Raw genomic sequence first — 57,316 nt, forward strand, 5'->3', positions numbered from 1 at the left:
TGACCCGCGATCCGGGATGATGCGGAAGGAGTACAGCATGTTGCCACTGGAGTGAACCGACTGCTCAAAACAGATGCCTGGAGAACGATGCAACTGGCTGACGATCACCCGCTCGGCCCCGTTGATAACGAACGCTCCCTGCTTAGTCATAAGCGGGATTTCGCCCATATAAACGGTCTCTTCGCGGATTTCCTCGCCATCCTTCAACCGGAACGTGACATGCAGCGTCCCCGCGAAAGTCTGACCCTCGCGTAACGTTTCGTAGGGGTCGGCCTTGGGTAAGGAAAACTCATACTTCACGAAATCGAGTGCGTAACGCCCATCATAACTTTCAATGGGAAAGACTTCCTTGAATACCACCTGCAGCCCCATGGGCTTACGTGCGCCAGGGGCAATGTCAAGTTGAAGGAAATCCTTATACGACGCCGTCTGAATTTCGATCAGATTAGGCGGCTCGATTACCTCAACCAGTTTTCCAAAGTTCGTTCTCTCAACCATAGCCAGCACCTGTTGCACCGGGTTTCCAGCACACCAACACCGCGGTCACACGACCGCCCGTCGTAACACACCACCCAGAAATCAGGTTACTTGACTTCGACGGTCGCGCCAGCCTTCTCCAAGGCTTCCTTGATCTTGGCGGCCTCGTCCTTGGAAATGCCTTCCTTGACGGTCTTCGGTGCGCCTTCGACCAGATCCTTGGATTCCTTCAGGCCGAGCCCGGTGATGCCACGGATTTCCTTGATGACGCCAATCTTGTTGCTACCGGCCGCGGCCAGGATCACATTGAATTCCGTCTTCTCCGCTGCCGCTGCCGCCGGAGCGCCCGCAGGAGCTGCCGCCATCATTCCCATCGGGGCTGACGCCGTCACACCCAGGCGTTGTTCCAGACCCTTAACGAGCTGCGAGAGCTCCAGAACGGTCATGTTTTCAACTGCTTTGACAATTTCTTCCATTTTCGCATCTAACTTGATTTCTTCAGACATGGTATATCTCCCTTGCTAATCAACTACACTCAAACGTCACTTCGTTGCGTTCTTTTTGTCCTCAACCGCCTTCAATACGTATACGATGGTGGACACCTTTTGCTTCAACACGCCAACCAGACGCGTGAGCGGAGCCGCCACTGTACCCACCAACTGACTCAACAGCACCTCGCGAGGCGGCAGTTCAGCCAAGGCATCAATCTGAGAGGATGTCAAAATAACATTCCCCATGACGCCCGCCTTGACCACCGGCATCCCGCACGCCGTGCAGAACTGCTTGATCGTCTTGGCCGCCTGAACCGGATCCGTGCCCGTCACGATGGCCGACTGGCCCTTCAGCGACGTATCCAGATCCTGCCACCCTTTGTCCTTCGTAATCAGGCGCAGAAACCGGTTCTTCACAACCTGCATGCGCGCGCCCGTTTTACCGAGTTTCCGGCGAAGGTCCGAGAACTGTTCCACCTTCATGCCGCGGTATTCCGCAACAAAGACAAAGGTTGAATCGTTCACCTGGGAAGTTAATTCCCCTAGAATTGATTGTTTTTCTGGTCTCATTGAACCCAACCTTTTCGTTACTCACGCACGTCTACGCGGAGGCCAACCCCCATCGTGGAACTGAGCGTACACCGTTTAATAAAGACACCCTTGGCGGCCGCCGGGCGTGCTGACGCAATCGCCGCGATCACCGCATTGACATTGTCCTGAAGCTTAACGGCCTCAAATGACAGTTTCCCGAAGGGGACCTGCACGTTGCCGTTCCGGTCCATCCGATACTCCACGCGACCCGCCTTGCTCTCGCGGACCGCAAAGGCGGTATCATCCGAAACCGTGCCCGTTTTCGGATTTGGCATCAGACCGCGGGGGCCCAACACTTTACCGAGTTTGCGGACTTCCTTCATGGCTTCCGGCGTGGCAATGGCGATATCGAAATCCACCCAACCGCCCTTGACCTTTTCAATCAGATCCTCGTTACCGACGAATTCAGCACCGGCGGCCCGGGCCGCATCCGCTGCCGCCCCTGCCGCAAAAACGGCCACACGGACAGTTTTACCGGTCCCATGCGGGAGTGCCACGGTGCCACGGACGGTCTGATCCGTCTTCTTGGTGTCAACACCAAGCCGAATCGCGAGTTCGGCGGTTTCATCAAATTTGGCAATTTTATTTGCCTTCAGAAAGTCGATTGCCTCGGACACGGAGTAAACCTTGTCTTCGGTCTTTTCGGCTACCTTACGATATTTTTTACCGTGCGTCGCCATGGCTAACGAATTACCTCGATTCCCATGCTGCGAGCCGTCCCCTCAATCATGCGGGCGGCGTGGTTTTCGTCTGTCGCATTCAGATCGTTCATCTTCTGGCGCGCAATTTCCAGCACCTGCTGGGGCGTCACCTTGCCAACTTTATCGCGGTTCGGTTGGGCTGAACCCTTGGCCAATCCCGCAGACCGTTTCAACAAAGATGAGGCGGGCGGGCTCTTCGTGATAAACGTGAACGAGCGATCCTGGTACACGGTAATAATTACCGGAATCACCAAGCCCGCGCTATTCTGCGTGGCCGCGTTAAATTCTTTGCAAAACTGCATGATATTCACCCCGTGCTGGCCGAGTGCCGGCCCAACTGGGGGTGCCGGATTCGCCTGCCCGGCGGGAATCTGCAGCTTGATTTTTCCTGTTACTTTCTTTGCCATATCTTTTCCTCGACATCTGATCCGCGGGTTTCCCGCCAATCCGTTGGCTTACTGCCGTTCAACCTGCCAGTACTCCAGTTCCACGGGAGCCGTGCGACCAAAAATCGCAACCGACACCTTAAGCTTCCCGCGATCCGCATCCACTTCATCCACCGTCCCTGTGAAATTCATGAAGGGGCCATCCGTAATCTTGACCGTTTCACCGATGTCATAGATCACTTTCGGCTTGACCTTCTCTTTTTTCTCTTCCACCTGGAACAGCAACCGCTCCACTTCATCCGGCCGTAGAGGCGCCGGCCGATCTCCACCCACAAACCCGATCACCCCGGGGGTTTCCCGGATAAAGTACCAAACGGTCTCGATCACCTTGCGGTCATCCCCGTAGAGCGACATGCTCACGAGCACATAACCGGGAAAGAACTTCCGGGTAATGACGCTTTTGACCCCTTTTTTGGTCTCAGACACTTTTTCCGTGGGGATCAGCACCTGATCCACATAGCCGCGCATCTCTTCCTTGTCCAGGCGGCGCTCAATGCTTTCCTTGACCTTCGCCTCCTGGCCAGTCAACGTATGCAGAACAAACCATTGTTTTTCACTCATGAAAACCCCGGACTTGCTATAAGTTAGTGACGCGCCAGCAGGCCGATCGCCTGCCTCAGGACCACGTCGCAAAGACCCACGAACACGGCAAACAATACCACCGACAAGATCACCACCACCGTGGACTCGATCAATTCCCCGCGCGTCGGCCACGTGGATTTACGCAGCTCATTCTTCACGTCGGCAAGAAAGAACTTCGTCTTCTGAAAGCTGTCGGCTATTTTGCTCACAAGATTACTCCGCGCTGATTTGGCAGGCCAGGAGGGCATCGAACCCCCAACCTCCGGTTTTGGAGACCGGCGCTCTGCCAATTGAGCTACTGGCCTGTATCAGGCTAACCCTTAACGGGTCTCCTTATGCACCGTATGTTTCTTCTCGAAACGACAATACTTCTTAATCTCCATACGATCCGGAGTAAGCCGCTTGTTCTTCGTAGTGGTATAATTCCGCCGCTTGCACTCGGTGCAAGCGAGAGTGACCAGTTCCCTCGGCATTTCAAACCATCCTTATGGGCACGGGCGGCGAACCGCCCGGCCACCATTGTCCGACCGCAGCCGGACGATTAATTATTGCAGAATTTCAGACACGGTACCGGCACCCACCGTACGCCCACCCTCGCGGATAGCGAAGCGCATGGATTTCTCCATGGCGATCGGCGCAATCAACGTCACCGTCATGCTGATATTATCACCCGGCATCACCATTTCCACGCCGTCAGGCAGGGTAATGTCGCCCGTTACATCCGTTGTGCGGAAGTAGAACTGAGGGCGATAGCCCTTGAAGAACGGCGTATGACGACCCCCTTCTTCCTTGCTCAGCACATACACTTCGCACTTGAAGGTCGTATGAGGAGTGATGGAACCCGGCTTCGCCAACACCTGGCCGCGTTCGACATCTTCCTTCTTGGTGCTGCGGAGCAGGCAACCGACGTTATCGCCCGCCTGGCCCTGATCCAACAGCTTGCGGAACATCTCCACACCGGTGACGGTCGTCTTCACCGTCGGCTTCAGCCCGACGATCTCGACGTCTTCACCCACCTTGATGATCCCGCGCTCGATACGGCCGGTCACCACGGTGCCACGACCTTCGATGGAGAACACATCTTCAATTGAAAGCAGAAACGCCTGATCGATGACGCGGACGGGTTCCGGAATGAAGGTATCCAGCGCATTGATCAATTCCTTGATGCAATTGCAACCGGGATCATCGGCGGTGGTCGCCTTGATGGCCCCCAGGGCGCTCCCGCGGATAATCGGGGTATCGTCACCGGGATAGTCGTACTTGCTCAGCAATTCGCGAATCTCGAGCTCGACAAGGTCCAACAGCTCGGGATCATCCACCGTGTCCACCTTGTTCAGGAACACGACCACTTTCGGCACACCGACCTGACGGGCAAGCAAGATGTGCTCGCGGGTCTGAGGCATCGGACCGTCCGACGCGCTGACCACCAGGATGGCGCCATCCATCTGCGCCGCACCCGTGATCATGTTCTTGACATAGTCCGCATGCCCCGGACAGTCGACGTGGGCATAATGCCGGGCGTCAGAACTGTACTCGACGTGCGAGGTGGCAATGGTCAAAATTTTGGTGGGATCGCGACGACCCTGGGATTCCGAGGCCTTGGCAACCTGGTCATACTTGATATACGTGCTCAGCCCGCGCAGGGACTGCACATAAGTAAGGGCCGCCGTCAGTGTGGTCTTGCCATGGTCAACGTGCCCGATCGTACCTACATTCACATGCGGCTTGGTTCTGCTAAATGTTTCTTTCGCCATAGTCGTACTCCTAATTTATTCTCTTTTTCAGTTCCACTTTGACCAGCCAATCCGGTCATACTAAAATCATGGAGCCCACGAGCGGGATCGAACCGCTGACCTCGTCCTTACCAAGGACGTGCTCTACCAACTGAGCTACGGGGGCCTCGCGATTATTCCCTTTTAGCTTCCAACAAACACAAAAAGACGACTTCCTGTTGCCTTCATCAAATCCGACAACGGGAAATTCGCTCCCTGCCACGTTATTCACGTTCAACTTATGGACTCATTCACCCAAAAACAGACCGCAGACGCTACCATAAGCCGGATTTCTGTCAACAGGATAATTTTCTTTTTTAATTTTTTAGATTTTAGCCGGCGTCGCCCTTCGTCATTAACCAGGCCTCACCTCGACGGGCCGGGTAATGGTGGTGAAGTACATTTCGCCACTTTCCGCATTCCGGATATCGAAATCCTCCACATGCCGTCCGGGATCTGCCCGGAAGCTCAAATAGCCCGCAAACTTGCTTTCCAGATTCATGAGGATCGCCTCATCCTCCTTGCGGAGCCGTTCCAGCACTGTGGGATGGACCACAATCTGCAGCTTCCGGTTCTGCCCGGCATCCTTGAACCGGCGCATCAGCGCCACGATCTGCCGCTGGATCTCCACACTCATGGAGAGCGGGGACTTGACGCTTCCCTTCCCCTTGCAGTAGGGGCAATCCACAAACATCGAGGAGAGGACGCCTTCATCCACGCGTTGCCGCGTCATCTCGAGCAAGCCGAGATGCGAAATCTGCAGGACATTGGTTTTGGCCTTATCGCGGTGCAGGGCGTCCTTGATCGTCTTGTACACGGCATTCCGGTTCTTTTTCTGCTTCATGTCGATGAAGTCGACCACAATCAACCCGCCGACATTGCGCAGCCGGAGCTGACGGGCCACTTCCTCGGCCGCCTCGGTATTGACCTCAAAGATCACATCCTCCTGCGTCTGGGCCCCCTTGTGCCGGCCGGTATTCACGTCCACCGAGATCAAGGCCTCGGTTTCCTCAAAGATAATGTAACCGCCGGACTTCAGCATCACCTTGCGGGCAAAGGCGTTCTCCAGCTGGCGTTCAATGTTGAAGTGGTCGAAAATCGGGGCCGCCCCCTCGTACTGCTGGATACGGGACCGGACGCGACGCGAGATCTTCGAAGCCAGATCCTTGATCTTCTCCACCTTGACCGGATCATCCACCACAATGCGGTCAATGTCCTCCGTCAACCAATCACGCACCACGCGCTCCACCAGATCCAGTTCTTCGTACAGGCAGCAAGGCGCAGGCGTCTCCTTGATGCCGCGGCTGATCTCTCCCCACACATCCACCATCGCCCGCATGTCGCGGACAAAACTACGCTGCTGGGCGCCCATGCCCGCGGTACGGATAATCATCCCGACCCCCTCCGGCGAGGGCAGGCGGGCCAGCACCTTTTTCAGGCGCAGCCGCTCTTTTTCATCCTCAATCTTCCGCGAGACCCCCTTCAGGTTGCTCCCGGGCAGCATCACCAGATACCGGCCCGGAATGCTCAGATTGGCCGTCACGCGCGGGCCCTTGGTACTGATCGGCCCCTTGGTGACTTGAACCACAATTTCCGACCCGATCGGGAACATGCGCGCGATTTCCGCGCTCGTGTGCCGCTTTTTCTTGGTCATGTTGCGGATCGTAATGTCTTCCGCCGCCTCCAACCGGGCGGCATCCTCGGGGATCATGTCCCAATAATGCAGGAAGGCATTTTTCTTGAGACCAATGTCCACAAAGGCGGCCTGCAGGCCGTCTTCAAGGTTTTTGATCACCCCCTTGTAGATCCCGCCCACAATGCGCTCCTCGCTGGGGTGCTCCACCTGGAACTCCTCCAGTTTCCCGTTCTCAAGCACCGCCACGCGGGTCTCAAGACTCTCGGCATTAATCACAATTTCGCGCTTAAAACTCTTTCTTCCAAACTTAAATCCAAACATCCCACACATCCTTTCCTGACAACGGTCACGTTCCCGGCCGCCGCACATACACACTTTGTATCAAACCTAAAGCAAACAGCGTAATCACCATAAATGTTCCACCGTAGCTGACCAGCGGCAGGGGGATCCCCACCACCGGCAGCACCCCGATCGTCATCGCCATATTAATAAATGCATGGGTGAACACCATCATGACAATCCCCACACACAATACCCGCCCCATCTTATCACGCGCCACCATGGCCGCGTATAAGCCGCAGAGCACCAGTCCTCCATACAGCGTCAGCACTCCCAGTGCCCCTATAAACCCCAGCTCCTCCGTAATCACGGAAAAAATAAAATCCGTGGGCGCCACCGTACGCGGCAGGAACCCGAGGATATTCTGCGTTCCCCCCAAAAACCCTTTACCCGTGAGGCCACCCGACCCCACAGCAATTTCCGACTGGCGTTTATTCCATCCGCTCCCCATCGGGTCCTTACCGGGCTGAAGAAACACCTCAATCCGGTCACGCTGATAGTCGCTCAGCCGGATGGCATTGAAGAACTGCTCCTGATGCTCCGGCGACATTCCCATCTTTTCGGGCAACGCCACCGCGGCCAGCACCAACAGCACCGCCACCACGCCGCTCACCCCCATGACCACCAGCGGTTTGATGCGGGTCCCCGCGACAAACATCATCGCCACCAGCACCGGCAGATAGACCAGGGCGCTTCCCAGGTCAGGCTCTTTCATGACCAGCGCCATGGGAATTCCCGCCAGCAGGAACAGCCGCCACAGAGGGGGAAGCCGGGCAAACTTCTCCGCCGCCGGACTCAGCAGGCAGGCGCTCAGCGTGATCACCGCTAACTTGCCGATCTCGGACGGCTGCACCCCCACCCCCATAAACATCAGCCAGCGCCGGGCCCCATAGATGCGAGTCCCGAAAAAGAGCACCGCCACCAGCAGCACTACCGCCACGATATAAAAAAGCCACGAGACATCCCGTAACCGGCGGTAGTCGAACAGCGTGGTGCCAAAATAACACACCAGCCCCGCCAAGGCCCATTTGATCTGTTTGGCATACAAATCCACAGTGGCATCCTCACGCATCAGGGTGGCACTATAGATGAAGCAGACTCCCACCGAGATCAACCCGATAATCATCAGGAGCATGACCCAGTTCATGCGGCGCAGCAGTTTAAGGTGTGAGGCCAGCGCACTCATCCCTCCCCCTCCCCTGAACCTTCAGACACCTTGAATATCCCCATCATGAGGTCATGCAGACGTGGCCCCACCGTAAACCCGCCCGACACGGCATCATCCACCACCATGGCCACGGCATAACGCGGCTTGTCATAGGGGGCAAACAAAATCATCCACCCGTGCTTCTTCCGGTCTTCTTTCTCCCCGTACTCCGCAGTCCCCGTCTTGCCCGCCATCTCAATGCCCGGGATGCTGGCCCGCTTCCCGGTCCCGGTGGGAGCCATCACGACATCATGCATGCCTCTCCGCACCAGTTGCATGGTCTCAGGGGCAATGGGCAGATGCCGCACCTGGGTCACCGGATAATTGGTCAAGGTATTCCCCGCCACATCGGTCAGGCCCAATACCAGCCGTGGCCGGAACACATCCCCGCCATTGGCCAGGGTGGCGGCCACCACCGCCATCTGCAACGGGGTCACCGCGAGCGCGCCCTGTCCGATCGAGAAATTACAGGTATCGCCATTCCGCCAGTCATCGTGCCAGTATTTCTGTTTCCATTCCGGGGTCGGCACAATCCCGGCCGCCTCCCGATCGAGCTCGATTCCCGTCTTCTCACCCAAACCGAACAATTTTGCCAGGTCGGAGATCGCCTCATTCCCGCATTTCAGGCCAATGGTGATGAAATAGGTGTTACAGGACTGTTCAATCCCCCGCCTCAGATCAACCACCCCGTGTCCATTGGGATTCCAGCATTTCATAGCCTTATTCCCGACCATAAAGTAACCCGGACAGGTCACGGTGGTTGCCGCCGAGACGGACTCGCTATTCAAGGCCGCCAGGGCTGTTACCGGCTTGAATATGCTGCCGGGGGCATACACTTCTGCCACCGCCTTATTCAGCATGGGCTTGGCCGGATCGTTATTGAGCTGCTCCCAGAGCGCCTTCGGGAAGACCGGCATCAGCTGGTTGGGGTTAAATGACGGAGAGCTGGCCAACGCCAGTACATCCCCATTCGAGGGATCCAACACTACGACCGCCCCGGGGACATCCCGAATCGCCGCTTCCGCCAGGCCCTGAATCCGGGAATCAATCGCCAGAATCAGATTGGCCCCCGGGGCGGCGACCTTATCCGTCCGCTCCGCACGTTTCAGGCCAGAGGCATCAATGCGCACCAATTGCTCCCCGGGTTCCCCCAGCATCATTTTATTGAACTGACGCTCGAGACCCATTTTTCCATCCATTTCGGGAAGATAATATTGGAAGCCATCCATATCCGCGGCGGAAAAGTCCGTTTTCCCCACATATCCCAGCAAATGGGCGGCCGATTCCCCCTTCGGATACACCCGGTTGGGCTCCACATAAATATCGACCCCCTTCATATCCACCGATGACTCCGCCAGTCGCGCCAAGGCGGCGGGATCGAGGCTCCGCCAGGCCACCAGCGGCAGCGGGAGCCGGCGCCGGATATGGGTCCAGATATCCTCCTCGGTGATGATGGCTTTCCGCCCCATCAGCCCCTTCAGCTCCCCGATCCGGCGCTGCACCTCTGTCACGGTGTTTTTCCAGCGTCCCGGCTGGCGCAGATCTTCCAGATTGAAGGCCAGGCAGTAGCAGGGCTGGTTATCAGCCAGGCACACCTGATTCCGGTCAAAAATCCGCCCACGCGGGGCCGGAAGCCGGATCCGCCTTACACTTTGCTTGTGCAGGCTTGCCTCAAACTCAGGCCGTCGGGATACCTGAAGGTCAAACAGCATCGCGGCCAGCAGGAGCAGCAGACCCAGCATGATGAGCAGCACCATCCTGATGCGTTTCACCTCTAACAGTATGGTTTCCCCTGCGTCCATTTACCGCTCCCCCACATAGGTCAGGCCCACGTGACGCTCAAGCATCGCGGCCGACCACCACACCAAGGGGGCAACCCCAAGTCCCAGCAGCGCAGTGCCGCCCATTTTGAGGGCGACCCACCACACCGGGATGGCATCCGCAAGAGAGTTAAGGCTCAACATCAAATACAACCCCAGTGTCGTCAGGGCGCCCAGGCTGGCCCCCAATATGGCCACCGTAAACAAACTATCCCCGAACAGTTTCTCGCGTGTCTCCGCCAGAAACACCCCGAATATCACAAAACAAAGCGAGGAATAGCCCACCGGCAGCAGACTCATCGAATCCTGAATAATCCCGGCCAGGATGGCGGCGGTCACCGCCGTCCCGCGGGGATGGGCCAGGGCATAATAGAGCGCCACGGCCATCAGGAAGGGCGGCTTGGAAAGCCCCAACCAGGCCGATGCAGGGATCAGGCTCTGCAAGAGCCCGCCTACCAGCAATAAAAAAATCATGATTGCAGCTGTCATCTCAATAATCTCACGGTCCCGTCACCACTAACACCCGCTGGAGCCGGGCGAGGTCAGCGGCCGGCTCGACCTCCGCCACTTGGAAAAGCCCGGTGTCATCCAGCCGGACCCCGACCACCCGCCCAACGACCAGGCCGGCAGGAAACACCCCCCCGAACCCCGACGACACCACCATTTCCCCTGCCTTTATTTCCAGATCTTTCCGGATGTAATCCACCCGGGCCGGGCTCGGCATACACAGCACCCCGAAACGGTGTTCGCCCCTCAGGGAAATCCCGCCCCCCTGAAGAATCCCGAATGACCCATCCTGCTCAAACCGCACGGACACCTTGAAGGAGCGATCCGAAATCAACAGGACGTCGCAGGTGTGGCCATTCACCTCAATGATGCGCCCGACCAGACCCTCCGGAGTGATCACCGGCATATCCGCCGCAAGGCCCTCGTTCCGCCCCTTGTCGAGGCGGATGGTCTGCCACCAGCCATACCCGTCATCACGGGCGATCACCTCACAGGCCACCGTCCGCAGGTTCGATTGCTTTTTGAAGCCGGTCAGGGTACGTAATTCCCCGTTTTCACGCATGACACCATCCAGTCCGCGGAGCTGAGCCCTCAGCACGCCCACCTCCTTGGCCAACTGGTCGCGCTCTTGTATCACCTCACTGATATTGCCGACCGCGGAGGAGGTCTGGTGAACGCGCGACACAAAGCGGGTGACCCCGCCCTGATAGGTGGCCATGCTTCCACGAAAGAAGCCCCGCAATGAAGACGACACGGACGACGGCAGGTTCAGGAGAACCAGGAAAAAGGTCGCCAGCACCACTCCTAAAACAAATGTACGATCCCTCACGTCAAAAAACCCCTCATCCCATCACCCCTCGGGGTGTGTTTAAACCTGAACCAGCATTGGACGAGAAGAGTCGTTCGAGAGAAGATCAGTATGTGCGCTGTTCCCCGGTGGCGATACGGCGCAGCACGTTGAGCTCAGAGAGCACCACGCCTGTCCCTTCAGCCACCGCGCTCAGCGGGTCATCGGTGCGATGGACCGGCAGGCCGGTATGTTCGGCAATCAGCAGATCAATCCCCCGCAGGAGCGATCCACCACCGGACATCACCATACCGCGATCCACCAAATCGGCGGCAAGTTCAGGCGGACAACGTTCCAAGGTCACCCGGATGGCATCCAGAATGGATGACAGCGGCTCCTGGAGCGCCTCCCTGATTTCCTCTGAGGTTACCGTGAGGGTCTTGGGTAGACCACAGACAAGATCCCGTCCCTTGACCTCCATGGTCAATTCCTCCGCCAGCGGGTATGCGGAACCGATCTTCATCTTGATAGCCTCAGCCGTTCGTTCACCGATCATCAAATTGTAAACCCGTTTCATATACTGGGCGATGAATTCGTCCATCTCATCGCCACCGACGCGAACGCTGCGACAGAACACAATGCCAGCCAGCGAGATCAGCGCCACCTCAGTGGTACCACCCCCGATGTCCACAATCATGTTCCCGGCCGGTTCCTGTACAGGTAACCCGACCCCGATCGCCGCCGCCATCGGCTCCTCAATCAAATACACTTCACGCGCCCCGGCGTGCATGGCCGAATCCTTGACCGCACGCTTCTCAACTTCTGTAATTCCACTGGGCACCGCAATAATCACTCGCGGCCGCACCATCGTGCGTCGATTATGAACCCTGCGGATGAAATACTTCAACATCGCCTCGGTAATCTCAAAATCCGCGATCACGCCCGCCTTCATGGGGCGAATCGCTACAATCCCCCCCGGGGTGCGCCCCAACATCTGCTTGGCTTCCTCACCCACCGCTAACACCCGGCGGGTGCCGGCCTGAATGGCAACCACCGATGGCTCACGGAGCACAATGCCCCGGTCTTTCACAAATACCAGGGTATTGGCTGTGCCCAGATCGATCCCAATATCTTCAGAAAACAGCCCAAGCAAGAAATTTAACATAGCGGTTCCTTATTCCAACACGTCATCCTGAAGCCTTTTAAGACAACATTTGGTGAGTAATCTGCGGAAATCAACCCGCCCCGTCAAGCAGTAAACCATTTGCGGATCAACATTAAGTGACCAATCAGTCCTCGGCCACCAAAACAGGCCAATCCGTAGCCCGTTCATACACATAATCTTAAAACCCGCTACTACACCAGGAAAAGGGAAAATTAAGGTTAAAATCAGGAAGGGGCTTGCATCGCCACCACGAGCGCAGAGAGGTCCTGCAACCGGTCGCCTAGACTGGCGGGTTGCAGTGTGCACAACCGGCGGGCGTGGGGGTGAGCCTCCAGGTCAAACCGTGCGCGAACGAGATCCAGCCAGGAGGCCCCGATATGCCGGGCGAGACTGCCAAGCAGAATCACGTCAGGAAACAGGGTGTCGGCCAGATTGGCGCAAACCTGACCGGTCGCTTCGGCATGAATGCGAATCACCTCCTGAGCCCCAAGGTCACCTTTTGCGGCCCGCTCGACCACTTCCTTCGGGGAAAACGTCTGCCCCAGCTTCCACTGGGCCAACAGACCCAATCCCATCCCTGAACAGTACGCCTCATTGCTTCCCACTTTGCCGAACGCCTCCGGACCATCAGGCGCAAACCGCGCGTGCCCAATTTCAATGGAGTGTCCGCCAGCTCCCCTGTAAATCTTGCCATCAATAATGATCCCCGCGCCGAAACCGGTACCACAGGTGAGATAGATCAGGCTGTGGCAGCCCCGCCAGCCACCCCAGGTATATTCGGCCAGCGCACAGGCCGCAGCGTCATGCGCGACATACACCGGGATCCCAAGCGCCTGTTCCAGGCGTGCCTTCAAGGGCACCTTATCCCACCCCGGTAGGTGCGGTGGGGACAACACAATGCCGTTGAGCGCATCCAGCGGCCCACCGATTGAGACCCCCACCGAGGTGACGGCCGGGGCACTTTTCGCATACGCCAGAAAATCGGCGAGCATTGCCTCCGGCCCCCGCTCAACCCGTGACGGCCATTCGTGACGCTCCAGAACCTCACCTGCGGCATTACCGAGCACTCCCGCGCACTTGGTCCCCCCCACATCGAATCCCAGGAAAAGTTCGCGGGAACGTTCCGCCTTGTATCCTTCTAGGCTCATCCTTCAAAATCCTCCCAAAATAGTGCGGCCGGCTTCATCGGTCGTGATGTTCATCGGATAGCCCCCTTTATTGCGGAAGAGTTGCGGTTGACCCCTTTTGAATCCGGCTAATGGTCGCCTCCAGCTTGGCAACAGACGCTGACTGGATCGCACGCAAGTGTTTGTGAGGCACATGAGGTAACCCAAACCGCTGCTTCAGTTCCATCTGGATTCTCACCATCAGATGGGCGGTCATTTCCGCATCCGCCATGGCGCGATGATGCACCCCGCTGTCCGGGAGCCGGAGATAGCGCACCAAGGTCCCCAGTTTGTGATTAGGTGACTGCGGGAAAAGACGACGCGCCACCCGCATGGAACAGGCAAACTCCTGACACCGTGCCCGCTGGATCCAGGCCAACTCCGCATCCCAGAACTTGCTATCAAAAGCGGCATTGTGCGCCACCATGGGATGGGGGCCGATAAAGTCAGCGGCCGCCGCCATCACCTCGGCCACCGGCGGCGCATTCCGCACCATGGCATTGCTGATCCCCGTCAACTGCTCGATAAACCCGGACACATACACTCCGGCATTCATCAGGCTTTGAAAGCGCCCCACGATCTCGCCCCCCTGGATCAACACGACGGCGATTTCCGTCGCCCGGTCGCCCATCGCCGGCGAAATGCCCGTCGTCTCAAAGTCAATCACGGCCATGGTTTCAAACTCTGTCATGCCGTTCACTTTAACGCTAACCTCGTTACTCACCAAACAAAAACAGTTGTTAAGTTGCCCCCCTGATGGTCATAATGAAAGCCATGAATGCTTACCCATGGATCAAAGGCCTTCTGGCCATCCCGGCCCTGCTCTGCGGCTCATGCACCTTGAATAGCGATAAACCCGATGGATCCGGCACCATCGAGTGCACCCAGATCCGGCTGGCCCCTGAAGTGCCGGGCCGCATCACCTCGCTCCTGATCCAGGAAGGCACCCCCCTCACCAACGGGCAGAGGGTGGCCACCCTTGACCCCCTGACCTACCAGCTCCGCTGTGACGAAGCCCGCGCCGCCCTCGCCCAGGCGCAGGCCCAACGGGACCTGATGCTGGCCGGGAGCCGGGATGAGGACATCCAGCGGGCCCGGGCCCAAGTACGGGAAGCCAAAGCCTCCGCGGAGGCCGCCGCCACCGATGCCCAACGCATGGAGATCCTGCTCGCTCAAAACAGCACTACCCGGAAACAGCGGGACGATGCCGTCACCAGCCTGGAGCGAACCACCGCCATTCTGGCCGCCGCCGAACAGCAATTGAACCGCCTCGTCAAGGGCAACCGGCAGGAAGAAATCCGCGCCACCCAGGCGGCCGTTGAATTAGCCCAAGCCCGGCTTGGACAAGCCGAGAAGGCGCTCTCCGACTGCACCGTAAAAACCACGGCCTCCGGCACGATCACTACCAAAAATGTCGAACAGGGCGAAATGGTGATGGCGGGCACCCCCCTGGCCACCCTGTCGCAATTGAATGAAGTCTGGCTCTCGCTCTACCTTCCTGAAACCCGGCTTCCCACGGTAAAACTCGGACAGAAGGCTTACATCAAGGTGGATGGCGACCCCTTGCGGTACGAAGGCCTGATCACATTCATCTCATCTGAAGCCGAATTTACGCCCCGCAATGTGCAAACCCCCGACGAACGCACCAAACTGGTGTATCGCATCAAAATCACCCTGCCAAACCCAAACCATGTTTTCAAGCCGGGCATGCCCGCCGATGGGTATCTTTAAGACAGAAGACTGAATCCTTCTTATGCAAGATGCCGCCATAGAAACACACAATCTGGGCCGTTCCTTCGGTGCCGTGGAGGCGGTAAAGGGGCTGACGCTTTCTATTCAACGCGGAACCTTCTTCGGGTTGATCGGGCCGGATGGCGCCGGAAAATCCACCACCCTGCGATTATTATGCGGCATCCTCACGCCCACGGCAGGTGACGGACGCATCCTCGGCCTCGATCTTCGTAGCGAGACGGAGGCCATCAAGGCCCGGATCGGCTACCTCTCCCAGGCCTTCACCCTCTATGGGGATCTGACGGTGGACGAAAATATCGAGTTTTTCGCCGACCTCCACGGGGTGGCGCACTTCGAACGGCATCGGCAGGAACTCCTGGCCTTCACCCGGCTGGACCCCTTTCGCACCCGACTGGCCGCCGCCCTGTCCGGCGGCATGAAGAAAAAACTGGCCCTCGCCTGTGCCCTGATTCACACGCCTGAAATCCTGTTTCTCGATGAACCCTCCACCGGGGTGGATCCGGTCTCACGCGGGGAATTCTGGACCATCCTCCAGTCGCTCCTCGCCCGCGACATCACCATCATCATGACCACCCCCTATCTCGACGAGGCCGAGCGCTGCCATCAGATCGCCCTGATGCACGCCGGGAACGTCATCCGGGTGGACACCCCCACGGCCGTGAAGGACGACCTCCGCGGCCGTATGTATTCGATTGTCGGTAACCAATCCCTGACCGCCGTACATCAGATCCTGAAACAGCGCTGGCCGCCCACCGCCCTGGTGCGATACGGGGATCGGCTGCATTTTTTTGCCGCCCGCGGGGATGCCGAAGTCCACGAGGCCCAAACCTGGCTGACCCAAAACGGGCAGGCCGGCATGCAATTCCACGCCATTGAACCCTCACTTGAAGATGTCTTTGTCTCCCTGATGAGCAGCCCACAAGAAGGACCCCGTTCATGAAAATCTTCTGTTTAAGCCTCTTTATTTTTCTTCCCTTCCTCATCCCGTTTGCCCATGCCGAAACCACAACCAACATCCTGTCGCCCGAGACCGTTGTGCAACGGGCCCTGGCCTATCACCCCGCCCTCAAAGGCCGGAACGAAGAGCTTCACATGGCCACCGCCCGGCGCCTGGAGGCCGACGCGGGACTGAAGCCCCGCCTGGATGCCCGCGCCCAGGCCCTGCACTTTGAGGGGTTGGAAAACAGCCCGGTCGCCCCGGGCGGGATCACCCTCCCGGTCGTTGAGGACCAGTACACCGCGTCCATCGGGATTACTCAGCCCCTCTACACGGGTGGCCGCGTCAGCCAGCAACGGAAAAGCGCCCGCTATCAGGAGGCCGCCACCTATCAGACCACGGTCGCCACGGCGGCTGATATCACGCTTAATACCCTGACCGTCTACTGGCAATGGAGCAAAGCGCTTGCCCAGATTGACGCCTTCCAGACCGCCGTCGTCCGGACAGAGACGCAACTCGCAGATACCCGGAACCTGAAACAGGCCGGGTTGGCGACCGATAACGATCTTCTGGCCAATGAGGTACTGCTCGATCAGATCCAGCTCCAGCTTCAATCCGCCCGTCAACAGGAGGAACTGAGCCGGATCCAGTTAACTCAATTGACCGGAGAGAAACCGGCCGCCGGTCAGACCCCGCTGACCCCGGATGGCCTTAGCACGGCCTGGAGTCCCACCTTGGAGGATGCCCTGGGCATCGCCCTTTCAAACCGTCCGGAATTAGCCAGCCTCCGGATGAACTCCCAGGCCAGCGCCGCCCTCATCGAGGTGGCACGGGCAGAGGCACGCCCTCAACTCGCCTTGGTGGCACGCTATGAGCAGGGGAACCCTAACCCTCACGACTTCCCCCCTGAAGACACCTGGAAGGATGATGCCTTCATCGGGGCCGCCCTGACGTGGAATCTGTTTGATGGCGGCCTGACCCGCGCCCGGACGGCCGAAGCCCGGGCGAAGGCCGCGCGTGACGACTATGATACCCGGGCGCTCTGCGAATCCATCATCGCCGAAACCCGCGCGGCATTCCTGTCCGTGGAATATACCCTCGCCCAACGCAGCACCTCGAGACATGCGGAAATGAGCGCCACCCGGAACCTGCAGGTCGCCACGGATCTATGGAAAAACGGGGCCGCACGCCACTCCGATGTTCTTGACGCACAGGCCAAATTAACCGGCACCACCGCGCAGCGCATCGCCGCAGAAGCCGATGTACTGATTGCCGAGGCCCGCTTGCACCATGCGATTCACTGGCCGCCCTATCCGGATGACACTCAAAGGAACCTATCCCGCTGAAAACGCCCGACCATGCCATTGAAATTGAAAGCCTGACCAAGCGCTTTGGCACGTTCACGGCCGTGGACCGGATCTCCTTCACAGTCGAGCATGGCGAGATCTTCGGCTTTTTGGGGCCCAATGGCGCAGGGAAATCGACGACCATCCGCATGCTTTGCGGGCTGCTCTCCTCCTCCGCCGGCACGGCCCGGGTCAATGGCTTCGACATCAACCGCCAACCGGACCAGGTCCGGGAAAACATCGGCTATATGTCACAGAAATTCAGCCTCTATAAAGACCTGACGGTCGTGGAAAACATCTGTTTCTTTGGCGGCGTCTATGGCCTTGACGGGAGCGAACTCCGGCACCAGATGGACACGGTCATCGCCATGGCCGGCTTGGCAGGACTCGAACACCGCCTGACCGGGGTGTTGTCGGGGGCCTTGCAACAGCGGCTGGCGCTCGGGTGCGCCATTTTGCACAGCCCACCTATTCTGTTCCTGGACGAGCCCACCAGCGGCGTGGACCCCGTGTCGCGCCGCCTGTTCTGGGACCTGATCCATACGCTTTCGACCCAAGGCACCACCGTCCTGATCACCACCCACTTCATGGACGAAGCCGAATTCTGTGGCCGCCTCGGCTTTATCAACGGCGGCAAACTGATTGCCCTGGATACCCCCACTCAAATCAAGCGCCAAACGAATTCACCCACACTGGAAGAAGCCTTCATCAGGCTGGCGAAACAGGATTCAGAATGAAACAAACCAAACTAAATTCTCCCCACTGCCCACTGCTTACTGCCTACTGCTTACTGTTCACTCACTAACTATGCGTCGATTCCTGGCCATTTTAAAAAAGGAGTTCCGGCAGATACGCCGGGACCCGCTGTCGTTGGGGCTCCTGCTCTTTGTGCCGGCCATGCTGCTCGGGCTGTATGGCTATGCGCTTTCATTCGACGTCAAACATATCCGCATTGCCATGCTGGACGAGGACCGCACGCCGGAAAGCCGCGCCTTTCAGGACAGCCTGTTCCAGAACCCGTATTTCGACAAAATTGCCACCCTGAACCGGACGGGGGAAGTGAAAGACTGGCTGGATCGCGGACGGGTTCGCGCCGTTCTGATCATTCCCCGCGGCTATGCCCGAACACTCGCGCAAGGTGCACCCGCCCACGTTCAGGCGCTGGTCGATGCCAGCGACGCCAATACCGCCGCCACCACCATCGGCTATCTCGAGGCCCTGGCAGACCGCATGACCCGGAAACTCCGGACCCAGACCCTGCAACAGGCCGGTCTCCCTAACGCGCTTCCCATCGTCACCCTGGAGCCCCGCATCTGGTTCAATCCCGAGCTCCAGAGCGCCAAGTTTCTCATTCCCGGCCTGATCGGGCTCTTGCTGATGCTCTCCTGCGTCGTGGCCACTTCGGTCTCCATTGTGCGTGAAAAAGAGCGCGAAACCATGGAGCAGATCATGGTCTCCCCGATCCGGCCGGAGGAGCTGATTCTGGGAAAACTCCTGCCTTATGTCGTCGTCGGGGTCGGCACCATGGTTGCCGTACTGTTCCTGGGGTATGTTTTTTTCGACATTGTGATTAAAGGCTCCTATCTGCTCTTGAGCCTCACCACGCTGATGTTCCTGTTCGCAGCGCTGGGAATGGGCGTCTTGATCTCCACCATCACCCGGACTCAGCAGATGGCGTTCCAGGTAGCCGTCCTCACCTCCATGCTGCCGGCCATTATTCTGTCAGGCTTCATCTTCCCCATCCAGAACATGCCGCTTCTCATTCAAGGTATCACCCATTTCATCATCCCCCGCTACTTCGTTGCCGCCCTGCGCCAGATCATTCTCAAGGACGCCTCGTTTCTGGATGTCCTTCCGCATCTGCTAGGCATGCTGATCCTCGGCCTCCTCTTCAACCTGCTGGCCGCCTGGCGCCTGCGGAAGACGCTCTGAACCCAGCGGGCGCTGCCCCCTTGCATTTCATAATATCCAGTGTTAATAAGCTTTAGCATGAGCTCGACACCAACCATTAACGACGTGGCCAAGGCCGCTGGGGTCTCCCTGTCGGCGGTCTCATTTGTGCTTAACGGGAAGGCTGGCAAGTACCGGATCAGCCCCACCACTCAAGCCCGTATCCGCACCGCTATCACCCAACTGGGATTCAAACCCGATCAGATCGCCATCAGCAAGGCCCATGGCGAACATCAACCTCACCCCATTGAGGCGACTCCTGTTGAACCCATCGCCCAGCCGGTCGTGGAGGAGATACCCCCACCGGAACCCGAGATTGCCATCGAGAACGTGCCACCGGGAATCGAGGTGGATGCCGACGTCCCGGCGGCATCAGCGCCCGAGGCGGATCCTTCCATTTCAACACCGGTGTTCACACCCGCAGAGACGCACGCAATAACGCCTGAAGTGACGGCCCCTGCTCCAGAAACCCCTCACCTAAATCCTCTCCCTCAAGGGGAGAGGACAGATGGGATTCAGGAAGGAACACCTCCACCGGCCACACCGTCACCAGTCAACATCGCGATTGAAACCCCGACGCAGGAACCCCCGCCCCCAGTCCCTCCGCCAAATTTCGACCAACAACCCAACAACTCAACAGCCGCTTCCCCTGAATCCAACCTGGAGCCAACCCCTATCCCGGACCCGGCCCCCGTTGTCGCGCCGACTCCCACACAACCAGAAGCCACACCGCCCCCCGCACCGGAACCGGAACCGCCGCCAGAATCAGTACTGCCTGAGGTGCCCACAGCAGTGACAGAGGCCGAGATACTGACCTCTCAGGAAGAACTTTCCGACACACAAACTGAGGCAGCACCTGCGACGGAATTACCGGCACCACCTTGACCGGCCGATGTCACCACGCCGCCGTCATAATGGCATACTCTCTCGGAACCCCCGGAAGGCCCCCACGCACGTACACGTGGGCCTTCTATCTCCACCCCAACAACCGCGAAGTCATCAGACTGACCGTTCTTCGCTGCTCAAATCTGTTTTTTTCCGTATGCCGCACGCCCCTCAGCAACGGCCAAGGTCCCTTGGGATGACGGAGCGAGTTCGAAATGGCCAGCCACAACGCCTGGTACGGTGATATCCTCGTCCAAGGTCTCCCACCGTAATGCATAGCCATTGAGCCGAAGCGAGACTTTCTTTAATTGCGCGTCCGAAGCATCGCGAAGGCGTATGAACCGGTCAGCGGGGAAGCCAAAGATGCGACCATCCGTTAGTTCCAGAAAAATCCTGCGCCCTTCAACCCAGACGCGAACGGCCAACGCTTCTACTTGTTGTGAGGCTTTAACCGCCATGGTTTTCATTGTATTTCTCCTTCAAGTACCCGGCATGTTCATAAACTAACCGCTCAATCTGCCGAACGGTTTCCGCACGAAGCCCTTTGTTTCCTGCCAGCTCCACCGGCTCCAGCCAGAACTTACACTCCCCGTCAGCCGTGGCGACATGAATATGCGGCGGCTCACCACGTTCATCGGAATAGAAATGAAATCTGAACCGGCCAATCCTCAACACCGTCGGCACCGCATACCATCCTCCAAGTTACTCATCGTCTCAAGCCAACATTATGACAGAGGTCGCGTTGTCCTGTCTATCCTCTGCACTAACGATTTTCTTATCATCGAAAGGGTGAATCCAGCATCTGCCCTACAACACCAAGCATCACATCATCCAATATCCATAAGCTTTAGCAGGAGGTCTGCCCCCTGCGGTGAGACGACAGCGGAGTCTGGCATTCTGGCTCCAGGAACGGGCCGGACTTTGATCAGAGAGGGCGAGAAGGAATACTCAGGCCCGCCGGCGCAGGGCATGCCTGGCGAGGACGAGAACTCCGAGGCCGAACAGCGCGAAAGTCGAGGGCTCGGGAACGGCCACGGCCGTGATCGACATCCGCAAAGGGGCCGACAGCGCGCCGCCATCGGTCCATGTTGCCCCAAAATCAACGCTTTTTAACGATTGAGGCGGACCAACGCCGAGAGTTGAAAGGGTCCAGCTTCCGGATTGAACCGAAAAATAGGGACCGAACGGATCCCCGTAATTAACGTTTTCCCGCCACTGCCCACCTCCGTTATCAACGCCCGTCACGATCCCGTCACGATGAAGTAGCTGGTGTCAGCACTCAGGCTCACGTTTCCCGTAAAGACCTTGGGATAATTGGCGTCAACGAGGGAAAGTCGGTCGATTTTCACCAGCGGAGCGTAATTCGGGGATCCGCTCACGCTCCAAACTTCCATAAAAAGGGTGCCGGCGGGGTTGAAGTCCTCAATCTCCGCAGTCACTTCGGTCAAGGTATACCCCGACCCATCGGTTGTGATCGGGGTTGCGTACCATGACGACGAGGAAAGGACACGCTGGACCACCTGCATTCCGGGAGTGGGATCCGGGAAGCGGTTATCCAGGGAAAGTCCGGCGTTCGCCACCCACCAAGGAGCAATCAGAAGAACAAAAAACAATGGAAGAAGGTTTGTTTTCATAAATTTAGAGTGCGGTAAAATCCCCGCAACCAATTCCCCTTTCTGTTGTCTAAACTCACATTAGAACCGGTACGAGACACCCACTGAGATCACGGGATAGAACTGGAAGGCACTGGCATCATCCTGGATATCAGCGACCTCTTTCGCCAGCGCCTGGTTTACATAGGGTTGCAAGGCGGGATCAGAGGCGGTGGCGCTGGCCTCCACTTTCGGTTCACCCTGGAACATGACGCCGAAGTCACAGGCGAAGTGCCATCGCCCATCAGCCCCCACCGCATTGCCGTAGCCAAACCCCAGATAGGGCGCCCATTCGCTAAACGTCACCTGCCCACTCAGGGCACTTAGATCATAGGCCTGCCCGTCCAAGGTCACGCTATCGTTCAGATTCGCCTTCAGGTTAAACTTGTTCTTATTGATCAAGGCACCGCCCGTCACCCGGAACCCGCCCCCAAACACATGCAGGTCCACCAGCGGGCCATAAGAAAGCCAGTCGAGATCAGTGTTGATCGTTCCCTCATCCCGCTCGATGGATGGCCCGGCACTCATCATGTTGACACCAAAGCGGAAGCCCAGGTAATCATTGACCCCCACCGTGGCCTCCAGGCCCGCACCCAATGTGCCCGCCTTCACCGTCAACCCCAGGCCGCCCGCAGACGCCGGGGTGCTCTTTGCCGGGGGATTACCCGCCACAACGGGCTTCGTAGGGGCTACCGCCGCCGGCTTCGTCACGGCCGTGGTCGTCTTCACAGGAGCCGCTACCGGCGCAACCGACTTCGCGACCGACTTCACCGTCGATGTGGCCGGCTTCACAGGTGTTACCGCCAACCCCACAGGGGCCGCCGTCAATTCGATTGCCACACCCAGCGCCATAAACCCAGCTATAATCAAACATCGTTTCACAGTAAACTCCTTTAAACGCACATCGTTGCCCGGACAATAGCAGGCTCTCTCCGCTTCAGCAACTCAACAACAAAGGGGACTTGCCTTCAACACCGGGATACCTATACTGACCTTCAGGCATAACCGTTATAGCTGGTATCAACCTGAAAACAAGGAGCCAAACCATGAACCCTATCAGTCGAATGATTCTTTTGTCCCTCTGCCTGACGTCCGTTTCCGGAATGGCCCAGACACCCCAAAAAGGAAAACCATCAACCCAGCCCCCCCTGACGGGAAGCCTCCAGGCGGGAGCCGGCTACTGGCTGGGAAATGCCACTTATTCCATCGGCGGGTCGGCGTGGACCCCCGAGGAGGGTTCCATTCAGTTGCCCGACAAGATCAGTGAACTTAAATTCCCGCTGAACGTAGCTTACGGATCTGTAGGGGGCAGCCTGATCTGGAACGGAAACCTTGAAATATTCGGGAATTTGATGATGAACCTGACAGAGCCTTCCTCCAAAATGGAAGATTCGGACTGGGGCGTGATCGACGATTCAGGCTCGCTGGACATTTATTCCGAATCCGATGCCGAACTCAACGCCGTAACAGCCGATGGCGGCCTGCGCTACTGGCTCCACCCGGCCCCCTCCGCCACTCGCGCCACCTGGTCCCTCGGCGTGGGGCCGAGCCTGCTATACCAGCATTTAGACTGGACGATCAGCAATGTGGATCAATGGTACCCATCCCAGCCCGACTTGGCGCACGACACCCAGAGCGGCGTGGTCGCCACCTATAACGCCGATATTGTGATGCCGTATCTGGATGCCTGCGTGCTGGTAAAATTCAAACAGTTCTCCGGACGCGGTGAAATCGGCTTTGGCCCGGCGCTCGTCCGGGATGAAGATGACCATATCCTCCGGCAGAAGCGTTCGACCGCCACCATGGCCGGCATCGGCGCCAAAGGGGCCGCCGAACTCCGCTACGACCTGACGCGCCACCTGTTTGTGCTCGGGCGTATCGAGATGCTTGCAATCCAGGCCTCCGGCACCTCAACCGACAAGGGGTATGGCAGCGAGCTCGCCGGATACTATGCTGAAATCGACGAGGAGTTCTCTCTGAATGCGCTCACCGGCGGCCTGACCGTCGGGTATGCCTTCTAACCTCAGGCACAGGATAATTAACAGGGACATTGGTCACTATTTAGATCACAAAATAACTGTTTGATTCATCATCATCCATATGCATAATCTCCACTCTAACAACGAGAAGGAGTATCCTATGATTAATTTAAACGAGTTATGTTCAGATGATCTAAAAAAAATCATGCTGCTCCGGCAGAAGATTGAGCTGTTGGAAACCGAAATGGCGGCGATCCTCAAGAAGGCCGAAAAGCGCCCCACCCCCTTAAGCGTGACCGTCCGCAACATGCGGCTTCCCCGCAAAGCCCAACCGAGTTTGCGCCAGATGATCAGCAACATCCTGGTCGAAGCCGGCAAACCCCTGTCGGTTCATGAAATCTATGACGCCAGCCTGGCGGGTGGCTACCAGTGGCGCTCTCAAGATCCGATTAACGCCCTGAATGTGAAAATGTATACCGACCGCTCTTTCAAAAAGGATTCCCCGGGCTTGTTCGTGCTCCGTAATCCTGAAAAAGCCAAAGCCTAACTCTTTCCCCATACGAATTTGGACAGAATGTACAAAATGAAACAAAATTAATTTTGTGTATTCTGTTGATTCTGTCATCACTTTTGTCTGGAAAGGAGATTTTTCATGCCATCCCCCGCTACGCCTGACATTTATAAAGCCATGTTCATGGAACTGATCATGATGTTGTCCTCATCTGCCATGCAGCAGCTGGGGAAAATCATCGATCCGATGACCGGGAAAACGGAGCTTAACCTTGAAGCCGCTCAAGCCACCATCGATATGCTTGAAATGCTGGAGGCAAAAACCAAGGGGAATCTGGACCATGATGAGGATCGGCTGGTTAAAAACATCCTTACGTCACTGCGGATGAACTACGTGGAGACCTCGGCTACCGCCCCGGCCAAGGCACCGGAAGCCGCGCCCAAGGCCAGTTGACGGGCTGGCACTAATATTCCCACATTAGTCCTGACACGGTCCCGCCACGCCTTATCAGCGGCGGCTACGTAGCCGCGCCTGATAAGGCGTGGCTCTTTCAGGAAAGGTTAGTAACCACTCAGCAACCTGACAACTCAACAACTTATTTTCTAGCCGGACGTTCAGGATACAGCGTCCAATAATTGATGCGCCCATCCTGATATTCGAATAACCGGAAAGAGGGTTGCCGATCCCAGAATCGAGCCAACGCGGGCGCGACATAAACCGGAACGGTTCCGATCCAGATCATCTCGTCCCGATGAAAATGGCCGGCAAATACCCCTTTCACGCCGGGGTATTTCTCAAATAATTGCAGCCACCGGGAATCGGCAACGTCACTCCAGGACCCGGCTCCCTTTTCCTCATTTCCCAGCACATCGCGCAAGGGGGGCCGATGCAAAAATATCAGGGCAGGCCCCGTCGAGGCCCCTATCAGTTTTTCAATAGTGGCTCGTTCACTCTGCCAGGCACTCCGCTTCTCACCAGGCGGAATCTCGGACGAGAGAAAAAGACAAGCCACGCCCTTGATCATCACCCTCTGCTCCTTGACCCCGAACGTTTCATCAAAAAGGGCCTGGGTCCGGGCAAAATCGTCCTGGAGAATGTCATGATTGCCCGGCACGCAATACACCGGCACCGTCAACCCCTTCAGCACCGCCACCCCGTCCCGAACCACCTGCTCATTCCGGATGGAATCCGCAAACAGATCGCCCGTCACCGCCACAAATTGAACTTTTACCGGCAGCTGACTGATCAGGTCGACCGCACTCCGGGTCATCGCGATGCCGTCTTTAGCGCCCCAATGGGTGTCAGAGAGCTGGACGAAATAAAAGTGAGCCCCCGCCCCCGTGGCCGTTTGTTCGCTCTCCCTTGCAGGCGCGCATCCTCCCGCCAGAATCAATACCAGCACCAGCCACAGCCTCAGCCCGACGCCCTTATCCATGTTGCCCCCTGCTGGAAGTCATTTCCGCCAGACGCTGCTTCAACGCCTCCAAGCCCGCCCCGCTCAAGGCGGACACCGGCAGTGACCCCGGATACATTCCAAGCAATTCCGAAATCCGTTCACTGGCCTCCGGCGTATCGCATTTATTGAATACCAGCAGCGCAGGGACCTTGTCCGCGCCCATTTCAGTCAGGGTTTCGAAAACCACTTCACAATGCTCACTCACATAGGGATGTCCGGCATCCGCCACATGAATCAGGACATCCGCCTGCGCCACCTCTTCCAGCGTTGAACGGAATGACGCAATCAGCCCATGCGGGAGGTGCCGGATAAAGCCGACTGTATCCGTCAACAAGGCATCCAAGCCCTCGGCCAGATGAACCAGCCGGCTCTTGGTATCAAGCGTGGCAAACAGCCGGTCATCCACATAGGCATCGGTGCCGGACAAGGCATTCAGCAGGGTAGACTTCCCGGCATTGGTATAGCCCACCAGACTGACGGCGGCCCAAGGCCGTCTCGAACGGGTCCGTTCGCGCCGCTCCTGAATGGTTTCCAGCTTGTCTTTCAAGTCCTTGATCCGGCGGCGCATCGGCTCATTCCTCAGGCGCAGGGGACTCTCTCCCGGGCCCTTCATCCCGATCCCCCCGCTGAACCGCGCCTGCTTTTCAGAAACCGGCAATCGTCCAACCAGATATTGAAGCTGCGCCAACTCCACCTGAATCTGGGCTTCGGCCGACCGGGCCCGCCGGGCAAAGATCTGCAGGATCACCTCGGTCCGGTCGATCACCTTTACGCCGATCGCCTGATCCAGGTTATTCACCTGAACCGGCGAAAGCTCATTGTCGAAAATCACCAGATTGGCATTCACCTGCTGACACGCCTGCTTGATCTCCTCGATTTTCCCTTCACCCACAAAGTACCTCGGGGTCGGGGCCGGCCGATTTTGCGAGAGGGACCCCAGCACCACAGCCCCGGCGGTATCCGCCAGCCGCTCCAGTTCCTCCAGGGAGTCCTTGGCCACGATCCGCCCCGCACGCCCGACCACCACCTGAACTAACAAGGCCCGTTCACTGGCAATCTGACTGAGTTGACCTTTAATGCTCATTTTCGAATCATCCCTTCACACAAATCATCGGCTCCAGGCGGGCGACCATTCGCGCCAATCCGGCGCCTGCCGAGGCCCGCACCACTTCACTCACATCCTTATACGCTGCGGGGGCCTCTTCGGCAACGCCACGATAGGACCGGGTTTTGATGGTGATATTCCGCCCCCTCAAGGTCTCAACCACATCTTCGCCGCGATATTGCTTCAAGGCCTGACTCCGGCTCTGACTGCGCCCCGCCCCATGGCAGGCGGAACTGAAGGCCAGCTGATCCCCTTCTACCGACCCCACAAGGATGTAGGAGGCGGTCCCCATGGTGCCCCCGACCAGAACCGGCTGTCCGACGTCGCGATAGCACGCCGGCAGGGCCGGACTGCCCGGTCCCAGCGCACGGGTGGCTCCTTTGCGATGCACAAACAGACGCTTCTTTCTTCCCGCCACCTCGTGATCTTCCAGTGAGCAAAGATTGTGAGACACATCATACAACAGTTCCAACGGCGCCTCCCCCAGTACGGAACGGAATACCTCCCGGACAAAATGGGACAGGATCTGACGGTTCGCCAGGGCACAGTTGGCGGCCGCACACATCGCCCCGTAATAACTCTTGCCGGGCGGAGAATAGGCCGGCACCGACGCCAGCTCACGGTCACGCACCGTGATCCCGTACTCGGCCGCCTCCATCACCATGCGTCGCGAAAATTCAGTGGCCACCTGATGGCCCAACCCGCGTGATCCGCAGTGGATACTGACCACGACCCCCTCCGGCACCAGGCCAAACGCACGGGCCACCGGCTCATCGAAAATCTCCCTGACCACCTGAACTTCGAGATAATGATTACCCGCCCCCAGCGTTCCCATTTCCTCCACCTGCCGGCGCCGGGCCTCTTTGGAAACCTCATCGGGATCGGCATCAACACATTGCCCCTGATTTTCAATGCGCTCCACATCGCCCGGCAATCCATACCCTTCTTCCACCGCCCACTTGCCTCCCCCGGCGAGCATGGCGGTCATTTCGCGCGCGTTTAAACGCAAGCGGCTGGTACTCCCCACCCCTGCGGGGACATGGTAGAAAAGGGCATCCGCCAACTTGGCCCGGACAGCATGAAGATCTCGGTAGCTGAAGGGCGTCAGCATGGTGCGAACCCCGCATGAAATATCAAAACCGACTCCCCCTGCAGAAATGACCCCACCCTCCTGTGGATCAAACGCGGCCACTCCGCCTATGGGAAACCCATATCCCCAGTGGGCATCAGGCATCGCATAGGCCGCATTTACGATTCCCGGCAGCGCCGCCACGTTCGAAAGCTGCTCATAAACCTTATTATCCAATTCTTCAATCAGGGGCTCAGACGCATACAACACGCCCGGCACCCGCATCCCGCCGGTCCGGGGGATCTCCCACGCCCATTCGGATCGCTTGATAAGGCTTGTCTTATTCATCACCTGCCTCCTCTCACACATCGACGACACACTGCGCCACCCACCCGCCCTGCGGATCCTGCCAGACCTTTAACTCATAGTAGGTCGCCGCCTTCACCTCGACGGAGGGCTCGTGTCGATCAATATCCAGAAATTCACCCCACAACTCACCGCTCAGCCGATGCGTCTCAATGCTGACGCAAAACCGGGAAAACACCATCCGCCGTATCGACATTTCCCTCACAATGCTGTTCAGCCAGTCCGCAAACAGCATTTCATCATCCTGCGCCTCACACGCCACCCGCACCCGGGTGCCCGGCACCACCCGCTCCAACGGCACCATGATTGCAATGACCGCCAACCCGGCCTGCTCAAATGCCTCAGCCAGCGTGGCCCCATATCCGCGAACCCCGATATCCGCCTGATGCTCAAAATGTTCCCATCGTGCATTCATGGTTCTGTCATCCCTCATGGATATGTTACCACGCCCGATTGACAGGCCAAGATGATTCTGAAATACTGGTTTCAACTTTTTCCACCCAGTGAAATGGACACCTGACTATGCAACTGAATGACGAACAAAAAACACTTGTAACTCAATGGGTCAAAGAGGGTTGCGGCCTTTCGGAAATCCAACGGCGCATGACCGATCAATTCAAACTGAGCCTCACCTACATGGATGTGCGCTTCCTAGTGATTGAGCTCGGCCTGGACATTCAAGATAAACGCAAAAGCCCCCCTATCACGCAATCGATCGGGCCTGACGCCCTCCCAGCCGATGCCACCGCTATCCCGGAAACAGAAGAGATCCCCGAACTCGTTCCGGAACCCGTGCCGGGAACTGGCGGCGTGACGGTGGATGTCGACCGGTTGACCCTGCCTGGCTCCCTGGTAAGCGGTACGGTGGTATTTTCAGATGGCGTGAAAGCCAATTGGTCCCTGGATCAGGCCGGGCGCCTGGCGCTGGGCGCCAAAGACAAGAATTACCGCCCCTCCGCCCAGGATGTGCAGGAATTCCAAATGGCCATTGCCCGTGAACTGCAAAAGCGCGGCTACGCCTGATATCCTGATTACCAACCCCGACTATTCCCGAGTCTTGCCCAAGGAGAACGCTCATGTCTTTTGAAAGCGGAAGTATGACCTTCCGGATGTTTTACCTCCAACAGCTGTTACCCAAGGACTATGTCGCGCGTTTCGCCCGGCGTGCAGCCCCGCCCATCACCACCCTCGGCGATACCCCCATCCAGGGCTGGGTCACCGGCCGCCACCTTCTGGACACGAACATCAATGCGGACACTGCGTTCTGGGCTAGTTACCTCCGGCTGTCCCTGATGCGCGCTGAACGCAAAATCCCGGAATCCCTGTTACGGGCCGAATGCCGGATGGAAGAACTCGCCCGCATGATGGCGGAAGGCCGCGCGGAACTGGATCGGAAGACCCGCAGCGAAATCCGCAAGGAAATCGAGGCCCGTCTCCTGCCCACGATGCCGCCTCAATTGAAAGGCATGGCCCTGGTGCATCTCCCGGAGAGCCATGATGTCTTTGCCGAAGCCACCTCCGACAAACAGGTCGATGCGCTGGAAGCCGGCTTCCGGGAAGCACTGGGGTTTGGACTGATTCCGGCCACCCCGCAAAATGCCGCCGCCAAGCGCCTGCATATTGATGTGCGCGATCTCGCCGCCTCAAGTTTCTCCCCTGACTGCGAGGATGATGCGGCCGACAATAATGCGGGTCAGGATTTCCTGACCTGGATGTGGTTTTACTCCGAGACCCGCGGCGGCACCATCAAACTTCCCTCCGGTGGGGACTTTGCCATCATGATTGAAGGCCCCCTGACCTTTGTGCTTGAGGGTCAGGGCGCCCACGAGACCGTCTTGCGGCGCGGCACCCCCGAAATCAGCGTGGAGGCCAAGATCGCCCTGCTGAGCGGCAAGAAGCTCCGCAAAGCCCGGCTCCTGATTGCCCGCGGACAGGACACCTGGCAGGTCACGCTTGACGCTGATCAATTTATTTTCAGGGGCTTAAAGTTGCCCGAAGGCGAAAAACTGGAGCCGATCAGCCGCTTCCAGGAGCGCATGACCTCCCTCTCCACTTTCACCACCGCATTCCTTGAGATCTATGACTGTTTTCTCAAGGAGAGAACCAATGAGAAAACCTGGGCTAAAACACGGGAAGCCATTCATCACTGGGTCAGTGAACGGACGGCACGCAAATAGGGCTAACAGGGAGCTGAAATGAAATTATCCATTGTCATTCCTGTCTATAATGAAGCCGCGACCATTCTGGACATCCTGAAACTGGTGGCCAGTATTGAGGTTGGACTGGAGAAGGAACTCATCGTGGTGGACGACTGCTCCAAGGACGGGACCCGCGATGTGCTCAAGCAGGTGGCAATCGATCATCCCGAATGGCGGGTGCTCTATCATGACATCAACCGGGGCAAGGGCGCGGCCTTACGCACGGGCTTTGCTGCCGCCACCGGTGATTTCGTCATCATTCAGGACGCCGACCTCGAATACGATCCCCGTGAATATCCCCTCCTGTTGCGACCCCTTCTCGAAAACCGCGCAGACGTCGTGTTTGGATCTCGCTTCCTGGGCGGCGGCCCCCACCGGGTCTGCTACTTCTGGCACTATCAGGGCAATAGATTCCTGACCACCCTGTCCAACATGCTGACCAATCTGAACCTCACCGATATGGAGGTCTGCTACAAGGTCTTCCGGCGGGAGGTCCTGAAAACCATCTCCCTCAAGGAAGACCGGTTCGGGTTTGAAGTTGAAATCACCGCCAAGGTGAGCCACGGCAACTGGCGCATCTACGAAGTGCCGATCTCCTACTACGGCCGATCGTACGAGGAAGGCAAGAAAATCACCTGGAAAGATGGTTTTCGCGCCCTCTGGTGCATCATCAAATACCGCTTTGTGGACTGAGCGCCTGCTACATTCCAGGAATGAACTTCTGCTGGGGGTCCATCCCGGCGATGAATTCGGCCAGCAGTTTCGAGCAGTTATCCAGATCATCCAGCGAGATGACCTCCACCGAGGTATGCATATAGCGGTTAGGAATGCTCACCAGGGCCGCAGCCACCCCGGACCGGTTCACCTGCATGGCATTCGCATCCGTCCCCGTCGCCGAGGGCTCCGCGGTAATTTGAAAGGGAATCTTGTTCTTTTTGGCAGACGCCTCCATCACCCGGGCCAACACCGGATTGATGTTGGGACCGCGATGCAGCGTCGGGCCCTTGCCCAGTTTGCACTCGCCGGTGCGTTTGACTTCTCCCCCGGGATAATCCGAGGCAAACCCGACATCCACGGCAATCCCCACATGCGGATCAATCCCGAAAGCGCTCGTGCGGGCTCCCCGCAACCCGATCTCCTCCTGGACACTGGTCACGCCGTAGACCGCCACCTTGAGTTTGCGCCCTTTTAACCGCCGCAAGGTCTCGGCCACCACGAACGCGCCCGCCCGGTCATCAAATCCACGCCCGGCCACCAGATTGTTCATCATTTTTTCGAGACCGACATCAATCGTCACATAGTCGCCAATGTCGACGACCCGGGCCGCGTCCTTGCGGTTCTTCGCGCCGATATCAATCCACATCTCGTGCAACTTGATCGCCTTGCCCCGCTCTTCCGCTTCCAGCATATGAATCGGCTTGCGTCCGATCACGCCAAACACCGCTCCCTTCGCCGAGTGGATCTTGACGCGCTGTCCGCTGATCACCGCTGGATCGATGCCACCCACCGCCGCGAAGGAAAGAAACCCGCGATCCTCAATATGCACCACCATCAGCCCGATTTCATCGCAATGCCCCGCCAGCATCACCCGGACCGGCGCCCCAGGATTGATGACACCGATCAGATTGCCATGCACGTCGGCACGGACTTCATCGCAATAGTCCGCCATCCGCTTTTTGAAAATAGATTGAATGTGCCATTCGAACCCGGAAGGACTGGCCACCCCGATCACCTGTTTCAGAAAATCAAAAGAATCTTTTTGCATGACAGAATTACTCCTCCATTGAATTTCTAAAAGGTATCACGGACAGGGATTTCGTCAATCCCTCAGGCAAATCCCTATTCCCCAAACAGCCTCTCCAGAGAATGGCGAAATCATCACAAGGCAAGGAGCGGATCAGCGATGCCCACTTCCGTGAAGGCGCCCGCCCGTTCGGCGCAGGAGGGACACTCCCCGCAGGGTATGGCACCCCCGCGGTAACAGGTCCAGGTATGGGCGTAGTCCACGCCCAGGGCCAGGCCCAGCCGGATCTCATCGGCCTTACGCATATGCACGAACGGGGCTTCCACCGTCACGGGGGTACGGCGGTTCAGCTCCAGCACCGCGTTGATGCGCTCGAGGAAATCCGGCGTGCAATCCCAGTACCCGTAGCTGTCCTGGGTCTGGGCGCCATAGAAGAGCGCAGACACTCCCCGCGCCTCCGCGTAGGCCGCCGCGACGGAGAGCAACATCATATTCCGGTTAGGCACGTAGGTGGGCGGTTGCGTCAACTCCGAAGCCGTCAAATCGGCCAGCCGCGGCACGGCCATCCGCTCATCCGTTAAGGTGGAGCTGCCGGGCGTCAACGCCCCGAAAAAGCCCATATCCACCACATCATGCGCCTTCACCCCGGCCGCCTTGGCCTGCCAGGCCGCCGCCTCTAATTCCCGCAGGTGCTTCTGGCCGTAAATGAAGGACAACGCGTAGACTTCCTGCGCCCCCAGCCTCTGAATCACGTAATGCAGCAGGGTCGAGGAATCCATGCCTCCTGATAATAAGACTACGGCTTTCATTTCAGGGCACCCCTAACACCTTGTGTAATTGGACCTGCAGCCGGACGGGAAGCCCCGCCTCGAGCACCCAGGCGGCCAGCATACTGGCAGAAACCCGCTCTTGCACCGGACTGAACAGGACGGCATGGCAACGGCGGGCAAGGTCATGCTTCTCAACCAGACGGCGGGCCCAGACGAAATCGCGACGGCTGGAAATGACCAGCTTCACTTCATCATAGGCGCGCAACCGGTTCAGGTTCCCCATATCCATGGACGCCGCTTCGCCACTATCGGGCGACTTGATATCCATCACCGCGATCACCCCTTCAGGGATGGCCGAAACATCCATGCTCCCATTGGTTTCCACCAGCACCGGCCGCCCCTTCCCCGCCCCGTGCAGGGCCAGCGCCAGCGCCCGGAAGCCGGGCTGCGCCAAAGGTTCCCCGCCCGTAATCTCCGCAATGGCGGCCGAACTCGCCGCGAACTGCCGGGCCAGCGCCCCCATGGAGGTCTTTTTGCCCTGCGGATAGCTGTGGATTGAGTCGCAATACCGGCACCGCAAATTACACCCGCTCAGCCGGACAAAAAAACAGGGCAGTCCCGACCAGGTCGATTCGCCCTGAATGGAGGTAAAGGTCTCGGTCACGAATACGGAATTAGACTTCATCCCAATAGCTCGCGGTGGTCCCGGGGGTTTCGCATATGGTCACCTTGGACACACGATGTGATGCGTTGTTCAGATGCTGACCAAGCTTCGCGAACAGGTAGCGGGCCAAATGCTCGGACGTGGGGTTATCCCGCAGAAAAGCCGGCACTTGATTGAGATCGCAATGATCGACCTCTTTCATGACCTCCTTGATGGCGGCCTTGATATCCCGGAAGTCCACTAACATCCCCAACTCATTAACGGCTTTACCCTGGACAAATATCTCCACATCCCAGTTGTGGCCATGCAGGTTGGCGCAGGCCCCATCATAACCGATAAGCCGGTGAGCGGCTGAAAAATGCGTTTTAACACTCAATTCAAACATACATCACATCCTTCACGACTTAAACTGGTAACATGCCTTGATCTCATCAAAACGCTTCCCGTTGAGATAGGCCGCTATGGCGGTATCGTAGCCGGCCGTATGGGCAAACGCCTTTTGTGCCAGTTCAAAACGGGTCTTCAACGTCAGACGTCCCTGCCCGGCCTTCAACTCCCTCGTCACCCCGGCATAATCCACGGGATCCGTTACCGACGCCACCCGCAGGAAATTCTTCGCTGACGCCCGCACCATACAGGGCCCGCCAATGTCAATGTTGGCACGCGCCATTTCCGGCGTGGCATCCGGCTTAGCCACGGTCTGGACAAAGGGGTACAGATTGACGATCACCATATCCAACGCCACCCCCTGCGTCCGCTTCAGGTCCTCGACATGGGCGGGATTATACGTCTCGCTCAACAACCCCAGGTAAATCTTGAAATCCAGGGTTTTGACCAGCCCGCCCTGCATTTCCGGCTGTCCCGTGTAGTCCGAAACAGAAATCAGATTCTTCGAATCCCGGCCCAGGATGTCCCTCAAGGCCGTGAAAGTGCCCCCCGTCGAATAAATCTTCACGGCCGGATTGATCCTGAGCAAATCAGGAATAAACTGATCGAGTCCGGTCTTGTCCGACACACTGGCCAGAACGTTCTGAATCATTACGCCATCATCAATTCGCTGCACAAAGTTAACCGCCATACCACTACTCCTGTTGTTTGCTTTTGAGCATTATGCCAGAAACCGCGAGTCACAAAAGACAAGATTTCACTCCCCATCCGTTTCGCATCATGAAGACGGCAGCAAGGCGTCCGTGTTTTTCAGCCGCTGCGCCATTTCCTGCAACAAAGCGAGAATCACAGCGGGATTCTGACGGAGCATCGCCTCCATATTGGCGGCGGATATGGTCACGAGCTGTGTTCCCGCCTCACCGACCACCGCACTGGCGGAGCGGTTCGCCTTCAGCAACATGGCCATCTCCCCGAAATATTCCCCCTCGTGCATCACCTTCAACACCTGAGCCCCCTTCGTCAATTGCACTGAGCCAGAGATAATGTAAAACATGGCATCCCCGGGGTCCCCCTCATTGAAAAGAACGTGATTTTCCTCATAGCCCTGCCGGTATTTCCGTAACCGTTCGGCATACTTATGACGTTTTTCAGGGGATACGAACAACTCTCGCACCAGGATGGCCTCACGCCAGTGAATGCAGGCCGCTACCTCAATCCCGAGCAGGATGGCCACAAAGGAGTAGTAGATCCAGATTAACAGCAGGAACACAGCCTTCAACGAGCCAAAGGCATAGCCGTAATCCGGATTGAACTTCATGACTGCGGTGAAGGCCGGGCCCATAAACCCTAACAGGACCGCAGTCACCAGTCCGCCCGTCACCACCGCGCCAATACGCAGCCGCACCGGGGCAAATACATAATAAATAATGGAGAGCAGGACCACGGTTATCAGCACCGGCAGCAGGATATCCGTCAATCTCAGGACCAATGGCATCTTCCCGGCAATGAAACTGCCGACGACGGCATAAGCGATCTCTCCCACCACCAGCAGGAACAGCATAACCAACATCAGGAAAACTGCCGCGCCATCCAACAGTTTTTCCTTGAGGAAAGGAAGCGGCCGATCCCGCTTATAAATCTGGTCAAACGCCCCGCGAAAGGCACCCGCCAGGGGAATGACCGCCCAGAGCAACAACAACAAACTAATGCCGCCCCAGGTCTTCTGGATCGACAGCCCCTCCACTTCGCGGATAATGACGTCACTGAACATCGGCATCAACTGGGAGACAACGCGCTCAATCGCGTCCATGGTCACCTGGGAGGAGACCATGGAACGTCCGGCCACAAACAGCAGAAGCAGAACCAGGGGGAACAGTGCGAAAAAGGTGTTATAAGCCAACACAGCCGCCTTCTCCAACCCCTTGTTCTTGATAAAGGAGAAGAACGCCTCCCGCAAAACGAACCCGGCAAAATCAATGGATTTAAATAGTTTCATAGGCCACCCCTCCACCATACCTGATTCAGGCCCATTGAAAAATCAAAAATGCCCCAAGGTTTGACTGGACTCACCGCCACAGTCTTGGGTAGCATCCCCACCCAGAAAAAGAATGCGCCGAGTGCGCATGAAAAGAGAAAAATATGAAAAAATATAATGTTTGCGTTGTCGGTATCGGAGCAGTAGGAACCGAAATGATCCGCCTGCTCAAAAAACGTAATTTTCCTATTCAATCTTTAATCATCCTGGCACGCAGCGAACGCACGGAAATCATCGATGGCGAAAGCTATCCCGTGAAGGTAGCCGCCCCGGAAGCCTTTGACGGCATGGATTTCGCCTTCTTTGCGGGAACGGAAGGGGCCAAGGGCGCCTCCCAGACCCTGGGCTGGGAAGCGGCCAAGCGTGGCTGTATCGTCGTGGATAACGGAGATGACTTCCGCATGGATCCGCGCGTCCCGCTGGTGATTCCGGAAATCAATCCGGAGGCGCTGGATAACCACCAGGGCTTTATCGCCAACCCGAACTGCAGCACCATCATTGCCCTGATGCCACTGGTGGCCATCCATAAGGCGGCCCGCATCAAGCGCCTGGTTGCCAGCACCTATCAAGCGGTCTCAGGAACCGGGAGTGCGGCGGTCAAGGAACTCGACGCCCAGGCGAAGGCCTGGGCCGCCGGGCAACCCCTGCCCCGCGAAGTGTATCCCCATCAGATTGCCTTCAATCTGATCCCCTGCGTCGGCTCCTTTAAGGATGACTCCGGGGAATCCACCGAAGAAATCAAAATGCGCAAGGAGACCCATAAAATCCTCGATGCGTCCATCCGGGTGGCGACCACCTGCGTGCGCGTCCCGGTCTTTAACGCCCACAGTATTGCCATTAATATCGATCTGGAAAAACCGCTTTCCGTGGAAGCGGCCCGGGCGCTATTGGCCAAGACCCCCGGAGTTCGCGTGGTGGATGATCCCAAAGCCAACGCCTATCCGATGCCCCTCCAAGCCTCGGGCCAGTATGACGTCCTGGTCGGGCGTATCCGCAAGGATTACAGCTCGGAAAACGGATTGGCGCTGTGGTGCGCCGGGGACAACATCTGGAAAGGTGCCGCACAGAATGCGATCCAGATCGCTGAAGTCATGATCGCCCGCGGCCTGATCAGGAAATAACCCTCGAAAATAACAAAACCCCGTAACCGGAAACGGTTGCGGGGTTTTTTATTGTCGGGCGCCTGGAGCTGAAAACCCGGGAATCCCAGGGGCCCCTTCCCATGATTGAGGGGTATTCCAAGGCATATCAGAATCATTTTCCGTGGCACAACCGCCCGCCAGGCAGAGCCCCAAGGCCATCACCAGCAATAGCATCAGGCGTAGCATGTAACCCCTTTAACCGGCAGATCGTTCAGTAAAATACCACATCGCCTTTGGCAGGCACCAACTGGGAGTATTCCGGAAGGATTTCAGCCACAGCCACCCGTTGCTCCTTGCGAATCTCGGAAACCCGGACTTTACCCACCAGCTTATCTTTACGTTGCACCGTAAGATCGGTCATAGGAATCAGACCGGCGTCGGGCAGCATGTCAATGACTACAAAATTCCAGTTCGTATTCATGATCGCAATATGGCCCTGAACGCCGCTGGGCAGGGTATTGGTGCTGCTGGCCCCAATGATTAATTTCATTTCTTTTTCGATTTTGGCGATATAGCGCTTCCCGGCATCAATCTCGGATTCACAGGCACTGACTTTTTCCGTCAACGTCGAGATTTCACCCGTTTTCTTCTCAATATCAGCCTTCTGGGTTTCAATCTGCCCATTTAACCCTTCAATCTCAGTCTTTTTCTTCTCAATTTCCTGCTTGGCATCGGCAAGTGCTCCGATTGTTTTCACCAGATTGTTACTGGTGGTCGCCAGTACGCCTTCCGTATTCACGAGCTGATTACTGGTTTGCCCAAGAGTGGTCCGCGTCTGGGTTAACTCGCCACGGGTATCGTTGAGACGGGTATGCTGGCGATCCGCACTGTTCAACACGGTCGACAGGACATCATCCATCGTACCGGCGCCGGAGGTCACCTTGCTGGGCTTCCCGTCATCCCCGATTTTATAGTACTGCTTGAGATCATCATTCTTGACGATCATGCGGGGAATGTTATCGCTGGCGGCCAGATCGGTAATAGTTGCGGGAGGCAACTCCACCGTTCCGGCGATTTTGACAACATAATCAGCGAGCTTGTTGGTCCGGCCTTTAAGCTCCGTCCGCTGACTATAAATTTTGAACTCCACAACAACTGCTGCAATACTCAATAAAAGCAAGGCAACAACCAAGACTTTCAGGGCTTTGTCCATGTCTGTCCTCTGGCATTAAAAGGGTTACTAATTCCGGTGACTATGCACCGCTTGGCTTATTGGTGTCAAATAGAAATCCACCGACGTGAATCCGCACGATTTATTCATGGCCGCCCCCGGGTTTATCCTGAATCACCGTATCGCACCTCGCCGCCAACTCATTCCGCTCCGGGTAATCAATGGTATAATGCAAGCCCCGGCTTTCATTCCGTAATTGGGCCGACCGGATAATCAACTCGCCGACATCCGCGATATTCCGGAGTTCAAGAATATCCGGGGTGACCAGGTAATCCAGATAATACTGGCGAATTTCCTCCCGCAGGTTACGAATGCGCCGGGCGGCCCGTTCCAACCGTTTATCGGACCGGACAATTCCCACATAATCCCACATGCAGGTGCGAACCTCATTCCAGTTATGTTCGAGCACGATACTCTCATCACTAGGGACCGCCGCTCCGTATTCCCAACTTGGAATCCCCACCCCGCGCATATCCTGCCGCTCCAACTGCCCCAGGTGCTCACCCATTTTGGCGGCGCACACCAGGGCCTCCAACAGGGAATTACTGGCCAGGCGATTGGCCCCGTGCAAGCCGGTACAGGCGACCTCCCCGCAAGCAAATAAGCCCGGCATGGCGGTGCGCCCATCCACCGTCGCCTCCACACCACCACAGAAATAATGCGCCGCCGGAACAACGGGAATCAAATCTCTTGCCATATCGATCCCCAGCGACAGGCATCGGGCATAGATGTTCGGAAACCGGTTGATTAAAAAATCGACCGGATGATGGCGGATATCCAGATACACACAGGGAGCCCCGCTCAACTTCATTTCCCGGTCAATGGCCCGCGCCACAATATCACGGGGCGCCAAGGCCCCCCGCGGGTCATAGGCATCCATGAAGGGCCGGCCCTCCGCATCCACCAGGTTGGCCCCTTCGCCCCGTACGGCCTCGCTGATTAAAAATGATTTCGCCTTCGGATGGTGAAGGATCGTGGGATGAAACTGGATAAACTCCATGTTTTTAATCGGCAAACCGGCACGCCAGGCCATGGCCACCCCGTCGCCTGTCGCGATATCCGGGTTACTGGTATACAGATACACCTTCCCGCCTCCACCGGTCGCCAACACCGTCGCAGAGGCTCGTATGGCAAAGATCCCGCCGGTATTCTCATCCAGCGCGTACACCCCAACACAGCGGTTATCCTCCGGCCGCAAGGCCCCCGGCCCCGCCGACCCCGCCCGACCCGCAAGCCACCCGGTAGTAATCAGATCGATAACCATGCAGTGATCCATCATCGAAATCGCCGGATCGGCCTGCGCCTGGGCCAGAAGGACTTTCTCCGCCGCCTGTCCGGTAATGTCGCCCGCATGGAGTACCCGGCGCTGGGAATGCCCCCCCTCGCGTCCCAGATCATAGACCCGCCCGTCTTTGCCCGGCTCCCCGGCAAAATGCAGGCCAAAGCGTTCCAACTCCGCGATCCGCTCGGGCCCATTGCTGACAATCTCACGCACCACACTTTCATCACACAACCCCGCGCCTGCATCCAAGGTATCCTTCACATGCTCGGCAAAACTGTCCTCTGAATCCATCACACAGGCGATCCCGCCCTGGGCATAATTGGTATTACTCTCCGCACGGCCCTTCTTGGTGACCACCAGAACCCGGCCATGCCGCGCCAGATGCAAGGCTGACATCAACCCGGCAATCCCGCTTCCCAACACCAGATAATCACAATCAATAATTTTCATACCCATACCAGCGTAAAGATTACATTACCATCCGAACCTAGACCGCTTGATGTCCTTCTCTAACAGAATCTCAATCTTACGGACTTCGCCGGCCCGCACACGATAATACTGCAAACATGATTTAAACCCAGGCGCATCCACCATGACCTGATGATTTTCTCCAGGAGAGACCTCAACTCGACCCGCCTTCACACTATTGCCGTCCACCTTGATGGTGGCGATTCTGGGCGCAACAACAATATTAAAAACACCATTGCTACTCATCACGGCCACCGGGGGAGCACCAGCCCCAACCGACGTCACAGGGGCCGTCTCGATGGCCAAAGGCTTTGTTTCTGGCAACACTTTCTCTACCGGCGCCGCCTCGACGACTACAGGCTTGGCTACTGGCAACGCTTTCTCTACCGGCGCCGTCGCGACGACTACAGGCTTGGCTACTGGCAACACTTTCTCCAGGGGGGCGATCACCAGTTCTGCCCCACCTGCGCCCCGCATCGTCACCGACTCAATCCGAGGTTGTCGGTCTTCACGCCCTTCAATCATTAGCGAAACAACCATTCCGGGCGAATGAACCGGCCACTCATGATCCAACGTTCCCTCCCGGGCTAACATCAATTTGCCTTTGAGCTCCTGTCCCGAGATCCGGACATCCTCCCCCGACTTGTTGCAGAAGCGCAGAATAAATATCGTTTTTTGTTTTGCTGAAGTTTCGCGCAGCGTCCTGGCCCGTCCCGCCAACACCTGCTCTACCGCAGCCTCGTTCAGCACCGTATCCACCGCCTTGAGCCGGCGTAACCGCTGCGAAAGCGGGTCCTTTTGCATCAACGTCCGCTCGATAAGCGCTGAATACTCAGCTACCCCGGACTCCCACTGATCCTTCAGTCCGGAATCAGCCAAAGCCACCGCTGAAACGTCCGCAAGAATCCGCACCCCATCCACACAGCTCTCAAGATTGCCCCGCCCGACCCGGCCCCGGAGTTCTGTCAATACCTGAGCCGCGTCCTGGATGCTCTTCCGGATGGCCATCGCCTGACGCTGTCGCGTCTCAGCCGCCACACGGCTGGCCTCCACGTCCTGATCCAGCCCCGAGAGCGCCCCCTTCCTGAACCGCTCCGGCACCGAGGCGATCAGGGCCGTCAAGGCCTTCCCCGCAGCCTGTCCTTCGGCCATCCGGTCCCCCTCATAAGCAGCCTTAGCCTGGCGGACTAGCTCCCCGGCAAACAGCTGATACCTGGCGACCGCGGCCTCCTCCACAGATTTGACCTGGGCGGGCTGTAATTTGACGTCAGGATTCTTTTCCAAATTGCCAAACTCGACAAGCGCCAACCGCAGCGAATCCCGGTCGCGTGCATTAGTAATCTGGTCCCTGATCCGCATACACGCCCCGGCCCATTCACGCTCCAACGCTGCCGCCTGCAGTGCCTTGACGGAAGCCGCCGACGGCACCGGTGACGTCAGTCCAACGGACATCTGCTCAACGTCCTTAACCGCACGTTCAGGCCCCCGGTCCAAAGCCTCCGTTTTACGAGCCTCCGGACTACCCACCATCCAGCGCCCCAGGCCTCCCGCCAGCACGAGCCCGACGACCACCAATCCCGCGAGCATCAGGACCTTACGTCGTCTCCGCCGCACCGCCTCCGCCTTGCCGGCAGCCATCAGATTGAGTGGAGCCGCCATCGTCCTCTCAAGTTCCTCCAGCGGGCGGGTGCCCACGGTAGCCCCGGGCTCCGGCAAAGGAAAGTCATTCTCATCGGCAAATGAATGCAGCGTGGCAATGGTCAGCTCCGCCTGGCCCTCATCCGCCGGGCTGTCATCATACCCGGTTCCCCCCTGAATATGTTCAAGAGCCAATTTCAACTCAGCCGCGCTCCGGTAGCGATCAACCGGGCGTTGCGCAAGCGCCTTCAGGATCACCCCTTTCAAACGGGGATACTGCCTGAAGGCCTCCCCTTCAAAAGACAGCTCTACCGGCTTGCGCAAGCGTTGCTGAAACGCCATCCAGGCCGAATTTACGTCGGTAGGCAACCGATCGTAGACCGGCCGGCCTGCCAGCGATTCATAAAGGCATAGCCCCAGCGCATAGAGGTCCGATTGAGGAGAGCCGCGATCTCCACCTGCCTCGGCAAATTCCGGTGGCATATAATCCAACGTCCCGGGAACCCCGCCCACCGTCACCGTCCCGGAAACATCCCGAGCCACGCCGAGGTCAAAGATCTTCCCATTGCCGGGCTGCCCCACTGGAGCATACAAGTTGCCCGGCTTGATGTCCCGGTGAATGATCGGACGTGAATTTTCATGCAGGAATTGAAGGGCTGACAAATACCCGATATAGAGCGGGAAGGCTTCAGACGGCTCCAACCTCCCCTCATTTTTAAGCCGAGTTCGCAGCGTCCAGCCGGGCATCCCCTCCAGAAATTCCAGAATCAGAAAATACTGCTTTTCGCCTACCGCTCCCTCAACAATCATAAAGTCAATATACTTGACCAGATTGGGATGGGAATACTGCTGCAGGATTTTAGCTTCCTTGATAAACCGTTCTGATTGTTTTTCAGCAAACAGATGTTTGACCGCCACCAGGGCTCCATCGGAAATCCGACGCGCCTTGAACACCTCGCCAAATCCACCACGCCCCAGAACGGCCAGCAGTTCATATTCATCTTTATTCTTGTGCCGGATCCGGCGGCTCCGTATTTTGCGAAAATCTTCCAGCATCGAAGCAAAGGTGGCATACCGCTGCTCCCGTTTGGCGGCCAGACAACGCGCCACAAACGGTTTCGCGTTACTCAATACCCGGAACACAGCCGGACGGAACGAAGGCGATGGCGCCCCACCATCTTTCCACCGGTTCAAATAGCCGATATGCGCAGACTCACCCAACCCGTCATATGGCAACGTCCCCGTCAACGCCTGATAGAAGCAAACCCCAAGACTGAAAATATCTGACGCCTCATCCCCCCGGAAACCCGGAATGGTGATGAAGTCCGGAGCCATATAATCAAATGTCCCCTTCCATCCGGCCGTACTCATCTGGCCGCCTTCATCCTGCCGCGCAATGTCAAAGTCGATGACCTTGACCGCCCCATCTTTTGTAATAAATATATTAGACGGCTTGAGATCCCTGTGCGTGATCCCCCGTTCGCGAGCATGGATCAATCCGGCCAGGCATTGTTCAAACACTTCCTCAACTTGTGCCCAGGGCAGTCCGGTATTGGCCCGCTTCAAGCGGTCGGCCAGGGTCTCCCCTTCCAAAAACTCCATCACCAGGCATTGCGCCTCATCCCATTCCCCTGAATGCCATGAAAAGCTATCGCGATAGCGGACAATATTGGTATGCGACAGGCGGCGCAAAATATCCGCCTGTGACTGAAACTTGGAACGCAATTGATCATCGTCGCCGGTAATCCTGATCAATTTAATCGCAACGATTTCATCCTGCACAAGTTGCGCCGAGGTTGGCCCCGTATAACGGCCCTGATAGACACGACCTTGAGCGCCATCCCCAATCAGGGCCAGCAACTCATAATCGCCCACCTGTTCTTTTCCTGTCTCCGTCATTCCTGAGTTCCACCTTGTCCCTCTGCACCAGCGGCAGGGTGTTCATTGCCGACCGCATCGCCCTTAGGGACTGCAGGAGCGGGCAACCGGGCGGCCGGGGCTTCTTTAAGCGCACCAACGTGATCAAAAACATTCGTTCTCAGCACCAGAAAGGTCCCCACTCCTGCCAGGATCACCAACGCAAAAAGGAGCCATACCCAGATCATGCTCTCAGAAGAAGCCGGGGGAATGCGCCTGATTCCTGGATTAACACGCGCCGGAGTGACCGGAGTCTGCTCCCGACCGCGCCCTGAATCGGGACTATCAGGGGTGACCCCCTCGGTCGCCATGGTCCCCGCCGTGTTGGCTGTTTCGCCGGTCTCATCCTGTTCCTCGTGACCCGGGGCGGGTTCAGGCCTCTCGGTGGCTCCCACTACCAGTTGCTGCAGAGCCAGAGTCTCGGGCGGCGTCTCCATGGTGGGACCCTCGGGGAGAGGGCTCGCTACCCTAATCACAATAACCGTGACATTATCATCCCCCCCCTCATGCAAGGCTTCATCAATCAGCAATTTCGCCATCTGCTCAAGGGGGTCAGACTGATGCTTCCTGATAATCTTGTGAATCCGCCGATCGCTCAACATCTTATCCAAGCCGTCGGAACACAGCAGGAAAATATCCCCCGCCGCCACATCAAACGGAGTGGCTTCAAGGATCACATTCCGATCCAGCCCGACCGCACGCGTAATAACGCCCCGGAACATGAGGGGCAACGTGCTGTCGTCGGGAAGCCCCGCCGCGGCCGCGACAGAGTGATCCGTCGTCAACTGGACCAAGGTATCCCGACGAAGGCGGTAGGCCCGACTATCGCCCGCATGCAGGGCAATCCCCCTGGATGGAAACACCCGATCAAACACCAGACCGACCGCCGTACTTCCTGTGCCGTTGATGCCCAGTCCATCCGCACGCTCCTTGATCCAGCGACTCGCCTCATTCAGTGCCCGCTCGAATAATATGGCAGAGGCCTCCGCCGTCACCGAATAGCGGGCATCCGGTGATTCAAGGAAGGTCTTTCGCAAGGCATCCACGACCGCCTTGCTGGCCACCTCGCCCCCCTGAACCCCGCCCATCCCATCCGCCACGCAGAACACACCGCTCCCGGGCAGACTGATCATGGAATCTTCATTATTTTTCCGCCGCCGCCCGACATCCGTCAATTCGGCGGACGACAGATATTCAAACTGGGTATTCACGGTAACAGGCCTCTTTCAGAAATTACTTTCCAGGTTCAATTTCAATCATTCCGCTCTTTTCACTCTCCAACCCATCCTTATCCACAGCCGAAATGGTCACGGTCATCGGCTTTGACAGTTCCGTGAATTCGAAAAGGTAAGAGGTCTGCTCCGTGGTTGCAATCGGCTCCCACCCAAAAAGTTTCTTCCGCCACACATTGTAGCGCTGCACATCCGGTTGCGCAGGCGCCTGCCAGCTGACCCGTGCATTTGTCCCCACCCACTCGCGACTGACCCTTGAGGGCGCATCAGGGATCGGCTTGGCCCGTCCCATGATCACCTTGCTCCAGTCGCTTTCCAGACCGGCCTTATCAACTGCCTTGATCCGGGAATACCGGATTGTGCCCGACTCCAACGCCATTTCCCTCGCGGAAAGCCCACCCAATCGTCCGGAAGCGACCGTCATCAACTTGCGGAATCCCGCATCGGGCCGGTCCGCACTCTCAACCACATAATCGGCAATATCCATTTCGGAGTTGGCCGCCCACGTCAGGTTGATGGACAAGGGGGTATTCGTGGTCGCCATCAACCCCACAGGAGCGGCAGGACGGTATTTTGTACGCGCCGAGGCGGCGATTGAGGCCGATGAACGGACGTTGGCATTATTGAACCCGATGACCTTGTATTGATACACGGCTCCATCTTTCAGAAAGCCCAGACCCGAGGTGGGCTTGATTTCGCCGCGATCCAGAAAGTTTGTCGAGCTGTGGCCATTCAACCGGCACACCTGCGCCCAGTTATCCTCACTATCATCAGCGCGCCACACCTCATACCCGACCACCGATTTATCCAGACTCATGGTCCAGGAAACCGGAATCTCACGGGGCCGTCCAGTTAAAGCCACTACGGCCGCCACCTCCTCCGGCACTCCACGGGTGAAGGCTCGGGCCACGTCCGAGAACGCGCCTTCAGCCGTTACCGCATTCACGGCACGGATTCTGTAAAAATAGATGGCTTCATCCTCGAGTTTCCCCGGATTGGTGCCCCCGTCCAGATAGGAGCAGGAGGACCGTCCGGGGGCCGACCCTATTTTCTCAAAAAGACCTTCCGCCTGCCGGGCCCGGTAGACATCATACCGGACCACATCCGGCTCGGGGTTCGACTCCCAGGAGATCGGAACACATCGCACTTCATCGGAGACGCCCACCACATGCTTCACCGCTGCAGGCGGCGGCAGTGTAACGACTTCAGAGACCCCGGAGGGGGCGCTTTCGGCATTCACACGGTTTACCGCAACCACACGATACAAATATCGGGTGCTATCCTTCAACACCGAAGCGGCCGTGCCACCATCCGTAAAGGTACAGGACGGGGTTACTCCGATACGTTCAAAGGCCGTTGAAGATGAAGCCAACGCCCGCTCAACGCGGTAAAGGGTAACCGCCTCAGACGGGGCCGCCCCCCCCCAGGTCACCGTTACCCCGCGGGAACTTGAGGCCACCGTGCTCACCTTGGAAGGGGAGGCAGGCGGGGGAGCCGTCACCGCCTTGACCACTGCAGAAGGAATGCTTTCCGGGCCCTCACGCTCCAATTGGGCAATAATCCGGTAGTAATAGGCGGTATTGTCCCTCAAGGGATTGTCTCGGGTTCCTGTATCTTTGAAGGACATTTTACGGGGCGAAACCGCCGCAATCTCCGCAAACGCATCATCTGATTCAAAGGAGCGTTCAATCTTGTAATGGAAGCACTCATCTGTCGGCATTTTCCAGCTGACCATTACCTCCCGCAACCCCTTACTCGAAACGGTCACTCCTTCGGGTTGTCCGTATAATGTTTTTCGTTTTATCGCGCTATCGGCCACAGGCGACCCCACTGTGGGGCCGCTTGAAAGCGTAGACGCAGGAACCCCTGACGTTAATGAAGCGTGACCCTCCGTGCGACGGGGATCAGCAATCTCGTACACCACCGCATTGCCGACCTGATTAGCGATGACCTCGCGGGGCAGATAATCAGGAACCCGCTGCCGGGTACGACACCCCGTAAGGCCTGACACCAAACACCATATCAATAAAATCCGTAGCAACCACACCATATCCGTATCCTCCCCAGCCGATCCTCACCCACACCTCTATCAATACCCGCCTCTTTTTCCAAGCTTAACCTATAAAGTTGACAGTCATCCGCGTTCGCGCAAGGATTGGGAAAAGATTTTTGAACCCCAAGGAGGAGTTACCCTGAATATGACAAAATTATTGAAATGCCTCAGCAGTGGAATCGTTAGCCTGGTCTTTTGCCTGATGACCGGGTGCGCCACCACCCCAGGTGGCATCGCGCCCTCCTCCACCCCGCTGGAAGGGCGGAGTTACACCATTCTCGGCTATACCGAAGCAACGGACAGCCGAGTCTGCCTGCTTGGCATCATCCCGATATCACGCCACAATTCCGTCCGCGATGCCATTCAGAATGCAGCGAGGAAAGTCGGCGGGGATGCGCTGATCGAAGTGACGGCAGAATCCTATACTCAATATTACATCCTCTTCTCGCGCGATATCACCCGCGTGGAAGGGATCGGCATCCGTTTCACAAAGTAGTGTCAGTCCGCTTACTCCGCAGGGCTCACTTCCGTCCAGGCCACCGACGCCCCTTGCCCATTGCGAGAAGGGGTAACCGCGAGGGAGCCGTATTGATCACCCCGGACAAGCAAGGCCGAATGGCCTTGTCCTGCGCGTTTTGGGGATGCGGCAAACATCGGGCGCCAGTTCCCCTTTTGCAAATTCAAAAGGGCTTCCCTGAATGCGCTCGCCGGATCCTGTTGCTGATACGTAATTTTAGTCTGGTAACGTTGATCCCCGCTCTCCTCAACCACATTCAACCCCTGGGGGGTCATCACCCCTCTGGCATCCGGAACAGGCAACCATGGGCCGGCAAAGTCCTTTACGGACGGAGCCGCCGCACCACAGATCGTAACTTGAACCCACCCGGCCTTGTCTGGACGTTCCTCTGTCGCGACATGGATGGACCATGCCCCGCGATTCAACGCCAGGGAGGACCCCGTCACCTTCCTGTAGATCTCCAGAAATTGCGGATCCTGCAAACCTGAGTCCCCGCTCTGCTCACGATGCACCTCGGGCTTCAGGTTGTAACTTTCTTCCGTCACATCCCGCCACCCGCGTGCCGCCATCTGGCATTTGTAATACTCGAGGACCGCGGCCGGACTCGCACAGGTTTCCCAGTTTTCGGTAATGTAATCGACCCCATTCACACCCAATTCGCGCCGCCGCACGGCGGATGACGCCGGAAAATGGGGCCACAGGGACGGGGAGCTCCTGGCCACGCTCGGTCCCCTGACAGGCGGACTCCCGCCTTGCTCCGCCCGGGCAGGCTCCTCTCCCGTCAAACTGAACGAGCTCCCCAGGAAAATGCTCAAACACACGGACAACAGCCAGAGCACCAGACACGACAGAATGGCGCGCCCCGCTACCCCTGCTATCGCCTTGATATTCATCAGGAAAGCAGACTTCCAATCCATTCGAGTATCGTCCCCACCGAACCGGCAATCTGGGACAACACCCCCTTTAGCGCATCCGAACGGTCCGGCCAGGTATTCTCAACGTCTGCCGGCCAAACCGCAGAGGATGACTCCGACAGATAGTTCGTCAACGCCAGCGAAGGCATGAATGGAATTTGAATTTTCATCAGGGCGAACGGATACACATCGGGTTTTTCGAATTCTTCCGCAGTGATGCCAAAGGTAACGGTGGCCCGTTGCGCCGTGGCGTCGGCGCCACTCCATCCTGGGCCGATGGCGCTCAAATTTAGCCCCTCAGGCGCGGCAATATGCGCAAAATTAACATCTCTGCCGTAAAAGAAACTGCCCGCAATCCCCCCGGCGTCCGCATTATGCCCCATCATCCAGGCGGCATGCCGTGCCGCCATGACGGTTCGCACATGATTGATTCGCATATAGCACACGTGACTGATCAACACCCAGGTTAACGCCATCAGGGCCAAGCCAATACAGGCTTCAACCAGGGCCTGACCGGAGGCACTTGCCCGTGAATTTCGATGGAGTGATAGGATAGTCATGCTAGAGCCAGCCTTAATGATAAATCCCGATCGGGCTCAATTCATCGCCGCGCGTAGGTTTTTTATAATTGAAGGGTAGGTACACCGGGATGAGGGTTCCCCTGGAATTCACCTCATCAGTGTACGAAATCACCGGTGTCCCCTCAACCTGACTGCTGGCCAGGGCAATGAAGGCCGGCACCCGGAACGTATCCGGGTTAAGAATCTCACCGCTATACATCAAATTGGTATCCACAAACGTGGCTCCTTCTTTTGCTCTTAACCAGCGCGTATTCCCCAACCCGGCCACCTCATCCCCATATTTTTTTCCGGCAACCCACGTCATATACCCGGGATTCCCTTGATAGTACTTATCGGTCCACCCCCACTGATCTGGCGCTGAAAGCATCCACTGAAACGCCCAGGCCCCCTCCCACGCACTCTTGCACGCGCCCTTGCCAGCGGTATAGGCAAGATCGGCGGCATCATTCCAGGTTTCAGACGTCTTCCAGGGAAGCCCATCTCCCTCGTGGGTTTTAAGGCCCATTGTGAAAAACGTGTCATCACCGACCAACGTCCAGGGAATGGCGGCGATAGAAAGGGAATCCAGCGGCGCAGGAAGGGAATCCAACGCGGCCAGCACGTCATCCGTGCCGCCCCAAGGCACCCCGCCGGCATCCATGAGGCTCCCCACATACTGGGGGATCACCTCAATGAGATTATCCCCCCCGCTGGCCTGCGCGATCTGGTGCGCATATCCGATGGCCAGAATAGGGAACGCCGTCCTCGCCACCTCCTGGAAGTCATTAATAGCCGTTGCAAAGTACTCCTGGCCCTTGTCGATAACCGGAGCCGCCGAGCACGCCAGGCAGGAAATGCCCGCCGCCGTCAACGCCCCGGCATAGGCCGATGTCCAGAAAAACGGTTTGGCGGCATGCACCGCCGCAATGGCAAAAACAGACGCCCCACAACCCACCAGTGCCACCGATTCTGCCGTGAATAGAATTTTGTTCCCTTCATAGTGGATGTTGTTCAGATGCTGAATCACATTGCACCCTCTCGCCTCCCACAGCGCCGCCGCCTCGGCCGCCGCATCCACGGCATTTTGCGCCACAATACGGTCATAGACCGCCTTGTTCGTGTCCCCATTCAGCACTACCGTCATGACGACAAGAAACATCATCGTCCCGGACAGCAACAATGCGCTCCCGGAAGTGTCTTTCCGGAGATTCCGTATTCTGGCAAAGATTTTCATGGTTTCATCAACTTTTCCAGCCGGTCCGTTTGAGTGATCACATCGGCTTTAGCGTTATTGCAGGATACCTTCTTTTGAGCCTCCAGCGCCTGCGCGTCCTTTAATTCCTGTTCGGCCACAGCGCGAGCAGGCGTTCCAGGATCAGTCTGAGCCACTTTTGTCTGGGCGGCTAGCGTGGCTTTATGGGCATTATCATAGTCTTCACATTCATGTTGGGCCCGTTTCTGAGCCTCTTCAATATCCTTCTGCAACTGCTTCATCTCCTCGGCCTTTTTCTCAAGTTCAGGATCCGTCACTTCAGCGGCAGTCTCGGTGTCAGGCAACCGCGGCCGAAACGACTCCTTGGCGCCCCACTCCGCATAGCCCATGGAACACTTGCTCTGGATATTGATATGTGGACAAAGACTGAGATACTCATCCAACTCATCAGGGATATCGAATCCCGCCAGAGACTTTCCCTGCTCCCTCAGCATTTGATATTCGCCATAAGATTTCGGAATTCCTTCAAGCCCCTCGCGCAGGGATTCCAGCCCCGAAAAAATTTTCTGCCCGCCGATATAATTCCAAAGCTCCACCAGACCGGGAACGTAGATGGGCTGCGGATAATTGATTTCCACATCCACCTGCTTGGGGTTGCCACTGGTATGAATAGAAATGCTTCCACCCAGAACACTGGAGTTCAAGCGCAGATTCTTGGCCACGAGGTAGCCCTTGATCAGTTGCTCCGCATGGGACCCCGTAAGCTCAAAGTCTGAAAGATCATACCCGAGGGCGGTGGTCTCGCCGGGCATGAGTCGGGCGATCGGGGCTAAGGCCATCGCCGCCGCGCTGGTGGCAAAATCAACCGCGCGGGCATCGCTGCCTGTTTCATGGATACTCAGGGCAGCATGCACCGCATAAGAGCGGGCCGCCGCATAGGCGGCATAGTTCCCAACCTGGTAGGCCTGAACAATAGCAACATATTGAAGCATGGCGAAAAAGAACAGCAGCACAATCGGGATGACGATGGCAAACTCAGTCAATGACTGGGCTCTGTCATCTTTTACAATCCCGGGGCCATTTTTTCTCAAGTTCACGCGTTCAGTTCATCCTTGTTATTTCGCACCACACAGGAACATGGCCATTTCACAACCAATCGCAATCGCCAACCCATATGGCACAAGGACCGGCTCAACGTTAACAGGCCCACAGGCCGTGGTCTTGCGCCAAAAGGCCAGCCGACGCATCCCGTTACCAATTCGCAGCCATAAGTCCCTCCGCCAGATCACGATCATGAACGCCAGACCCACTCCCACCAAAGCGGTATAGAATAATGCAGGCTGGATCAGCTTGGCCCCCATCAAGGCACCGGCCGCGCCCATGAGTTTTACATCCCCCCCGCCCACGCCGCCAAACACATAGAAAAGGAATAGAAAACCGAACCCGATCAGCAACCCACCCAAACTCGACCAGAAGGCGGGCATCCCCTGCAGGTAGCCTAAACACAATCCCACGGCCATCCCCGACAGGGTCAGCCAATTAGGAATCCGGCTATTCTTAATTTCACTGTAGACGGCTACGGCAAGCATCGCCGCCAATACACTCAAGGCTACTATATTTTCCACTGTCGTTGTCATCATGGCATGTTTCCGACCCGCTCAGGGCCCTGGATATAACAATAGAACGGTAATGAGGTTATACTGGGCCCGGAGAGCGGTATATAAAGGATTGTCCGGATGAAATAGCCAAAAGACCAGCGGCAGCGTGATACCCAGCATCACCACATATTCAGTGATGGCCTGGCCACTCCTGTTGGATAGTCGTGTCATTGGTGCTTTCAATTGATGGTAATCTCCACGGGCAACGCCACCGCCTGATTCTGCCGATTCACCCCTTTAAGCAGGATATGGCGGGCGCCCCCTCTTTCCGCCGCCAAACCCGTTGCCTCAACATAAATACGGTAATTCTCAGAGGTTGGATCAGGATCTATTTCGCAGCGGAACTCGCCCGTCGAGGGCACCGCATCCAGTAACGAAAACGCCTTCTCGCCATGCTGTCTCAGCCACAAGGTACGTGTCTGTAATTCATCCTTTGCCTCGAATGTTAATTGCGAGGGAATCACCTCATAGTCCTCCGGAAAATCAATTCTTCCCGCAATATTACAAGGCGGATCATTCGTATTCTGGCTATGCACGGTTACACCAAAAACGGAGCGCCCGCGCGGCAACGGCTTTTCCACCTGCACTATGACCTGGTACCGATCCCGCGCCACCTCAACCACGGTGGCGAACAGGTTGGTGTTATCACAATCAGCTAGCGAAAGGGGCTCGTTCAGTCTCACCAGTGATGCGATCTCCACATAACTTTTCTGCTGCTCCACGGCTCCACCCACACTCAACTCCACCGGCGACACCCGATAGAGAGGCACCAGCGTAGCCAGCAGCTCCAATGTCACTCCGGCAGATAAAGGGTCATCGGTCTCAAGCGTCACCTGACGGGTGATATCACCACTAAGTTGACGGGTGTCGAGTACACAATGTGCGATCGTGCTCGCACCTGACGCGATGACGGACTCATCCAGATAGACTTTCATGCAGGAATCGCAACTGGTAATGACGCGCCGGATGGCCAGCCTGGCGTCCCCGGTATTTCGCACAACAAAGTCATGCTGCATATGATTGACATTCGTCACCGTCCCGAAATTCCAGGCGGAGGATTCAACTGAAATGCGCGGCGAGGCAACGACCGAAATCGCAACCCCGACCATAGCGACAAACGCCGGAACATATGTGAGCTCACTGCGCATAATCTTTCAATTTATTTGATGCCCGCAAATAGTAGTCTTCGTCAGGGGCGCTCAGTTCAAGCGCGGTTTTGAAAGCCTTCCGGGCCAGATCTGCCTGCCCCAATTCCTCATGAACAATCCCCCGTTGATAGGCCGCGCGGGCCGCTGCCGTCATCTTTTTCTGCACCTTCTCCATGGACTGAATCGCCTTCACATTGTTCGTGTCGGCCTGAAGCGCGACTTTATACAATCTCAATGCCTCCCGCTGGTTTCCGCCGTTCAAAGAGGACTCCGCCTTCACGCAATTCTCGCTGGATAATTCCGCCAGCCTTACCGCAAGCCGTTTTTTAGCCTCCATCGCCCTTTTGCGCAGCATATTCAAAGGATCGTCTTCAACCTGAATCACACTGTCGCAGGCCCGGAGATACCGCCACAACATCGCCACATCATCAGGCGTCTCCATGGCCTCGGCGCTTGCCAACGGCCCGACCAGAGGCTCAATACGCCGGATCCGATCGCGCACCTCCAGCATCGATGCATTAGCAAACGATGTCTGGAGCCCACCCTCACACTCGCCCAGTGCTTCGGCAATCAGCCCCTTCTGATATTTCGCCTTTGCCCTATCGAGATATTCTGCCACCTTCCGGTTACTGGCGATGTTATCGAGACCCTCTTTCGCCTCAATGAAGTACATACTGGATTCAGGTATCGCCTGCAAAGCAGCCTCAGCCATGTCAACCTGCTGATGCTCAAGACAATTCTTCGCCCTGGCCAAATTCTGCTCGGCTTCACATTCCCTGACAGCCACATCCAGACGCTGGCGCACCAGAGCTGACTTCGGGAACGCCTCTTTTGCTTTTTCCAGCAGGGCCACCGCATCACGCCAGTTTTTGGAAGAGGCAGCGACTTTCGCGTTCTCGATCGACTTGATGACCGCCTCCAAATTCCGGGCCTGCGGGTTGTTCGGCGAATTCCGCAGCACTTGGTAACAAAGCTCCTTCGCGCGCTCATAGAGCTCTTTTGCTGCTGCCAACTCAGCTTCAGCGAGGGTTTCCCTGGCCGCCAACTCCGCCCTCACGATCTTGACCCCCGCCTTGGCCTCCGCTCGAGTGGCATCAACTTTCAGTGCGGATTGATAACACTCCAATGCCTTTGTCAGCTCACCCTGCTTGTACAATGTGTTAGCCTCATTCACATAGTCCCCCGCAATGTCCGCAGGCTGCAAAAGCTTAATCGCCACGAGCACCAACGCCATGACGACCACCCCCAGGATGATCCGGTTTCGCAATTGGCGCTGTTTCCGTAAATTGGACTTCCGGAACAACAGCGTCGAGACCCCAATCTTGATGTGCTGGCCATTCTCAAGTGCCGCATGCTTGACCTTGATCCCATCCACAAAGGTGCCATTACTGCTATCCAAATCCTCGATCACATGGCGTTCACCATCTCCTGTAATTCGGGCATGACTAATGGATACTGCGTCATCGAGCAGAACAATGTGATTCTCCAATCCCCGCCCGATCAGCAGAGGGGACTCCCAATCAGCCACTTTCCCACCCACAAAAGGCCCCTCAACAATGGCCAGCTGAACACGCCAATCCTTTTGACCCACCGGGGAAGCCACTTTACGACCCAGTCCCTGGCTCTCTTTTTTAGGCCATTCCTGAACGCGGGTGGCGCCGCTCACGGGCTCATCAGGGTCTGCCTGATTCCGGTCCAGAATAAACTTCAACCGCGTGACCCCGATGTCGATTTCATCTCCATCATTGATCTGTTTTCGCGCCTCAAGAGGGATGCCGTTCAGCAGGGTGCCATTCCGGCTCCCTTTATCCTGAAGCCAATACGCGTCCCCCTTCCGGGTCAGCACGATATGCTGGCGGGAGGCCATAGGCTCATCCGGCAACACCAGATCGCAGCGGGAAGAGCGGCCTATAACAAAAACATCTTTATTAACGGCCGTCTTTTGCAGCTGCCGTTTTTCTCGCGTCACCACCAACATTGCGATCATAAAGCCTCATTTCTTAGGTGACAGCCGCCGCAGCAACTGGATCATTTCCTGGTAAGTCGGATCTGTTTTATCAGGCAGCATTTGAATCAGTTTCTGAGTCGCCCAATAGGCTGTTTCGCGGTCACCTTCTTTCATCGCCCTCTTGATCTCATAGCGTTGTTCCCGGATCGCCTGGTTGTATAAATTCATGGCTGAACGCAGGCTGATGGCCGCTTCCTGATACCCCTTCGCCCGCTCGGGCCGGGCAATGGATAACTGCAGCGCCTGCTGATATTCCTGAATGGCTCGATATAAATTGTCCTGCTTAACATTCCGGCTGGTGACCAGGGAATCCCCGTTACGCTTATGCTCATCAATCAACCGGTCAACCCCATCCGGATTACTCAACGCCATTTTCTGCATCGCATCGTCCGGCAACGGGAAATCAAAAGTCTGTTGCCCCTCTAAAAGCGCAAAGCTCGGTAACAGCCTGGAGAACACCAGGGCCTGCTCCTGATAGCAGGCGGTTGCGCTGAAACACTCCACCACAATCCTTGTTCCTCCGTTTAAAAGGTAGAGCCCTTTTCCTTGTCCATTCTTGAGCTTGAATCCATAAAACACACACAACAGGTCGTTCAACGTCATTTTCTTTGATCCGAGGAACACATGATTGGATTTCACAGAGTCCTGATATTGCTGAAAGCCCTCGGTCAGTCCTGTCGTTTCATATTCGACCCCACGAACCACCTCCACACGCATTCGCGTCCAGGCACTATCCCCCATCCTGCCCAATCCGACAATGAGCGGGGCACCAGGCCTCGCGGCAAAGCGCGTCCAGGAGCTCGGATAGGAAATGCCCAAGGCGTACACGGGGTCGGTATAACGCTCCAGGGTGTCGCTCGCCGCAAGGCTTGGCTCCTTCACCATAAACATCCAGGCGCCCCCCGCGACGATCAGAAGGACACAGACAACGAGAAGATATACCGCCATCTTTTTCCGCGACCGGGTTCCCGGAGGAGGAGGCGCCTTCCACTTGGGCAAGTCGGACGGATTCAGCATTCGCGTCTGCTCGCCCACGATCCCCCTTGTGGCATCTGGCTCGGCATCTCCCTCGTCTCCCCCCCGCAACTCATCCATCGGCTCCATGAATTTAGTACCACTCGTCCCCGAGGACGACGGCCCCAAGTCGTCAGACGCCCCCGCAGCCGGGTCCGGCACCTCCTCATACCGGAACTGAACGGCTCCCACTTCCAGAATGTCTCCGTTCTTCAACACCGCGACGCCATTCAGACGCACTCCATTCAGATTAGACCAGCGGGAGCTTTTATCTTCAGCCGCTACCTGACCGGATATCATGCGAAGCTCGAGATGGCGTCGCGACACCCGGGGATCATCAATGTGAAAATTGGCCGAACCAGAACGCCCTATGACAAACAGGGGCCCCTCCAGCAAAAGGGATTTCCCTGATTCCGCACCGGTTAAAATAATGAGCTGCTTCTTCATGTCACTCTCTTATTTCGCATAGCTGGTGATCATCTGAATAAACACAGGCGCCAGGATCATCAGAAAAACCGCCGGCATGATACACAGCACGAGCGGCGCAAGCATCTTAACGGGCGCTTCCTGTGCCGCTTTTTCAGCGCGTTGCGCCCGCCGGATCCGTAGCATGTCGGACTGCACCTTCAACACCGGGCCGATACTTGCCCCCAGCCGATCAGCCTGGATTAATGAAGAGACGACGGCGCTCAAATCCTGAAGCTTGACCCGGCTAGCCATCTCCCTGAGCGCATCACGCCGGGGACGCCCTAGTTCAATCTGATTGAAGAAAAACGACAATTCATCCTTTAAAGGACCGGCCCGGTGTTTCTCGACCACGCGACGCAAGGCCGTCAGAAAATCCAGCCCTGCCTCTACAGAAATCGTCAACAAATCCAACGTATCAGG

Annotated in this window: 60 protein-coding genes and 2 tRNA genes (2 of these 62 running past the window's edge); 14 read left to right on the forward strand and 48 right to left on the reverse strand. The window is 57.2% G+C overall.

The features are described 5' to 3' along the window. The 19 genes from rpoB to WCS52_06630 all read right to left on the reverse strand — a co-directional run. Positions 1–498, reverse strand: the 5' end (the start) of a protein-coding gene (gene rpoB / locus WCS52_06540; protein MEI6166835.1) for a DNA-directed RNA polymerase subunit beta. Its footprint begins 3,330 nt before the window's first position; only the first 498 of its 3,828 coding nucleotides appear in the window; the start codon lies at positions 496–498; its stop codon lies beyond the left edge, outside the window. A gap of 86 nt (positions 499–584) precedes the next feature. Further along, positions 585–983, reverse strand: coding sequence for a 50S ribosomal protein L7/L12 (rplL, locus tag WCS52_06545; GenBank protein MEI6166836.1), 399 nt, complete (start codon positions 981–983; stop codon positions 585–587). 36 nt (positions 984–1,019) lie between these two features. After that, the gene (rplJ, locus tag WCS52_06550) at positions 1,020–1,538 is read right to left on the reverse strand and encodes a 50S ribosomal protein L10 (protein MEI6166837.1); all 519 of its coding nucleotides are present in this window, start codon (positions 1,536–1,538) and stop codon (positions 1,020–1,022) included. Between the two features lie 17 nt (positions 1,539–1,555). After that, a complete protein-coding gene (rplA, locus tag WCS52_06555; GenBank protein MEI6166838.1) occupies positions 1,556–2,239 on the reverse strand; it encodes a 50S ribosomal protein L1 in 684 nt (227 codons plus the stop codon). Positions 2,240–2,241: 2 nt separating this feature from the next. After that, positions 2,242–2,667: a 50S ribosomal protein L11 gene (gene rplK / locus WCS52_06560; protein ID MEI6166839.1), complete on the reverse strand. Its 426-nt coding sequence runs from the start codon at positions 2,665–2,667 to the stop codon at positions 2,242–2,244. A gap of 48 nt (positions 2,668–2,715) precedes the next feature. Then, positions 2,716–3,267 carry a transcription termination/antitermination protein NusG gene (gene nusG, locus WCS52_06565; protein MEI6166840.1) on the reverse strand — a complete coding sequence of 184 codons (552 nt, stop codon included), beginning with the start codon at positions 3,265–3,267 and terminating at the stop codon, positions 2,716–2,718. Between the two features lie 23 nt (positions 3,268–3,290). Then, the gene (secE, locus tag WCS52_06570) at positions 3,291–3,497 is read right to left on the reverse strand and encodes a preprotein translocase subunit SecE (GenBank protein ID MEI6166841.1); all 207 of its coding nucleotides are present in this window, start codon (positions 3,495–3,497) and stop codon (positions 3,291–3,293) included. 20 nt (positions 3,498–3,517) lie between these two features. Next, positions 3,518–3,593 (reverse strand) — tRNA-Trp (locus WCS52_06575). Positions 3,594–3,608: 15 nt separating this feature from the next. After that, the gene (gene rpmG, locus WCS52_06580; protein MEI6166842.1) at positions 3,609–3,761 is read right to left on the reverse strand and encodes a 50S ribosomal protein L33; all 153 of its coding nucleotides are present in this window, start codon (positions 3,759–3,761) and stop codon (positions 3,609–3,611) included. A gap of 72 nt (positions 3,762–3,833) precedes the next feature. Continuing rightward, positions 3,834–5,042: an elongation factor Tu gene (gene tuf, locus WCS52_06585; protein ID MEI6166843.1), complete on the reverse strand. Its 1,209-nt coding sequence runs from the start codon at positions 5,040–5,042 to the stop codon at positions 3,834–3,836. 69 nt (positions 5,043–5,111) lie between these two features. Further along, positions 5,112–5,187, reverse strand: a tRNA-Thr gene (locus WCS52_06590). Positions 5,188–5,415: 228 nt separating this feature from the next. Further along, entirely contained in the window at positions 5,416–7,017 is a 1,602-nt protein-coding gene (locus WCS52_06595; protein MEI6166844.1) for an Rne/Rng family ribonuclease, read from the reverse strand. 25 nt (positions 7,018–7,042) lie between these two features. Further along, positions 7,043–8,221, reverse strand: coding sequence for a rod shape-determining protein RodA (rodA, locus tag WCS52_06600; GenBank protein ID MEI6166845.1), 1,179 nt, complete (start codon positions 8,219–8,221; stop codon positions 7,043–7,045). Next, entirely contained in the window at positions 8,218–10,044 is a 1,827-nt protein-coding gene (gene mrdA / locus WCS52_06605) for a penicillin-binding protein 2 (protein MEI6166846.1), read from the reverse strand. Before mrdA ends, rodA begins: the two co-directional genes overlap by 4 nt. Further along, positions 10,045–10,551: a rod shape-determining protein MreD gene (gene mreD / locus WCS52_06610; protein ID MEI6166847.1), complete on the reverse strand. Its 507-nt coding sequence runs from the start codon at positions 10,549–10,551 to the stop codon at positions 10,045–10,047. A 10-nt stretch (positions 10,552–10,561) separates the two neighbouring features. Further along, entirely contained in the window at positions 10,562–11,398 is an 837-nt protein-coding gene (gene mreC / locus WCS52_06615) for a rod shape-determining protein MreC (GenBank protein MEI6166848.1), read from the reverse strand. An 85-nt stretch (positions 11,399–11,483) separates the two neighbouring features. Then, on the reverse strand, positions 11,484–12,521 hold the full coding sequence (locus WCS52_06620) for a rod shape-determining protein (GenBank protein MEI6166849.1): 1,038 nt from the start codon (positions 12,519–12,521) through the stop codon (positions 11,484–11,486). A gap of 224 nt (positions 12,522–12,745) precedes the next feature. Next, positions 12,746–13,669 carry an ROK family protein gene (locus WCS52_06625; GenBank protein ID MEI6166850.1) on the reverse strand — a complete coding sequence of 308 codons (924 nt, stop codon included), beginning with the start codon at positions 13,667–13,669 and terminating at the stop codon, positions 12,746–12,748. A gap of 67 nt (positions 13,670–13,736) precedes the next feature. Then, the gene (locus WCS52_06630) at positions 13,737–14,378 is read right to left on the reverse strand and encodes a 3'-5' exonuclease (protein ID MEI6166851.1); all 642 of its coding nucleotides are present in this window, start codon (positions 14,376–14,378) and stop codon (positions 13,737–13,739) included. 83 nt (positions 14,379–14,461) lie between these two features. On the opposite strand from WCS52_06630, the gene WCS52_06635 reads away from it, so the two are divergent. The 6 genes from WCS52_06635 to WCS52_06660 all read left to right on the forward strand — a co-directional run bounded on the left by WCS52_06635 (position 14,462) and on the right by WCS52_06660 (position 20,557). Next, positions 14,462–15,418 carry an efflux RND transporter periplasmic adaptor subunit gene (locus WCS52_06635; GenBank protein MEI6166852.1) on the forward strand — a complete coding sequence of 319 codons (957 nt, stop codon included), beginning with the start codon at positions 14,462–14,464 and terminating at the stop codon, positions 15,416–15,418. Between the two features lie 22 nt (positions 15,419–15,440). Then, positions 15,441–16,379, forward strand: a complete 939-nt coding sequence (locus WCS52_06640; protein MEI6166853.1) for an ABC transporter ATP-binding protein — start codon at positions 15,441–15,443, stop codon at positions 16,377–16,379. After that, positions 16,376–17,722: a TolC family protein gene (locus WCS52_06645; protein MEI6166854.1), complete on the forward strand. Its 1,347-nt coding sequence runs from the start codon at positions 16,376–16,378 to the stop codon at positions 17,720–17,722. The genes WCS52_06640 and WCS52_06645 overlap by 4 nt, the downstream gene beginning before the upstream one ends. A gap of 62 nt (positions 17,723–17,784) precedes the next feature. Next, a complete protein-coding gene (locus tag WCS52_06650) occupies positions 17,785–18,459 on the forward strand; it encodes an ABC transporter ATP-binding protein (protein ID MEI6166855.1) in 675 nt (224 codons plus the stop codon). Positions 18,460–18,529: 70 nt separating this feature from the next. Beyond that, a complete protein-coding gene (locus WCS52_06655; GenBank protein ID MEI6166856.1) occupies positions 18,530–19,654 on the forward strand; it encodes an ABC transporter permease in 1,125 nt (374 codons plus the stop codon). A gap of 57 nt (positions 19,655–19,711) precedes the next feature. After that, the gene (locus WCS52_06660) at positions 19,712–20,557 is read left to right on the forward strand and encodes a helix-turn-helix domain-containing protein (protein ID MEI6166857.1); all 846 of its coding nucleotides are present in this window, start codon (positions 19,712–19,714) and stop codon (positions 20,555–20,557) included. 137 nt (positions 20,558–20,694) lie between these two features. Here WCS52_06660 and WCS52_06665 read toward each other — a convergent pair whose 3' ends face one another. The 5 genes from WCS52_06665 to WCS52_06685 form a co-directional block, all read right to left on the reverse strand. Continuing rightward, entirely contained in the window at positions 20,695–21,024 is a 330-nt protein-coding gene (locus WCS52_06665; protein MEI6166858.1) for a DUF2442 domain-containing protein, read from the reverse strand. After that, on the reverse strand, positions 21,005–21,241 hold the full coding sequence (locus WCS52_06670) for a DUF4160 domain-containing protein (GenBank protein ID MEI6166859.1): 237 nt from the start codon (positions 21,239–21,241) through the stop codon (positions 21,005–21,007). Before WCS52_06670 ends, WCS52_06665 begins: the two co-directional genes overlap by 20 nt. Before the next feature lie 264 nt (positions 21,242–21,505). Next, positions 21,506–21,802 carry a PEP-CTERM sorting domain-containing protein gene (locus WCS52_06675; protein MEI6166860.1) on the reverse strand — a complete coding sequence of 99 codons (297 nt, stop codon included), beginning with the start codon at positions 21,800–21,802 and terminating at the stop codon, positions 21,506–21,508. Further along, entirely contained in the window at positions 21,799–22,191 is a 393-nt protein-coding gene (locus tag WCS52_06680; GenBank protein MEI6166861.1) for a choice-of-anchor R domain-containing protein, read from the reverse strand. The genes WCS52_06675 and WCS52_06680 overlap by 4 nt, the downstream gene beginning before the upstream one ends. A gap of 60 nt (positions 22,192–22,251) precedes the next feature. Continuing rightward, positions 22,252–23,091, reverse strand: a complete 840-nt coding sequence (locus WCS52_06685; GenBank protein ID MEI6166862.1) for a hypothetical protein — start codon at positions 23,089–23,091, stop codon at positions 22,252–22,254. A gap of 164 nt (positions 23,092–23,255) precedes the next feature. Here WCS52_06685 and WCS52_06690 point away from each other — a divergent pair, with 164 nt between their 5' ends. The 3 genes from WCS52_06690 (at position 23,256) to WCS52_06700 (ending at position 25,152) form a co-directional block, all read left to right on the forward strand. After that, on the forward strand, positions 23,256–24,230 hold the full coding sequence (locus WCS52_06690) for a hypothetical protein (GenBank protein ID MEI6166863.1): 975 nt from the start codon (positions 23,256–23,258) through the stop codon (positions 24,228–24,230). A 118-nt stretch (positions 24,231–24,348) separates the two neighbouring features. Then, on the forward strand, positions 24,349–24,735 hold the full coding sequence (locus tag WCS52_06695; protein MEI6166864.1) for a hypothetical protein: 387 nt from the start codon (positions 24,349–24,351) through the stop codon (positions 24,733–24,735). Positions 24,736–24,840: 105 nt separating this feature from the next. Continuing rightward, positions 24,841–25,152, forward strand: coding sequence for a DUF1844 domain-containing protein (locus WCS52_06700; protein MEI6166865.1), 312 nt, complete (start codon positions 24,841–24,843; stop codon positions 25,150–25,152). Between the two features lie 142 nt (positions 25,153–25,294). Here WCS52_06700 and WCS52_06705 read toward each other — a convergent pair whose 3' ends face one another. From WCS52_06705 to WCS52_06720, 4 genes are read right to left on the reverse strand one after another with little or no spacing between them, the layout of a single operon-like run. Next, positions 25,295–26,134 (reverse strand): metallophosphoesterase, encoded by an 840-nt coding sequence (locus WCS52_06705; GenBank protein ID MEI6166866.1) that lies wholly within the window; start codon positions 26,132–26,134, stop codon positions 25,295–25,297. Further along, entirely contained in the window at positions 26,127–27,239 is a 1,113-nt protein-coding gene (gene hflX / locus WCS52_06710; protein ID MEI6166867.1) for a GTPase HflX, read from the reverse strand. The genes WCS52_06705 and hflX overlap by 8 nt, the downstream gene beginning before the upstream one ends. A 7-nt stretch (positions 27,240–27,246) precedes the next feature. Continuing rightward, positions 27,247–28,677, reverse strand: a complete 1,431-nt coding sequence (locus WCS52_06715; protein MEI6166868.1) for an RtcB family protein — start codon at positions 28,675–28,677, stop codon at positions 27,247–27,249. A 13-nt stretch (positions 28,678–28,690) separates the two neighbouring features. Beyond that, positions 28,691–29,110 carry an archease gene (locus tag WCS52_06720; protein ID MEI6166869.1) on the reverse strand — a complete coding sequence of 140 codons (420 nt, stop codon included), beginning with the start codon at positions 29,108–29,110 and terminating at the stop codon, positions 28,691–28,693. Between the two features lie 107 nt (positions 29,111–29,217). On the opposite strand from WCS52_06720, the gene WCS52_06725 reads away from it, so the two are divergent. The 3 genes from WCS52_06725 to WCS52_06735 are packed head-to-tail and all read left to right on the forward strand — an operon-like array spanning position 29,218 to position 31,586. Then, positions 29,218–29,718: a hypothetical protein gene (locus WCS52_06725; protein ID MEI6166870.1), complete on the forward strand. Its 501-nt coding sequence runs from the start codon at positions 29,218–29,220 to the stop codon at positions 29,716–29,718. A 53-nt stretch (positions 29,719–29,771) separates the two neighbouring features. Continuing rightward, positions 29,772–30,872 (forward strand): recombination-associated protein RdgC, encoded by a 1,101-nt coding sequence (rdgC, locus tag WCS52_06730; GenBank protein MEI6166871.1) that lies wholly within the window; start codon positions 29,772–29,774, stop codon positions 30,870–30,872. A gap of 18 nt (positions 30,873–30,890) precedes the next feature. Then, entirely contained in the window at positions 30,891–31,586 is a 696-nt protein-coding gene (locus WCS52_06735) for a glycosyltransferase family 2 protein (GenBank protein ID MEI6166872.1), read from the forward strand. Positions 31,587–31,593: 7 nt separating this feature from the next. Here WCS52_06735 and WCS52_06740 read toward each other — a convergent pair whose 3' ends face one another. From WCS52_06740 to WCS52_06765, 6 genes are all read right to left on the reverse strand, one after another. Next, the gene (locus tag WCS52_06740) at positions 31,594–32,658 is read right to left on the reverse strand and encodes a M42 family metallopeptidase (protein MEI6166873.1); all 1,065 of its coding nucleotides are present in this window, start codon (positions 32,656–32,658) and stop codon (positions 31,594–31,596) included. A gap of 113 nt (positions 32,659–32,771) precedes the next feature. Further along, the gene (gene queC / locus WCS52_06745) at positions 32,772–33,446 is read right to left on the reverse strand and encodes a 7-cyano-7-deazaguanine synthase QueC (GenBank protein MEI6166874.1); all 675 of its coding nucleotides are present in this window, start codon (positions 33,444–33,446) and stop codon (positions 32,772–32,774) included. A gap of 1 nt (position 33,447) precedes the next feature. Continuing rightward, positions 33,448–34,092 carry a radical SAM protein gene (locus tag WCS52_06750; protein MEI6166875.1) on the reverse strand — a complete coding sequence of 215 codons (645 nt, stop codon included), beginning with the start codon at positions 34,090–34,092 and terminating at the stop codon, positions 33,448–33,450. Next, positions 34,082–34,456 carry a 6-carboxytetrahydropterin synthase QueD gene (queD, locus tag WCS52_06755; GenBank protein MEI6166876.1) on the reverse strand — a complete coding sequence of 125 codons (375 nt, stop codon included), beginning with the start codon at positions 34,454–34,456 and terminating at the stop codon, positions 34,082–34,084. The genes WCS52_06750 and queD overlap by 11 nt, the downstream gene beginning before the upstream one ends. A 12-nt stretch (positions 34,457–34,468) precedes the next feature. After that, entirely contained in the window at positions 34,469–35,149 is a 681-nt protein-coding gene (locus WCS52_06760; protein ID MEI6166877.1) for a hypothetical protein, read from the reverse strand. A gap of 87 nt (positions 35,150–35,236) precedes the next feature. Beyond that, the gene (locus WCS52_06765; protein ID MEI6166878.1) at positions 35,237–36,454 is read right to left on the reverse strand and encodes a YhjD/YihY/BrkB family envelope integrity protein; all 1,218 of its coding nucleotides are present in this window, start codon (positions 36,452–36,454) and stop codon (positions 35,237–35,239) included. Between the two features lie 143 nt (positions 36,455–36,597). Here WCS52_06765 and WCS52_06770 point away from each other — a divergent pair, with 143 nt between their 5' ends. After that, positions 36,598–37,614 carry an aspartate-semialdehyde dehydrogenase gene (locus tag WCS52_06770; GenBank protein MEI6166879.1) on the forward strand — a complete coding sequence of 339 codons (1,017 nt, stop codon included), beginning with the start codon at positions 36,598–36,600 and terminating at the stop codon, positions 37,612–37,614. A gap of 232 nt (positions 37,615–37,846) precedes the next feature. On the opposite strand, the gene WCS52_06775 is transcribed toward WCS52_06770, so the two are convergent. The 5 genes from WCS52_06775 to WCS52_06795 all read right to left on the reverse strand — a co-directional run bounded on the left by WCS52_06775 (position 37,847) and on the right by WCS52_06795 (position 47,393). Further along, entirely contained in the window at positions 37,847–38,788 is a 942-nt protein-coding gene (locus tag WCS52_06775) for a hypothetical protein (GenBank protein ID MEI6166880.1), read from the reverse strand. Between the two features lie 100 nt (positions 38,789–38,888). Further along, positions 38,889–40,538 (reverse strand): L-aspartate oxidase, encoded by a 1,650-nt coding sequence (gene nadB, locus WCS52_06780; protein MEI6166881.1) that lies wholly within the window; start codon positions 40,536–40,538, stop codon positions 38,889–38,891. Positions 40,539–40,562: 24 nt separating this feature from the next. Then, the gene (locus WCS52_06785; protein MEI6166882.1) at positions 40,563–44,093 is read right to left on the reverse strand and encodes a serine/threonine-protein kinase; all 3,531 of its coding nucleotides are present in this window, start codon (positions 44,091–44,093) and stop codon (positions 40,563–40,565) included. Next, positions 44,090–45,322: a protein phosphatase 2C domain-containing protein gene (locus tag WCS52_06790; protein MEI6166883.1), complete on the reverse strand. Its 1,233-nt coding sequence runs from the start codon at positions 45,320–45,322 to the stop codon at positions 44,090–44,092. The genes WCS52_06785 and WCS52_06790 overlap by 4 nt, the downstream gene beginning before the upstream one ends. A gap of 22 nt (positions 45,323–45,344) precedes the next feature. Next, positions 45,345–47,393, reverse strand: a complete 2,049-nt coding sequence (locus tag WCS52_06795) for a hypothetical protein (GenBank protein ID MEI6166884.1) — start codon at positions 47,391–47,393, stop codon at positions 45,345–45,347. Between the two features lie 148 nt (positions 47,394–47,541). Here WCS52_06795 and WCS52_06800 point away from each other — a divergent pair, with 148 nt between their 5' ends. Beyond that, positions 47,542–47,892: a hypothetical protein gene (locus tag WCS52_06800; protein MEI6166885.1), complete on the forward strand. Its 351-nt coding sequence runs from the start codon at positions 47,542–47,544 to the stop codon at positions 47,890–47,892. A gap of 11 nt (positions 47,893–47,903) precedes the next feature. Here WCS52_06800 and WCS52_06805 read toward each other — a convergent pair whose 3' ends face one another. From WCS52_06805 to WCS52_06845, 9 genes are all read right to left on the reverse strand, one after another. After that, complete coding sequence (locus WCS52_06805; GenBank protein ID MEI6166886.1) at positions 47,904–48,830, reverse strand: hypothetical protein; 927 nt, start codon at positions 48,828–48,830, stop codon at positions 47,904–47,906. Further along, positions 48,806–49,387 carry a hypothetical protein gene (locus tag WCS52_06810; GenBank protein ID MEI6166887.1) on the reverse strand — a complete coding sequence of 194 codons (582 nt, stop codon included), beginning with the start codon at positions 49,385–49,387 and terminating at the stop codon, positions 48,806–48,808. Before WCS52_06810 ends, WCS52_06805 begins: the two co-directional genes overlap by 25 nt. 13 nt (positions 49,388–49,400) lie before the next feature. After that, complete coding sequence (locus tag WCS52_06815) at positions 49,401–50,621, reverse strand: hypothetical protein (GenBank protein MEI6166888.1); 1,221 nt, start codon at positions 50,619–50,621, stop codon at positions 49,401–49,403. Further along, on the reverse strand, positions 50,618–51,697 hold the full coding sequence (locus WCS52_06820; GenBank protein ID MEI6166889.1) for a TadE/TadG family type IV pilus assembly protein: 1,080 nt from the start codon (positions 51,695–51,697) through the stop codon (positions 50,618–50,620). The genes WCS52_06815 and WCS52_06820 overlap by 4 nt, the downstream gene beginning before the upstream one ends. Before the next feature lie 18 nt (positions 51,698–51,715). Beyond that, complete coding sequence (locus WCS52_06825; GenBank protein MEI6166890.1) at positions 51,716–52,240, reverse strand: prepilin peptidase; 525 nt, start codon at positions 52,238–52,240, stop codon at positions 51,716–51,718. Positions 52,241–52,437: 197 nt separating this feature from the next. After that, positions 52,438–53,406: a DUF1573 domain-containing protein gene (locus tag WCS52_06830; protein ID MEI6166891.1), complete on the reverse strand. Its 969-nt coding sequence runs from the start codon at positions 53,404–53,406 to the stop codon at positions 52,438–52,440. Then, entirely contained in the window at positions 53,396–55,393 is a 1,998-nt protein-coding gene (locus WCS52_06835; protein ID MEI6166892.1) for an FHA domain-containing protein, read from the reverse strand. The genes WCS52_06830 and WCS52_06835 overlap by 11 nt, the downstream gene beginning before the upstream one ends. A 6-nt stretch (positions 55,394–55,399) precedes the next feature. After that, the gene (locus tag WCS52_06840; protein ID MEI6166893.1) at positions 55,400–56,875 is read right to left on the reverse strand and encodes an FHA domain-containing protein; all 1,476 of its coding nucleotides are present in this window, start codon (positions 56,873–56,875) and stop codon (positions 55,400–55,402) included. Between the two features lie 9 nt (positions 56,876–56,884). Next, a protein-coding gene (locus WCS52_06845; GenBank protein MEI6166894.1) for a type II secretion system F family protein crosses the window boundary here: on the reverse strand, positions 56,885–57,316 show its 3' portion. The gene runs 351 nt beyond the window's last position; 432 of the gene's 783 nt are visible here — the last part of the coding sequence; its start codon lies off the right edge, out of view — the gene reads right to left on this strand; it ends in the stop codon at positions 56,885–56,887.

Source organism: bacterium (assembly GCA_037128595.1).
GTDB lineage: Bacteria > Verrucomicrobiota > Kiritimatiellia > CAIKKV01 > CAITUY01 > JAABPW01.

Excerpts from the sequence above, each read along its gene's own strand:
- rplL (MEI6166836.1), bottom strand. The coding sequence starts at position 983 with ATGTCTGAAGAAATCAAGTTAGATGCGAAAATGGAAGAAATTGTCAAA.
- rplJ (MEI6166837.1), bottom strand. The coding sequence starts at position 1,538 with ATGAGACCAGAAAAACAATCAATTCTAGGGGAATTAACTTCCCAGGTG.
- rplA (MEI6166838.1), bottom strand. The coding sequence starts at position 2,239 with ATGGCGACGCACGGTAAAAAATATCGTAAGGTAGCCGAAAAGACCGAA.
- rplK (MEI6166839.1), bottom strand. The coding sequence starts at position 2,667 with ATGGCAAAGAAAGTAACAGGAAAAATCAAGCTGCAGATTCCCGCCGGG.
- nusG (MEI6166840.1), bottom strand. The coding sequence starts at position 3,267 with ATGAGTGAAAAACAATGGTTTGTTCTGCATACGTTGACTGGCCAGGAG.
- rpmG (MEI6166842.1), bottom strand. The coding sequence starts at position 3,761 with ATGCCGAGGGAACTGGTCACTCTCGCTTGCACCGAGTGCAAGCGGCGG.
- tuf (MEI6166843.1), bottom strand. The coding sequence starts at position 5,042 with ATGGCGAAAGAAACATTTAGCAGAACCAAGCCGCATGTGAATGTAGGT.
- WCS52_06595 (MEI6166844.1), bottom strand. The coding sequence starts at position 7,017 with ATGTTTGGATTTAAGTTTGGAAGAAAGAGTTTTAAGCGCGAAATTGTG.
- rodA (MEI6166845.1), bottom strand. The coding sequence starts at position 8,221 with ATGAGTGCGCTGGCCTCACACCTTAAACTGCTGCGCCGCATGAACTGG.
- mrdA (MEI6166846.1), bottom strand. The coding sequence starts at position 10,044 with ATGGACGCAGGGGAAACCATACTGTTAGAGGTGAAACGCATCAGGATG.
- mreD (MEI6166847.1), bottom strand. The coding sequence starts at position 10,551 with ATGACAGCTGCAATCATGATTTTTTTATTGCTGGTAGGCGGGCTCTTG.
- WCS52_06620 (MEI6166849.1), bottom strand. The coding sequence starts at position 12,521 with ATGTTAAATTTCTTGCTTGGGCTGTTTTCTGAAGATATTGGGATCGAT.
- WCS52_06625 (MEI6166850.1), bottom strand. The coding sequence starts at position 13,669 with ATGAGCCTAGAAGGATACAAGGCGGAACGTTCCCGCGAACTTTTCCTG.
- WCS52_06630 (MEI6166851.1), bottom strand. The coding sequence starts at position 14,378 with ATGACAGAGTTTGAAACCATGGCCGTGATTGACTTTGAGACGACGGGC.
- WCS52_06635 (MEI6166852.1), top strand. The coding sequence starts at position 14,462 with ATGAATGCTTACCCATGGATCAAAGGCCTTCTGGCCATCCCGGCCCTG.
- WCS52_06640 (MEI6166853.1), top strand. The coding sequence starts at position 15,441 with ATGCAAGATGCCGCCATAGAAACACACAATCTGGGCCGTTCCTTCGGT.
- WCS52_06645 (MEI6166854.1), top strand. The coding sequence starts at position 16,376 with ATGAAAATCTTCTGTTTAAGCCTCTTTATTTTTCTTCCCTTCCTCATC.
- WCS52_06655 (MEI6166856.1), top strand. The coding sequence starts at position 18,530 with ATGCGTCGATTCCTGGCCATTTTAAAAAAGGAGTTCCGGCAGATACGC.
- WCS52_06660 (MEI6166857.1), top strand. The coding sequence starts at position 19,712 with ATGAGCTCGACACCAACCATTAACGACGTGGCCAAGGCCGCTGGGGTC.
- WCS52_06665 (MEI6166858.1), bottom strand. The coding sequence starts at position 21,024 with ATGAAAACCATGGCGGTTAAAGCCTCACAACAAGTAGAAGCGTTGGCC.
- WCS52_06680 (MEI6166861.1), bottom strand. The coding sequence starts at position 22,191 with ATGAAAACAAACCTTCTTCCATTGTTTTTTGTTCTTCTGATTGCTCCT.
- WCS52_06690 (MEI6166863.1), top strand. The coding sequence starts at position 23,256 with ATGAACCCTATCAGTCGAATGATTCTTTTGTCCCTCTGCCTGACGTCC.
- WCS52_06695 (MEI6166864.1), top strand. The coding sequence starts at position 24,349 with ATGATTAATTTAAACGAGTTATGTTCAGATGATCTAAAAAAAATCATG.
- WCS52_06700 (MEI6166865.1), top strand. The coding sequence starts at position 24,841 with ATGCCATCCCCCGCTACGCCTGACATTTATAAAGCCATGTTCATGGAA.
- WCS52_06705 (MEI6166866.1), bottom strand. The coding sequence starts at position 26,134 with ATGGATAAGGGCGTCGGGCTGAGGCTGTGGCTGGTGCTGGTATTGATT.
- hflX (MEI6166867.1), bottom strand. The coding sequence starts at position 27,239 with ATGAGCATTAAAGGTCAACTCAGTCAGATTGCCAGTGAACGGGCCTTG.
- WCS52_06715 (MEI6166868.1), bottom strand. The coding sequence starts at position 28,677 with ATGAATAAGACAAGCCTTATCAAGCGATCCGAATGGGCGTGGGAGATC.
- WCS52_06720 (MEI6166869.1), bottom strand. The coding sequence starts at position 29,110 with ATGAATGCACGATGGGAACATTTTGAGCATCAGGCGGATATCGGGGTT.
- WCS52_06725 (MEI6166870.1), top strand. The coding sequence starts at position 29,218 with ATGCAACTGAATGACGAACAAAAAACACTTGTAACTCAATGGGTCAAA.
- rdgC (MEI6166871.1), top strand. The coding sequence starts at position 29,772 with ATGTCTTTTGAAAGCGGAAGTATGACCTTCCGGATGTTTTACCTCCAA.
- WCS52_06735 (MEI6166872.1), top strand. The coding sequence starts at position 30,891 with ATGAAATTATCCATTGTCATTCCTGTCTATAATGAAGCCGCGACCATT.
- WCS52_06740 (MEI6166873.1), bottom strand. The coding sequence starts at position 32,658 with ATGCAAAAAGATTCTTTTGATTTTCTGAAACAGGTGATCGGGGTGGCC.
- queC (MEI6166874.1), bottom strand. The coding sequence starts at position 33,446 with ATGAAAGCCGTAGTCTTATTATCAGGAGGCATGGATTCCTCGACCCTG.
- WCS52_06750 (MEI6166875.1), bottom strand. The coding sequence starts at position 34,092 with ATGAAGTCTAATTCCGTATTCGTGACCGAGACCTTTACCTCCATTCAG.
- queD (MEI6166876.1), bottom strand. The coding sequence starts at position 34,456 with ATGTTTGAATTGAGTGTTAAAACGCATTTTTCAGCCGCTCACCGGCTT.
- WCS52_06760 (MEI6166877.1), bottom strand. The coding sequence starts at position 35,149 with ATGGCGGTTAACTTTGTGCAGCGAATTGATGATGGCGTAATGATTCAG.
- WCS52_06765 (MEI6166878.1), bottom strand. The coding sequence starts at position 36,454 with ATGAAACTATTTAAATCCATTGATTTTGCCGGGTTCGTTTTGCGGGAG.
- WCS52_06770 (MEI6166879.1), top strand. The coding sequence starts at position 36,598 with ATGAAAAAATATAATGTTTGCGTTGTCGGTATCGGAGCAGTAGGAACC.
- WCS52_06775 (MEI6166880.1), bottom strand. The coding sequence starts at position 38,788 with ATGGACAAAGCCCTGAAAGTCTTGGTTGTTGCCTTGCTTTTATTGAGT.
- nadB (MEI6166881.1), bottom strand. The coding sequence starts at position 40,538 with ATGAAAATTATTGATTGTGATTATCTGGTGTTGGGAAGCGGGATTGCC.
- WCS52_06785 (MEI6166882.1), bottom strand. The coding sequence starts at position 44,093 with ATGACGGAGACAGGAAAAGAACAGGTGGGCGATTATGAGTTGCTGGCC.
- WCS52_06795 (MEI6166884.1), bottom strand. The coding sequence starts at position 47,393 with ATGGTGTGGTTGCTACGGATTTTATTGATATGGTGTTTGGTGTCAGGC.
- WCS52_06800 (MEI6166885.1), top strand. The coding sequence starts at position 47,542 with ATGACAAAATTATTGAAATGCCTCAGCAGTGGAATCGTTAGCCTGGTC.
- WCS52_06805 (MEI6166886.1), bottom strand. The coding sequence starts at position 48,830 with ATGGATTGGAAGTCTGCTTTCCTGATGAATATCAAGGCGATAGCAGGG.
- WCS52_06810 (MEI6166887.1), bottom strand. The coding sequence starts at position 49,387 with ATGACTATCCTATCACTCCATCGAAATTCACGGGCAAGTGCCTCCGGT.
- WCS52_06815 (MEI6166888.1), bottom strand. The coding sequence starts at position 50,621 with ATGAAAATCTTTGCCAGAATACGGAATCTCCGGAAAGACACTTCCGGG.
- WCS52_06825 (MEI6166890.1), bottom strand. The coding sequence starts at position 52,240 with ATGATGACAACGACAGTGGAAAATATAGTAGCCTTGAGTGTATTGGCG.
- WCS52_06830 (MEI6166891.1), bottom strand. The coding sequence starts at position 53,406 with ATGCGCAGTGAGCTCACATATGTTCCGGCGTTTGTCGCTATGGTCGGG.
- WCS52_06835 (MEI6166892.1), bottom strand. The coding sequence starts at position 55,393 with ATGATCGCAATGTTGGTGGTGACGCGAGAAAAACGGCAGCTGCAAAAG.
- WCS52_06840 (MEI6166893.1), bottom strand. The coding sequence starts at position 56,875 with ATGAAGAAGCAGCTCATTATTTTAACCGGTGCGGAATCAGGGAAATCC.